This window comes from Enterococcus caccae ATCC BAA-1240, from assembly GCF_000407145.1.
Lineage (GTDB): Bacteria > Bacillota > Bacilli > Lactobacillales > Enterococcaceae > Enterococcus_L > Enterococcus_L caccae.
Map to the genome: position 1 here is coordinate 57,672 of NZ_KE136475.1, position 57,671 is coordinate 115,342.

General features: G+C 34.9%; 65 protein-coding genes and 1 pseudogene (2 of these 66 cut by a window edge). 58 read left to right on the forward strand and 8 right to left on the reverse strand.

Annotation, left to right across the window (positions count from 1 at the left end):
* The 20 genes from esaA to I580_RS13145 all read left to right on the forward strand — a co-directional run.
* On the forward strand, window positions 1-1,062 hold the end of the coding sequence (gene esaA, locus I580_RS13055) for a type VII secretion protein EsaA (RefSeq protein WP_010771982.1). 2,319 nt of this gene lie to the left of the window's left edge; only the last 1,062 of its 3,381 coding nucleotides appear in the window; the start codon falls outside the window, past its left edge; it ends in the stop codon at window positions 1,060-1,062.
* A gap of 31 nt (window positions 1,063-1,093) precedes the next feature.
* A complete protein-coding gene (locus I580_RS13060; protein ID WP_010771983.1) occupies window positions 1,094-1,588 on the forward strand; it encodes a hypothetical protein in 495 nt (164 codons plus the stop codon).
* Window positions 1,589-1,602: 14 nt separating this feature from the next.
* On the forward strand, window positions 1,603-1,863 hold the full coding sequence (locus I580_RS13065; RefSeq protein ID WP_010771984.1) for a hypothetical protein: 261 nt from the start codon (window positions 1,603-1,605) through the stop codon (window positions 1,861-1,863).
* Between the two features lie 13 nt (window positions 1,864-1,876).
* Window positions 1,877-3,049 carry a type VII secretion protein EssB gene (essB, locus tag I580_RS13070; protein ID WP_010771985.1) on the forward strand — a complete coding sequence of 391 codons (1,173 nt, stop codon included), beginning with the start codon at window positions 1,877-1,879 and terminating at the stop codon, window positions 3,047-3,049.
* Window positions 3,030-7,493 (forward strand): type VII secretion protein EssC, encoded by a 4,464-nt coding sequence (gene essC, locus I580_RS13075; protein WP_010771986.1) that lies wholly within the window; start codon window positions 3,030-3,032, stop codon window positions 7,491-7,493. The genes essB and essC overlap by 20 nt, the downstream gene beginning before the upstream one ends.
* 32 nt (window positions 7,494-7,525) lie before the next feature.
* On the forward strand, window positions 7,526-7,963 hold the full coding sequence (locus I580_RS13080; protein ID WP_010771987.1) for a hypothetical protein: 438 nt from the start codon (window positions 7,526-7,528) through the stop codon (window positions 7,961-7,963).
* A 23-nt stretch (window positions 7,964-7,986) separates the two neighbouring features.
* Window positions 7,987-8,280, forward strand: a complete 294-nt coding sequence (locus I580_RS13085; RefSeq protein WP_010771988.1) for a TIGR04197 family type VII secretion effector — start codon at window positions 7,987-7,989, stop codon at window positions 8,278-8,280.
* A complete protein-coding gene (locus I580_RS13090) occupies window positions 8,280-8,990 on the forward strand; it encodes a DUF4176 domain-containing protein (RefSeq protein WP_010771989.1) in 711 nt (236 codons plus the stop codon). Before I580_RS13085 ends, I580_RS13090 begins: the two co-directional genes overlap by 1 nt.
* 29 nt (window positions 8,991-9,019) lie before the next feature.
* Window positions 9,020-10,585, forward strand: a complete 1,566-nt coding sequence (locus tag I580_RS17280) for a T7SS effector LXG polymorphic toxin (protein WP_010771990.1) — start codon at window positions 9,020-9,022, stop codon at window positions 10,583-10,585.
* 17 nt (window positions 10,586-10,602) lie between these two features.
* Window positions 10,603-10,875, forward strand: a complete 273-nt coding sequence (locus I580_RS13105) for a colicin immunity domain-containing protein (RefSeq protein WP_010771991.1) — start codon at window positions 10,603-10,605, stop codon at window positions 10,873-10,875.
* Window positions 10,876-11,287: 412 nt separating this feature from the next.
* Window positions 11,288-13,282 (forward strand): T7SS effector LXG polymorphic toxin, encoded by a 1,995-nt coding sequence (locus I580_RS17285; protein WP_010771992.1) that lies wholly within the window; start codon window positions 11,288-11,290, stop codon window positions 13,280-13,282.
* A 5-nt stretch (window positions 13,283-13,287) separates the two neighbouring features.
* Complete coding sequence (locus tag I580_RS13120) at window positions 13,288-13,674, forward strand: immunity 22 family protein (RefSeq protein WP_010771993.1); 387 nt, start codon at window positions 13,288-13,290, stop codon at window positions 13,672-13,674.
* A gap of 271 nt (window positions 13,675-13,945) precedes the next feature.
* The gene (locus I580_RS17010) at window positions 13,946-14,107 is read left to right on the forward strand and encodes a hypothetical protein (RefSeq protein ID WP_155855917.1); all 162 of its coding nucleotides are present in this window, start codon (window positions 13,946-13,948) and stop codon (window positions 14,105-14,107) included.
* A gap of 25 nt (window positions 14,108-14,132) precedes the next feature.
* Window positions 14,133-14,324: an HNH endonuclease gene (locus tag I580_RS16810; RefSeq protein ID WP_245558654.1), complete on the forward strand. Its 192-nt coding sequence runs from the start codon at window positions 14,133-14,135 to the stop codon at window positions 14,322-14,324.
* Between the two features lie 14 nt (window positions 14,325-14,338).
* The gene (locus I580_RS13125) at window positions 14,339-14,773 is read left to right on the forward strand and encodes an SMI1/KNR4 family protein (protein WP_010771994.1); all 435 of its coding nucleotides are present in this window, start codon (window positions 14,339-14,341) and stop codon (window positions 14,771-14,773) included.
* A 257-nt stretch (window positions 14,774-15,030) separates the two neighbouring features.
* On the forward strand, window positions 15,031-15,324 hold the full coding sequence (locus tag I580_RS16815; RefSeq protein WP_010771995.1) for a hypothetical protein: 294 nt from the start codon (window positions 15,031-15,033) through the stop codon (window positions 15,322-15,324).
* Window positions 15,317-15,628: an HNH endonuclease gene (locus I580_RS13130; RefSeq protein ID WP_010771996.1), complete on the forward strand. Its 312-nt coding sequence runs from the start codon at window positions 15,317-15,319 to the stop codon at window positions 15,626-15,628. Before I580_RS16815 ends, I580_RS13130 begins: the two co-directional genes overlap by 8 nt.
* A gap of 12 nt (window positions 15,629-15,640) precedes the next feature.
* Window positions 15,641-16,087 carry an SMI1/KNR4 family protein gene (locus tag I580_RS13135; protein WP_010771997.1) on the forward strand — a complete coding sequence of 149 codons (447 nt, stop codon included), beginning with the start codon at window positions 15,641-15,643 and terminating at the stop codon, window positions 16,085-16,087.
* Between the two features lie 164 nt (window positions 16,088-16,251).
* Window positions 16,252-16,851 (forward strand): immunity protein Imm33 domain-containing protein, encoded by a 600-nt coding sequence (locus I580_RS13140; RefSeq protein ID WP_010771998.1) that lies wholly within the window; start codon window positions 16,252-16,254, stop codon window positions 16,849-16,851.
* A 56-nt stretch (window positions 16,852-16,907) separates the two neighbouring features.
* Window positions 16,908-17,339 carry an SMI1/KNR4 family protein gene (locus tag I580_RS13145; RefSeq protein ID WP_010771999.1) on the forward strand — a complete coding sequence of 144 codons (432 nt, stop codon included), beginning with the start codon at window positions 16,908-16,910 and terminating at the stop codon, window positions 17,337-17,339.
* Between the two features lie 272 nt (window positions 17,340-17,611).
* On the opposite strand, the gene I580_RS13150 is transcribed toward I580_RS13145, so the two are convergent.
* Window positions 17,612-17,821: a helix-turn-helix domain-containing protein gene (locus I580_RS13150; protein ID WP_010772000.1), complete on the reverse strand. Its 210-nt coding sequence runs from the start codon at window positions 17,819-17,821 to the stop codon at window positions 17,612-17,614.
* A 105-nt stretch (window positions 17,822-17,926) separates the two neighbouring features.
* On the opposite strand from I580_RS13150, the gene I580_RS13155 reads away from it, so the two are divergent.
* From I580_RS13155 to I580_RS13255, 21 genes are all read left to right on the forward strand, one after another.
* Complete coding sequence (locus I580_RS13155; protein WP_010772001.1) at window positions 17,927-18,217, forward strand: hypothetical protein; 291 nt, start codon at window positions 17,927-17,929, stop codon at window positions 18,215-18,217.
* Window positions 18,218-18,413: 196 nt separating this feature from the next.
* Window positions 18,414-18,737, forward strand: a complete 324-nt coding sequence (locus tag I580_RS13160; protein WP_010772002.1) for a hypothetical protein — start codon at window positions 18,414-18,416, stop codon at window positions 18,735-18,737.
* A gap of 32 nt (window positions 18,738-18,769) precedes the next feature.
* Window positions 18,770-19,207 carry a DUF5082 domain-containing protein gene (locus I580_RS13165; RefSeq protein ID WP_010772003.1) on the forward strand — a complete coding sequence of 146 codons (438 nt, stop codon included), beginning with the start codon at window positions 18,770-18,772 and terminating at the stop codon, window positions 19,205-19,207.
* A gap of 22 nt (window positions 19,208-19,229) precedes the next feature.
* Window positions 19,230-19,541, forward strand: a complete 312-nt coding sequence (locus I580_RS13170) for a TIGR04197 family type VII secretion effector (RefSeq protein ID WP_010772004.1) — start codon at window positions 19,230-19,232, stop codon at window positions 19,539-19,541.
* Window positions 19,541-20,251 carry a DUF4176 domain-containing protein gene (locus I580_RS13175; RefSeq protein ID WP_010772005.1) on the forward strand — a complete coding sequence of 237 codons (711 nt, stop codon included), beginning with the start codon at window positions 19,541-19,543 and terminating at the stop codon, window positions 20,249-20,251. The genes I580_RS13170 and I580_RS13175 overlap by 1 nt, the downstream gene beginning before the upstream one ends.
* A 29-nt stretch (window positions 20,252-20,280) precedes the next feature.
* Entirely contained in the window at window positions 20,281-21,708 is a 1,428-nt protein-coding gene (locus tag I580_RS13180; protein ID WP_010772006.1) for a T7SS effector LXG polymorphic toxin, read from the forward strand.
* Window positions 21,705-22,298: a hypothetical protein gene (locus tag I580_RS13185; protein WP_010772007.1), complete on the forward strand. Its 594-nt coding sequence runs from the start codon at window positions 21,705-21,707 to the stop codon at window positions 22,296-22,298. Before I580_RS13180 ends, I580_RS13185 begins: the two co-directional genes overlap by 4 nt.
* Window positions 22,291-22,599: a DUF4176 domain-containing protein gene (locus I580_RS13190; protein ID WP_010772008.1), complete on the forward strand. Its 309-nt coding sequence runs from the start codon at window positions 22,291-22,293 to the stop codon at window positions 22,597-22,599. Before I580_RS13185 ends, I580_RS13190 begins: the two co-directional genes overlap by 8 nt.
* Window positions 22,600-23,125: 526 nt before the next feature.
* Complete coding sequence (locus I580_RS13195) at window positions 23,126-23,704, forward strand: hypothetical protein (RefSeq protein ID WP_010772009.1); 579 nt, start codon at window positions 23,126-23,128, stop codon at window positions 23,702-23,704.
* Window positions 23,701-23,841, forward strand: a complete 141-nt coding sequence (locus tag I580_RS17115) for a hypothetical protein (protein WP_010772010.1) — start codon at window positions 23,701-23,703, stop codon at window positions 23,839-23,841. Before I580_RS13195 ends, I580_RS17115 begins: the two co-directional genes overlap by 4 nt.
* A 187-nt stretch (window positions 23,842-24,028) precedes the next feature.
* Window positions 24,029-24,658 (forward strand): hypothetical protein, encoded by a 630-nt coding sequence (locus I580_RS13200; protein WP_071865832.1) that lies wholly within the window; start codon window positions 24,029-24,031, stop codon window positions 24,656-24,658.
* Between the two features lie 381 nt (window positions 24,659-25,039).
* Window positions 25,040-25,507, forward strand: coding sequence for a hypothetical protein (locus I580_RS13205; RefSeq protein WP_010772012.1), 468 nt, complete (start codon window positions 25,040-25,042; stop codon window positions 25,505-25,507).
* A gap of 159 nt (window positions 25,508-25,666) precedes the next feature.
* Window positions 25,667-25,855 (forward strand): hypothetical protein, encoded by a 189-nt coding sequence (locus tag I580_RS13210; protein ID WP_010772013.1) that lies wholly within the window; start codon window positions 25,667-25,669, stop codon window positions 25,853-25,855.
* A 77-nt stretch (window positions 25,856-25,932) separates the two neighbouring features.
* Window positions 25,933-26,475 (forward strand): hypothetical protein, encoded by a 543-nt coding sequence (locus tag I580_RS13215; protein WP_010772014.1) that lies wholly within the window; start codon window positions 25,933-25,935, stop codon window positions 26,473-26,475.
* A gap of 284 nt (window positions 26,476-26,759) precedes the next feature.
* Window positions 26,760-27,425: a hypothetical protein gene (locus tag I580_RS13225; RefSeq protein ID WP_143141692.1), complete on the forward strand. Its 666-nt coding sequence runs from the start codon at window positions 26,760-26,762 to the stop codon at window positions 27,423-27,425.
* A gap of 10 nt (window positions 27,426-27,435) precedes the next feature.
* Window positions 27,436-28,065, forward strand: a complete 630-nt coding sequence (locus I580_RS13230) for a hypothetical protein (RefSeq protein WP_010772017.1) — start codon at window positions 27,436-27,438, stop codon at window positions 28,063-28,065.
* A 1-nt stretch (window position 28,066) separates the two neighbouring features.
* Complete coding sequence (locus tag I580_RS13235; RefSeq protein WP_010772018.1) at window positions 28,067-28,477, forward strand: hypothetical protein; 411 nt, start codon at window positions 28,067-28,069, stop codon at window positions 28,475-28,477.
* A gap of 462 nt (window positions 28,478-28,939) precedes the next feature.
* Window positions 28,940-30,322, forward strand: coding sequence for an ABC transporter permease (locus I580_RS13240; RefSeq protein WP_010772019.1), 1,383 nt, complete (start codon window positions 28,940-28,942; stop codon window positions 30,320-30,322).
* Between the two features lie 52 nt (window positions 30,323-30,374).
* On the forward strand, window positions 30,375-31,043 hold the full coding sequence (locus I580_RS13245) for an ATP-binding cassette domain-containing protein (protein WP_010772020.1): 669 nt from the start codon (window positions 30,375-30,377) through the stop codon (window positions 31,041-31,043).
* A 211-nt stretch (window positions 31,044-31,254) separates the two neighbouring features.
* Window positions 31,255-31,932, forward strand: coding sequence for a response regulator transcription factor (locus I580_RS13250; protein WP_010772021.1), 678 nt, complete (start codon window positions 31,255-31,257; stop codon window positions 31,930-31,932).
* Between the two features lie 13 nt (window positions 31,933-31,945).
* Complete coding sequence (locus I580_RS13255) at window positions 31,946-33,073, forward strand: sensor histidine kinase (protein ID WP_010772022.1); 1,128 nt, start codon at window positions 31,946-31,948, stop codon at window positions 33,071-33,073.
* A gap of 208 nt (window positions 33,074-33,281) precedes the next feature.
* On the opposite strand, the gene I580_RS13260 is transcribed toward I580_RS13255, so the two are convergent.
* Window positions 33,282-34,235, reverse strand: coding sequence for a helix-turn-helix transcriptional regulator (locus I580_RS13260; RefSeq protein ID WP_010772023.1), 954 nt, complete (start codon window positions 34,233-34,235; stop codon window positions 33,282-33,284).
* Window positions 34,236-34,428: 193 nt separating this feature from the next.
* On the opposite strand from I580_RS13260, the gene I580_RS16820 reads away from it, so the two are divergent.
* Entirely contained in the window at window positions 34,429-35,415 is a 987-nt protein-coding gene (locus tag I580_RS16820) for a DMT family transporter (RefSeq protein ID WP_010772024.1), read from the forward strand.
* Between the two features lie 22 nt (window positions 35,416-35,437).
* The gene (gene proC / locus I580_RS13270; RefSeq protein WP_010772025.1) at window positions 35,438-36,250 is read left to right on the forward strand and encodes a pyrroline-5-carboxylate reductase; all 813 of its coding nucleotides are present in this window, start codon (window positions 35,438-35,440) and stop codon (window positions 36,248-36,250) included.
* 195 nt (window positions 36,251-36,445) lie between these two features.
* On the opposite strand, the gene I580_RS13275 is transcribed toward proC, so the two are convergent.
* Window positions 36,446-37,441 carry a tRNA dihydrouridine synthase gene (locus I580_RS13275; protein ID WP_010772026.1) on the reverse strand — a complete coding sequence of 332 codons (996 nt, stop codon included), beginning with the start codon at window positions 37,439-37,441 and terminating at the stop codon, window positions 36,446-36,448.
* A 188-nt stretch (window positions 37,442-37,629) separates the two neighbouring features.
* On the opposite strand from I580_RS13275, the gene I580_RS13280 reads away from it, so the two are divergent.
* The 4 genes from I580_RS13280 (at window position 37,630) to yqeK (ending at window position 40,498) form a co-directional block, all read left to right on the forward strand.
* Complete coding sequence (locus I580_RS13280) at window positions 37,630-38,052, forward strand: MarR family winged helix-turn-helix transcriptional regulator (protein WP_010772027.1); 423 nt, start codon at window positions 37,630-37,632, stop codon at window positions 38,050-38,052.
* A 36-nt stretch (window positions 38,053-38,088) separates the two neighbouring features.
* Window positions 38,089-39,168, forward strand: coding sequence for an LLM class flavin-dependent oxidoreductase (locus tag I580_RS13285; RefSeq protein ID WP_010772028.1), 1,080 nt, complete (start codon window positions 38,089-38,091; stop codon window positions 39,166-39,168).
* A gap of 11 nt (window positions 39,169-39,179) precedes the next feature.
* Window positions 39,180-39,746: an NADPH-dependent FMN reductase gene (locus tag I580_RS13290; protein WP_010772029.1), complete on the forward strand. Its 567-nt coding sequence runs from the start codon at window positions 39,180-39,182 to the stop codon at window positions 39,744-39,746.
* A 161-nt stretch (window positions 39,747-39,907) separates the two neighbouring features.
* Window positions 39,908-40,498, forward strand: coding sequence for a bis(5'-nucleosyl)-tetraphosphatase (symmetrical) YqeK (gene yqeK / locus I580_RS13295; RefSeq protein WP_010772030.1), 591 nt, complete (start codon window positions 39,908-39,910; stop codon window positions 40,496-40,498).
* A gap of 101 nt (window positions 40,499-40,599) precedes the next feature.
* Here yqeK and I580_RS13300 read toward each other — a convergent pair whose 3' ends face one another.
* Both I580_RS13300 and I580_RS13305 read right to left on the reverse strand, forming a co-directional pair.
* On the reverse strand, window positions 40,600-42,372 hold the full coding sequence (locus I580_RS13300; protein ID WP_010772031.1) for an oleate hydratase: 1,773 nt from the start codon (window positions 42,370-42,372) through the stop codon (window positions 40,600-40,602).
* Window positions 42,373-42,572: 200 nt separating this feature from the next.
* Window positions 42,573-43,379 (reverse strand): hypothetical protein, encoded by an 807-nt coding sequence (locus tag I580_RS13305; protein WP_010772032.1) that lies wholly within the window; start codon window positions 43,377-43,379, stop codon window positions 42,573-42,575.
* A gap of 189 nt (window positions 43,380-43,568) precedes the next feature.
* Between I580_RS13305 and I580_RS13310 the strand changes: the two genes are divergently transcribed.
* Together I580_RS13310 and I580_RS13315 are read left to right on the forward strand one after the other, a co-directional pair.
* Window positions 43,569-43,991 carry an Rrf2 family transcriptional regulator gene (locus I580_RS13310; RefSeq protein WP_010772033.1) on the forward strand — a complete coding sequence of 141 codons (423 nt, stop codon included), beginning with the start codon at window positions 43,569-43,571 and terminating at the stop codon, window positions 43,989-43,991.
* Between the two features lie 68 nt (window positions 43,992-44,059).
* Window positions 44,060-44,683 carry an NAD(P)-dependent oxidoreductase gene (locus I580_RS13315; protein ID WP_010772034.1) on the forward strand — a complete coding sequence of 208 codons (624 nt, stop codon included), beginning with the start codon at window positions 44,060-44,062 and terminating at the stop codon, window positions 44,681-44,683.
* Window positions 44,684-44,781: 98 nt separating this feature from the next.
* Here the strand turns inward: I580_RS13315 and I580_RS13320 are convergent, their stop codons facing one another.
* Window positions 44,782-45,633 carry a hypothetical protein gene (locus tag I580_RS13320; RefSeq protein WP_010772035.1) on the reverse strand — a complete coding sequence of 284 codons (852 nt, stop codon included), beginning with the start codon at window positions 45,631-45,633 and terminating at the stop codon, window positions 44,782-44,784.
* Between the two features lie 212 nt (window positions 45,634-45,845).
* On the opposite strand from I580_RS13320, the gene I580_RS13325 reads away from it, so the two are divergent.
* Window positions 45,846-46,634: a TraX family protein gene (locus I580_RS13325; protein WP_010772036.1), complete on the forward strand. Its 789-nt coding sequence runs from the start codon at window positions 45,846-45,848 to the stop codon at window positions 46,632-46,634.
* A gap of 64 nt (window positions 46,635-46,698) precedes the next feature.
* Here the strand turns inward: I580_RS13325 and I580_RS13330 are convergent, their stop codons facing one another.
* Window positions 46,699-47,874 (reverse strand): hypothetical protein, encoded by a 1,176-nt coding sequence (locus tag I580_RS13330; RefSeq protein WP_010772037.1) that lies wholly within the window; start codon window positions 47,872-47,874, stop codon window positions 46,699-46,701.
* Window positions 47,875-48,053: 179 nt separating this feature from the next.
* Here I580_RS13330 and I580_RS13335 point away from each other — a divergent pair, with 179 nt between their 5' ends.
* From I580_RS13335 to I580_RS13365, 7 genes are all read left to right on the forward strand, one after another.
* Window positions 48,054-49,301 carry a competence/damage-inducible protein A gene (locus I580_RS13335; RefSeq protein WP_010772038.1) on the forward strand — a complete coding sequence of 416 codons (1,248 nt, stop codon included), beginning with the start codon at window positions 48,054-48,056 and terminating at the stop codon, window positions 49,299-49,301.
* Window positions 49,302-49,408: 107 nt separating this feature from the next.
* Window positions 49,409-50,461 carry a recombinase RecA gene (recA, locus tag I580_RS13340; RefSeq protein ID WP_010772039.1) on the forward strand — a complete coding sequence of 351 codons (1,053 nt, stop codon included), beginning with the start codon at window positions 49,409-49,411 and terminating at the stop codon, window positions 50,459-50,461.
* 258 nt (window positions 50,462-50,719) lie between these two features.
* Window positions 50,720-52,276: a ribonuclease Y gene (gene rny, locus I580_RS13345; RefSeq protein ID WP_010772040.1), complete on the forward strand. Its 1,557-nt coding sequence runs from the start codon at window positions 50,720-50,722 to the stop codon at window positions 52,274-52,276.
* A 166-nt stretch (window positions 52,277-52,442) separates the two neighbouring features.
* Window positions 52,443-54,095 (forward strand): peptide ABC transporter substrate-binding protein, encoded by a 1,653-nt coding sequence (locus I580_RS13350; protein ID WP_010772041.1) that lies wholly within the window; start codon window positions 52,443-52,445, stop codon window positions 54,093-54,095.
* A 148-nt stretch (window positions 54,096-54,243) separates the two neighbouring features.
* On the forward strand, window positions 54,244-54,495 hold the full coding sequence (locus I580_RS13355; RefSeq protein ID WP_010772042.1) for an ATP-binding cassette domain-containing protein: 252 nt from the start codon (window positions 54,244-54,246) through the stop codon (window positions 54,493-54,495).
* A gap of 158 nt (window positions 54,496-54,653) precedes the next feature.
* Window positions 54,654-54,935: a hypothetical protein gene (locus tag I580_RS13360; protein WP_034860292.1), complete on the forward strand. Its 282-nt coding sequence runs from the start codon at window positions 54,654-54,656 to the stop codon at window positions 54,933-54,935.
* 632 nt (window positions 54,936-55,567) lie between these two features.
* A complete protein-coding gene (locus I580_RS13365) occupies window positions 55,568-56,080 on the forward strand; it encodes a DUF5626 family protein (protein WP_010772043.1) in 513 nt (170 codons plus the stop codon).
* 361 nt (window positions 56,081-56,441) lie between these two features.
* Here I580_RS13365 and I580_RS13375 read toward each other — a convergent pair whose 3' ends face one another.
* On the reverse strand, window positions 56,442-56,954 hold the full coding sequence (locus I580_RS13375; protein WP_010772045.1) for a DUF6933 domain-containing protein: 513 nt from the start codon (window positions 56,952-56,954) through the stop codon (window positions 56,442-56,444).
* Between the two features lie 370 nt (window positions 56,955-57,324).
* Here I580_RS13375 and I580_RS13380 point away from each other — a divergent pair.
* Window positions 57,325-57,671, forward strand: a pseudogene (locus I580_RS13380) (recombinase family protein); it runs 214 nt beyond the window's last position.

Here is a 57,671-nt window from a genome sequence, read left to right on the forward strand (position 1 = left end):
GGAGAATGGTTTGATAAAGCCAGCCAAGAAATCGATACAACTTATAATTCGTGGAAGGAAACAGAGCGAGTAGCGGCAGAATCTGTTATTACGGATACAAATGCGCATCCTGATAAGAATGATACAGCTGCAATCAACGCTACTACAGAAAGTCTAGTAAAAAATATCCAGACATTAGCTAGTAGTTCGAAGGAAACGGCGAAAACAACAGAAGAATCAGCAGCGCAAGTCAAAGACGTTGCACCGATTATTCAAACCTTAAAAGAATCGACAAACAAAGTGCAAACAGATGCCAATGGTATTCTAACAAACCTAGATAAAACCGTTACTGAAGTACATGAAAAAACAAATGACAATGCGAAGTATGCAGAAACATTTGATAAAGTTCTTTCTAATACAAGAAATGGCGGTTCGGATAATACTACAGTCTTTAATTTCCTTTCGAATCCAATTCAAGAAAAAGGCGATTTTGGAAAGACGAGACAAAATTCGTTGATTCCGTATTATGCAACAATTATAGCAGCATTCATTATTATTTTGGTTGCTACAGGGATGCAAAAATACATGAAACGAAGAAAAGTATCTAAAACGGACTTGCTAATGAATCCATCAAGAGCTTGGTACAATACGTCAAATGTGATCGTGATCTTGCTAAGTAGTGTTGCGCTGTCTGTTGCATTTGCTCTTAATCTGAGTCTGGTTGTTGGCATGAATGCCAAAATAGCTTGGTTTAGCTATGCCTTTTTAGTTTTATTTGCTGGATTACTTCTGACACTCGGCTGTATGAGACAGTTCAGATTGCTGACGCTTTATCTTAGCGGCGCAATACTAGGATTATTCTTCATGTTGACACCATTATTGGGAGTAGCCACAAAAACAGGAACATTCACGAATATATTGTATCGCGTGTCACCTTTACAAAATATTCAAAACGGCTTTACTGCCTTACTAAACGGAAGCAGTATTGGCTGGGTAAGTTACCTAATTCTTGTCGTCCTAGCAGTTAGTGGTATTCTATTGAATTTTTGGGTGAAACCAGAAGATAAAAAAGTGAAAGCATGATCTTTTCTATTACTTGCAAGGGAGAAAAACGATGCAATTTAGACTAAAAATGGATGTTAAAACGATTTTAAAAGGAATGCTTGTTCCTGCACTGTTCATTTTTTTACAAAGTGTTCCTGTTCATGCCGAGACGGGCGATTTAAAAATAAATAACCAAGTGATTTACGAAAAGAATGAAGGTAGTCAGAATAATTCTGCTACCTTCACGATCAATCAATTATTTATGAAAGAGATGTCGGATCAGGATAAACAGCTAGATGAAGAAAAAATGACGCTCATTACAAATGCACAAAAAGAAGTTTTTATGAAAGAAACACCAGCACAACGTACGGTTGACCAACAAATAACCCCCCTTCTTTTCTCAAGCGGATATGTCTTGAATGACAGTTTGGATTCAGGCGATTCAGGGTTGAAAAACGGCAATAATATCGGGTTCATTTTACTATGTGTAGTTGGCGGCCTCTTTGTTGTAGGGCTTGGAATCATATTAGGTCGAGCATTTCCTACGTGGGTAAAAAAAGGATAGGAAGGTAGAAGTTTATGCGGAAAGACACATCTATTGGTATTGGATTACATGTGGGAAAACAAATTATTGATTTGCAGATTCCTATAAAAGTTTCTGGAAATCGTTTAAAAGAACTATTGAGAGAATCACTAGAATTATTGAACATCTCTTTACCAGAAACCTTTGAGTTAGAAATAATAAATAAGTCAATTAAGTTAAACGGAGAAGTTCTTCTAGCAAACTATGCACTAGGCGATGGGGACCAATTAGTTGTTAGAGAAACGATGAAAAAGTAAAGGGGCCTAAAACGTGAGTGAAGTAAAAGATATATCAGAAAAAATAGATATCCAAGTTCAAAAAGATAAGGTGCTGGTTACGCTACAAGCGAACCAATATCGCTTATCAGAGCTGGATCAGTTTCAAGCGGTTCTCCAAAAAAGAGATGCTTTATTAGCAGGAGAAATGTTGGAGGCAACGGAAGAGCATTTAGTCTTATCTTATGAAAAAGATAACTATGCAGTACCTATCGAAGAAGCAATTAAAAAAATGTCATCATTTAAACGACTTCTTTTAGCACAAAAAATCCGCTTCATTGAGCCGTTTATCCATTCTACGATTCAACCATTTATCCACCCAAGAAATATTTTTCTTTTTGGAGAAGAGTTATCCATTGCACATAGAGGATTTATGAATTTAGTTGTACCTTATGTGACAAATGAAGAGGACTTTTTAAAACAGTATCGTGCCTTGATTCTGTTTATTCTTCATCCAAAATTAGATTATGAACGGTTGATCGAAGGTGCTGGAACATTGCAAGATCCACTATCTAAAAAGATTCAAGCAGCTCATTCACCAGAAGAAATCGATCAAATGATCAGTGAACAAGTTGTTATTCAAAAAATGAAACAAGAGAAACAAAACAAACTGGTAAACAAAAAAAGCTACACGTTGTTTAAATGGGGCAGTCTTGTATTGTTGGTCGCAACGCTTGTTTTAAGTTTCTTTGTTGGAAATTATGCACTAAAAGAAGTTCCTACACAAGAAAGAATTATTACGGCAGAAGCAAATTATATTGCCAATGATTATTCAGGAGTATTGAGCACGCTGAAAGAAGATACACCAGAGAATCTGCCTAAGAGTGCTCAATATGTATACGCAGTAAGCTCAATCCAATTAGATAATTTATCGAATGAACAAAAAGAGATGATTTTAAATAATATTTCTCAAAAATCAAATGAAAACACGCTTTTATACTGGATCTATATTGGAAAAGGCTCATTTGAAAAAGCCCTTGATATTGCCCAAAATGTAGGGGATAACCAATTCATTTTACATGCCTATACGAAACTGTATGACGCAACAAAACTAGATACAAAAATGAATGGTGAAAAGAAACAAGAGCTATTGACGAAATACGAAGAAGCGATTGCTAAATATATGAAATTATTAGGAGGGGCAACTGATGATTCTGAAAACAAATAAAACTGAAGATGAGTCAACTGTTCCTATTGATGACCAAATGCAACCCGCAACCGATGTTCTTTTTGATGTTTTCTATTTTGGGGATGTCTTTTCTCACCATCAATTAACGACAGCCAAACAAGAACGAGTGATCGACGGACATTCAGTATCTTATGACGGGCAGAAAGTGTTACTTGATAACAAGCCGTTCGAAAAAAATAATCCTAAATTTGTTATTGTAAAACCAACGGACTATCAAACGATTGCAACAAGCAAACCTAAAAAAGACTTTACGATTTCTAGTAGAGCTTCTTCGGCGATCAGCTTGCCGACTGCAGCGTTTGTTTCAGTTACGGTTGAGGCAAAAACGAGCAATTATACTATTGATATCTATGCAAATGAAGAAATGATGTACTTTAACGGACAACGAGTTTCTAAGGGAACTTTTGAGTTCAAAACTGGCGATCAGCTAGTGATTGATAAACTGATCATAGAAGTAAGGGAAAAACAATTAAAGGTAACGAATTTAGGTTCTGACTTTAAATTGAATCCATTTGAAATCATTGAACAAAGCTATGAACCTGAATACCCTTCAGAATTTCCGTTATTCAGACGAAGCCCGCGTATCCATCTAAAAGAACCGAAGATGGAAGTAGAAGTAACAACACCCACACCAAAAGAAAAGGAAGGAAAAAATGAACTTTTAAGAACCCTTGTCCCTCCTTTAGGAATGGTGGTTTTAAGTGGTGCTACCAGCTTTTTAAGTGGCGGAAATCCAATCATGATGCTCAGTATGGGTGGCGCTAGTTTATTAACGGCAGGTTTTTCTGTTTCGAGTTATTTTACGAACAAGAAAGAAACTAAAGAGAAAAATGAACGTAGCGAAGGCTCTTATAGACAATACCTGATTCAGAAAAAAGGAGATATTTCCCTTTTACAACAAGAACAAGAGCATGCTCTTACGTATATGTATCCTTCAATGAATGATCTTGCCTTGATGGCTAAAGACTATCAGGCACGAATCTATGAGCGCATGACAACCAATGAAGATTTCTTAAAAGTCCATGTTGGAGCTGGGGAAATCAAGTCAAGTTTTTCCGTGAGATACCAACCAAATGAAGAAAGCGAATTGAGTTCGTTAGCAGAGAAGCAGCTTGTTTGGCCCTATCAACAATTAGAAGCAGCGCCGATCGTTATTCCTTTAATGGATCAAACAGTTGGTTTAGCTGGGAATTATCCAGTATTACGGACAGCTGTTCAAACACTCTTATTCCAAATTTCAATGCTGCATTCGTATCGAGATGTTGAATTTGTGACATTGGTTCCTGAAAATGACTATGATACTAATTGGCATGCGTGGCGTTGGCTACCTCATTTGAAGATTCGCAGTTTGAATCTAAGAGGGATCATCCACAATGCTCAAACACGAGATATGGTGCTTAACTCGTTTTACCAAATTTTAACGAAAAGAAGACAAGAACTGAAAGAAAATAGCAATGAAAAGATTCGTTTCCAACCACATTATGTATTCTCTATTTTAGAAGAGAGCTGGTTATCTGGACATGGGCTAAATGAATTTTTAGCAGAAGACATGAGCCCGTATGGTGTGACCGTGATTTGGGGGAAAGATGCCTTACCGATGTTGCCTGAGACAACGACGACCTTGATCGATTATCAAAGTAGTGAAGCGGCAATCTTGATCAACCAAAACAATGAGTATGTGAATCAAGCGTTTGTACCGACTCATTTACCGACTGCTTATCCGATTGAAGAAGCATTGCAGAGATTGGCGAATTTACATCATGTTGAAGTGGAGAAAAATGCCATCCCAGAAGCAATCGATTTTCTTGAATTATACGATGTAAAAGCAGTTGATGAGTTAAACATCGGCACACGTTGGACAAAAGCAGATACGTCTAAATCATTAGCGGTTCCATTAGGTGTTCGTGGTAAAGACGATATTGTTTACCTTAACCTACACGAACGAGCACACGGCCCTCATGGTTTAGTTGCGGGTACAACAGGATCGGGTAAATCAGAAATCGTTCAAAGTTATATCTTATCTTTAGCGGTGAACTTTGCACCAGAAGATGTTGGCTTTTTACCGATTGACTTTAAAGGTGGAGGGATGGCGAATTTATTTGCTGACTTACCTCATTTACTTGGTTCTATTACCAATTTAGATGGCGCGAGTTCTGCTAGAGCCTTACAAAGTATTCGTGCTGAGTTACAAAAAAGACAACGTAAATTTAGCCAATTTGGTGTGAATCATATTAATGGCTATACAAAATTATATAAACAAGGCAAAACAATTACAGATCCAGAAGAAAAGAAAAAATACCCAAGCGATCCATTGCCGCACTTATTTTTAATCAGTGATGAGTTTGCCGAACTAAAAGCCAATGAACCTGACTTTATGGCGGAACTTGTTTCAACGGCTCGAATCGGTCGTTCTTTAGGTGTCCATTTAATCTTAGCCACTCAAAAACCTAGTGGGGTTGTTGATGACCAAATTTGGTCGAACTCTCGTTTCAAACTAGCGTTGAAAGTAGCCGATGCCAATGATTCAAATGAAATCATCAAAACACCAGATGCGGCAACGATCACACAACCAGGTCGTGCGTATTTACAAGTCGGAAACAATGAAATTTATGAACTATTCCAATCTGCTTGGAGCGGAGCGAATTATGATCCGTTTATTTCACGAGAAGAAAAAGTGGATGAACGTATTTGGCTGATCAATCAATTGGGACAATACGAATTATTAACAGCCGATTTATCACAAGAAGAAGATACCGTTGTGAAAAATGAAGAAGAAAAAACGCAGTTGGATGCTATTGTGGAAGCAATCCAAGCATATTCAGAAGAAACCAACGCGGTATTACCAGAAAAACCATGGCTTCCGCCACTAGAAACAGTAATTGATTCGCCTATCTTATCGAAGGAATGGAGCGATACAAGACAATTAAGCGTTCCGTTTGGCTTTATGGATATTCCTTCTAAACAAGAGCAAGTCGTGTTCAACTTTAATTTTAACGAACTGACACATACGGCGTTTTATGGCTCACCTGGTTTTGGTAAATCAACGGCACTTCAAACATTAGTAATGAATCTTGCGCGACTTAATACACCAAGCCAAGTGCAGTTCAATTTATTTGATTTTGGTACAAATGGTTTGCTTCCGTTGAAAAAACTTCCTCATGTCGCAGATTTAGTGCGTTTAGAAGAAGAAGAGAAGTTAGTGAAATTCTTGAAGCGAATCCGAAAAGAGATTCAAGAGCGAAAAGATGCATTTACCGATTATGGGGTAGCAAGTCTATCTCAATACGAAGAAAAATCAGGGAACAAACTTCCTGTAGTGATTACGATCATTGACGGATTTGATGCCATCAAGGAAAGTCCATTAGAAGAAGAAATCGAATCTGTTGTGAACCAGTTGCTACGAGAAGGGGCTAGTGTAGGTCTGTACGCTGTTTTATCTGTTCTCAGAACATCTACCTTCAAGATGAGTATGGCAAGCAATATACCGTCTCACATCGGCCTATTCCTTGTAGAGGAAGGCGCAATCAGAGATGTTGTTGGGCGAGACGCATTGATTCCACAAGAAATCATTGGACGAGCACAAATCAAATTAGATGATCCACATGAGCTTCAAGTCTTTCTTCCAACACATGGCGAAAATGATATTGACCGCTTAAATCATTTAGAACAAGAGATAGAAGCGATGAACGAAGATTGGTCTGGCGAACGTCCGATTAAGATTCCGATGCTGGCAAAAGTGGTTTCAATGGCTGATTTCTACGAGTCAAAACAAACACAAATCATGCTGGAAAATATGCAATTGCCAATTGGTTTGGATAAAGAAACAACGAATGTTGTCGGATTTGACCCACAAGAGCATGGCTATTTTGTGATCGGAGACGATTCACCGCAACAAACAGAATACATTGAAAAAGTCATTGTAGAAAATCTAAAACATTTTGAAGGACGAGCACAACGAGTAGTCTTTAACGGCTCAGAACGTTTCGGCGGCTTTACGGAAAGCTTTGACATGATGGTTGCTGAACCTGATTATAGTACCTTTGTTAATGATTTAGTTAGCGAAATCGAGGTTCGCCAGGACGCAACAGATCCAGAACCAATGTTTGTCTATGTTCCAGAGGCGCATGTATTTGGAGACAAGACATTCATTACCAATGATGCCATTGACGTGTATCTAAGAAAAGCCGCGAAAGTGAAGATTTACTTTATTTTCCAAGGCAATCAAAAACAAATTGAAAATAGCTTCGATGACTTTAATAAACGACTACGTACGAATATCCCAGCAGGGATGATCGGTACACGTTTAGCGGATCAAGGATTTATCAATGTGAAATCAGGCTATAGTGAACCAACAGTTGAACTAGATGAGTCACATTTCTTTGTTGGACGGAATGCATGTCGAGTGAAGTTGGTTAGTGAATAGTTGATAGTTTAAGTGTAAAAGGAGGTAAAACGATGAGTAAAGACGATGCAGCAGAAAAAAAGCGTCAGGAGAAGAATGCTCAAAATAGACGAGAATCAACACGATGGCAACAAATTGGAAATGAACGAAAAGCAAATTATGATAAAAATCAAAAAAAATTAGAACGATTAAAAGAAGCAAAGAGCAAATTAGAAAAATCTATGAAGAACTTTGCACAGTTTGAGAGTCAAGTGAAGCAATATCCTACAAAATTAAGTACTGGACAATTTAAAGGAACGCTTCGTGATAAATTTGATGAAAAAGCAAACAAAATGGGTACGGCATTACACACAGAAGAAAATTCTTATCAAAGAAATATGGCAAAATTAGATGCAGAAATAGCAAAGAAAGAATTAGAACAAGGAGATTTGCTTGGTGCTGTAGAAAGTGCCTTTAATACGGCAAAAAATTTCTTGGCTTCTATCTTTTAGCCTGATATGAGGAGAGATTATAGATGGGGAAAACAGGTGTAGATAAGGCGGCATGGGATGCAGTAGTTTCAAAAGCAGATAGTGCTGTTTCAAGTATTTCCAAGCCCACGATTAATGAATTGGGCAAAACAACTCTAAAACGCTTTAAAAAAGTGATAGAGACTCAAAAAACACTGGTGAATACAGTAGAATCTTTCAAAAATGTTTCAAGTACTGATACACAAAAAATGAAACAAGTTGCGGAAAATATTGTCAATGAAGATAAGCAAGCATCTAAATCATTTGAACAAAATACAACCAAAGTGAGGTTTAAGTGATGGCAAATTATGACTCAAAGAAATTTTTTGAAGGTGTTTTGATCAATGATGAATCACTTACCTTTGAAGTGACAGAAGACCTGATTCTAACAGGTGTTCTCTTAGGAACAAATTTTCAGCTATTAAAATCAGTCTATAAGACACACCGAAATTTAGAACAACAATTTGAACACAAACCGATGATCGGTGCTAAATTGAGCGTATTCTTTGATTATGAGGAACAAACGGTCACCTTTGATCGGCAATCAAGTCAAGTGGTATTGACTATTCCTCAATTTTTGCAATACATTGGTAAAATTGATGTTGCTTTTGCGCCTATTTACCCAGTTGGGACAACCGTTGAACTGGATGAAAGTATGTTGCCAGACAGCGTAGCAGAGATGTTTAAAGACGGCGATTTAGGAGCAATTGTCACTCTTACTGGAAGAAAAGTCCCCTTGATGTCAGGGTTTGATCATTATATTGTCGATTATTTAGGACGACTATGGCCGTTTGGAGAAATCCCTGGTAATGATCCAGTCTTGATTTCAAATATGATGATCAAGCGTGTAATTGCTGAAAGTTATACGAATGAATATGAAGAAGCCTTTTCCTTTGATGTACTGCGTGCGACCCAAGTATTAAATCAACAAATCTCCACAGCCTACATGACGACAGAAGATGCGATTTCCTATTACGAAGCACTTTCTGAAATCGTAGAAACAGAGTAGAGAGTAAAACATTAAGAAAGGAGCATATTATGGGCTTTCACGTAGAAACAGCTGAAATGAAAAAGGCGTTGGAACAGTATCAAAAATTATCAAGAACCGTACAGGAACAATTAGATAATGCCAAAAGCTCAATGAATGGTATCATTAACAGTAACGCGATGCACGGTCAAGTAGGCCAAGCAATCGCCGCTGATATCAATAATAATAAAAATGCCGTACTTGTCGGCTTAAAAAATAGCTATAAGTTAGTGGAAGCAGACCTCCAAAAGACTTATGCAGATTTTGCAGGAACCACAGGAGAAACCTCACAAAGTGCGGTGTTAGATGAAGATGTCTTAACTAAGGCAAAAACAGCCATTGATAAATTTAAGACAGAACACAAAGAAAAAAGACAAACCATCAAATCAACTTACAATGATATAGCTGATTTAATTTCGCTTTCTATGCCAAGCAGTAGTACGTTCACTAGTGCTTGTGATGAAGCAAAGAAACAGTTGGATAAGATCATTCAAAAGGTCAATGAATTTGATAGTAAGCAACCACCAAGCTCAGCAGAAGAGATTATCAATGCTCTATCTCAACAAATCAAAATGTCTGAAACAGCAAGCGGCGTAAGCTACACAGACCCAAGATTTATGGAGTTTGTCTCCCAAACAGGGTTAGCAGAATCAATCCAAGATATCGATAGTCAAATAGCCAAAGCAGAAGCAGATGCAAAATTAGAAGCAGAAAAAGCCGCAAAGGAAAAACAAGAACAATGGGCCAAAGATCATCCATTAGAGAATGCGTTACGTAATTTTTCAGATGGTATCGGTTCTTGGTGGAATGGGATTGTCAAAGGAACAAAAGGACTCAATACGGAAGGCTTTTTCCTCTTAGAAACAGGCAAAGGTATTTTATTAGCTTTAGAATCTACGGTAGGATTTGTAGGAGATGGGATCAGTTCATTAGCGATTGGCAGTGTACAAGTTGGCCAGCTTTTAGGTGGAGGAATCGCTACAGGGATCAATAATTTACGGGGAGTAAAATCCCCAGATTGGATCGGTAAAGATTGGTCAGGAACTGTTAAGAATGTTCAGGCACTGACACCTTCCGCTATTTTTGAAATGAGTAAAGCCGCGATAGGCGCAATGGCTGATGACTTTAAACGTGGAGATATCTATGATATGACGACAGATGTTCTGACAGTAGGAACAATGTTAACGGCAGCGAATGGATTGAAAAACACGGCGAAGAATGTTACAACTAAGTTGAAAGCGCCAAAAGTTGGGTCTGTTGTGGATGATGTGGCTAAGGGATCCAGTGGGGCTAAATCTTCTGGAGAAGATATATTTAATTATACAAACAAAGTAAATGAGCATATGGCTAATCCTGATAGAGCAGTTCCAGCTCAAACCTTGAAAGAAGCAATCAAAGGTGGTACTCCTATGCCTGACCCAAGAGGGTCTAGCGCAACAATGTATTATAGTGAAATTTACATTAATGGCAAGAAATATAATTTTGAAGTGCTTTATGATAAGGCAACAAACACTATTTATCACTTTAAATATGACAGAAGACCATTAGGTCCATTGCCAGCAGTACCAAAACAATAATACTGGAGGAAAACTATATGACAAAAAAAGAGCAACTATATTATTTATTAAATGGTTTGAATCATGGGGAAATAGAGATTAACAATTTTACAAATCAGTTTATGAAAATTTTTGATTTAGAAATAGATTATGATGAATTGTCGAAAAAAGAATATGCAGTTTTAGGAAATGTGTCCGATATGGCAGCTAGATTTTCTGACAATTCGGAGGATTTGAAATTGCCTAATGTGTACTATAGCGAAAAGCAAATTAGAGAAGAAGTATCTCATGCTTTAAAAGAATTAACGTAAACTATATAAAAAAAGGCACTCTACTATCTGATTGGAGTCGGATAGTAAAGCCTTGACTAGTAAGAAATAAGCTCACTAATCAAGTTGCCAATAGCTAACAAAAGCTAGCTGTATTTATTGTACAGAAATTCAAAAGACTTTTCTAGTCTTTTCGAATGTTTCTTAAGTGTACAATCGTTTCAGCTAGAAAGTGTAAAAGTTAATGAAACGGTATTAGTGAGAAACAACACTAATACCGATTTTCGTATATCAAAATTAAGAGGACAAGTTAAAAAAAGTCCTAATTCAGATTTGTCTTCGGTGGATACACATAAGCCTACATGACGACAGAAGATGCGGTTTCCTATTATGAAACACTTTCTGGAATCGTAGAAACAGAGTAGACAGTAAAACATTAAGAAAGGAGCATATTATGGGCTTTCATGTAGAAACAGCCGAAATGAAAAAGGCGTTGGAACAGTATCAAAAACTATCCAAAACGGCACAAGAACAATTAGATAATGCCAAAAGTTCAATGAATGGGATCATTAACAGTAATGCGATGCACGGTCAAGTAGGCCAAGCAATTGCGGCAGATATCAATAATAATAAAAATGCCGTACTTGTTGGCTTAAAAAATAGTTATAAGTTAGTAGAAGCAGATCTCCAACAAACTTACGCAGATTTTGCGGGAACCACAGGAGAAACCTCACAAAGTGCGGTGTTAGATGAAGATGTTTTAACGAAGGCAAAAACAGCTATTGATAAATTTAAGACGGAGCACAAAGAAAAAAGACAAACCATCAAATCAACGTACAGTGATATAGCCGATCTGATTTCGCTTTCTATGCCAAGCAGTAGTACCTTCACTAGTGCTTGTGATGAAGCAAAAAAGCAGTTGGATAAGATCATTCAAAAAGTCAATGAGTTTGATAGTAAGCAACCACCAAGCTCAGCAGAAGAGATCATCAATGTTTTATCTCAACAAATCAAAATGTCTGAAACCGCGAGTGGCTTAAGTTATACAGATCCAAGATTTATGGAATTTGTCTCACAGACAGAATTAGCAGAAGCAATCAAAGATATTGATAGCCAAATAGCCAAGGCAGAAGCAGATGTAAAACTAGAAGCAGAAAAAGCTGCAAAGAAAAAACAAGAAGAATGGGCAAAACATCATCCAGTAGAAAACTTCCTTCAAAATATGTCAGATAGCATCGGCGATTGGTGGGGAAATGTTGTCCAAGGAACAAAAAATCTTTCTATTCCAAAAGGATTTAAAGATATTCTTCTATTTGGAGAAGGATTCCTTGGCGGCGCAGGTGAGATGGTAAGCTCAGTAGCTATTGGCGGTAGTCAAGTCATTCATTTAGGGGTTGAACTAGTCGAATGGGGTCTTGATTCAGCGAGAGGTATTGAAACACCACAATGGAAACTAGACGATATCAAAGGCGCATGGGAAAATACGAAGGCGATTGGCAGCACGTTAAAGACAATAGGTTTGGGACTTCAAGGAGCCACGAATCCATGGTTATTGGCAGTGAGTCCAACGCATCGAGAGGCGTTGAAAGAAACCTTTGACATGGGCGCAGGAATCGTTAATACTATAGTTAACGATATAAAAACAGGAAATGCCTATGCGATAGGGGGCTATGTATTTGATGTAGCGAGCATGTTTGTGGGAGTTGGAGAAGTAAATGCGGCTCTGAAAGGAACGAAGTTAGGCGTAAAAATAGCTGAGGGATTAAATGCGTTCAAAGCAACAACGAAAGCCACGACGTTGAGCAAACTAGGCAAAGTTACATCGATGGTCGATAAAAGCTTGAAGTACGGAGATGATGCCTTAAAAGCCTTTATGACAAAATTAAAGAATATTCCAATGCCAGTTATGGATGAATTAGCATTTGCAGGTCAAAGCATGGGCAAGATGACTTTAGGCGATTATATGGAAGCTTTTAGTAAAGGTGATGGATTCGCAGATGATGTGGTTAAGAAAGTTAGTGAAGCTGCGGATGATATAAAAATTCCTTCTGTTAGAAATAATGAATTTAATAAGTGGTTTGATAATTTGACAAGTGAACAGTTAGAAAAACTTTGGAAAAATACCGAACTTCGGAAAAAAATAGAAGATAGAATTAGGAGGCCAGGAGGATATCATGAATGGCACTTGGTTTCTAGAACACCAACATTTAAAAAATGGGGAGTTAGCATGGATGATATTAAAGAGTTGCGAACTTTAACAAAAGATGTGGAGTTTGTAAACCCAAGCGGTTGGCATGGAGGAAGAGGTTCAACAAAAGCTCATAATGAAATTTTAAAAATTATAGATAATGCTACTGACTATGATAATTTTGTAGTAAAATTAAATGAGTGGGCAAGTAGTAGACTTAAAAATGGAATTCAAGGTTTGCCTGAAGGATTAAGGAGGTAATTAATTTGGCTGATAAAAATGATGTTTCATTGTGGTTAGGTAATTTTTCTGATAAAGAAGCATTAGATAAGTATGTGGAAGTATCTTATACAGAGGAAGGAGATAGTATACCTTCTCAATTTGAGAAAGACTATAAATTAGGCTATTATGATAGAGATTTAATTGAGCGAGATTGGATTCCAGTGAAAAATAAGAATATAAGAGAATTGCTAGAGGGTTTTTCTTATGATGAACAACTGATTCCGCAATTTAAAAATCAGGAGACTATTTATAATTCAATACTATTGGTTTATAACTATTCATATAACAAAGAGGAAGATAAAAGGATTAGTATTGTTAATCAAAATTATCAAATAAATTTTGTGGGAGTGGCAAGTTATTTAGATGAATAAATAGAGATAAAAAAATACTTTATCACAGGATTGATAATCAAATTGTCGGTGGCTAACAAAAAACTAACTGTATTTAGTGTACAAAAATTTAGATGAATTTTCCGTTCTTTTCGAATGTTTATTAAGTTAATGGTAATTTTAGATTGAAAATGAAACGTTATTGAAGCGGTATTAGTGAAAAACTGATACCGTTTTTTATGTATCAAAAAATAAATGAGTAAAACAATTGATTCAAACAGAGAACAAGTAACCTATATAGATTATGGGTTGGTTGACGTTTTTAGGTCGAGGCATCGTAGCAATCATAGATCCAAATGATATCAAAGGAGCATGGGAAAATACGAAGGCGATGGGCAGTACGTTAAAAACAATCGGTTTGGGACTTCAAGGAGCCACGGATCCATGGTCATTGGCGAGAAACACATTTCGATAGAGCAAGTAAAGACCTGTATGAAAAAATATTAAAAAATAAAGAGTTTGCAAGTCAATTTTCTTTAGAAGAAATTGAAATATTTAAATCTGGAGGAGTTCCTAAAAGATTTACTTGGCACCATCATCAAGATTCTGGTGTAATGCAGTTGGTTGCTAGGAAACTTCATAGACAAACTGGACATATTGGAGGCTTTAGTATCTGGGGTCCAGGAAATTAGGGAGAGTATGAATTATGTCAAAGATAGTTACATGGAAGAATTCAAATGGTAAACTACTGGGAAATGAAATTGTTGATGCTGAAAAACAACTAAATGTAAAGTTTCCACAGGATTATATTGAAGTAGTATCTGAAAACGATGGAGGATATCCTCACCCAAATAAGTTTAAGTTCAATGATAAGGAAGAAGTGTTTAATAATTTAATAAGTTTTAAAGAGGATGACTATAGTAATATTTTTGAAGTCTTAGAAGATGTCTTCGATCGTATAGTTAAGGGCGTAATTCCTATTGCTGAGGATCCATTTGGTAATTTAATTTGTTTTGATTTTCGTGATAAGAAAGTACCAAATGTGATATTTTGGAATCATGAAGTAGCTGATAAGGATAGTGAAAAGTCCATTTTATTTATATGTGAAACATTTACGGAGTTATTAAATATGCTTTATTAAAAACGTACACTAGAGTTATTTATATTGAATTAGTAAGGAATTCAACTGATGTTTTCTGTAGAGGCAAAAAAATAGATTTTTTTATGGAGTGAATTTTTTCACTCTATTTTTTTGATTCGATGATTGAATACACTTCTCAATAGTTTATCTCAATTCGGTTCAGTATTGATAGACATTTCCATAATGCATTTCTTGTTTCAATATGCTGAATTCTCCTTTAAAGCAGCAACGAAAGCCACGACTTTAAAGTTGCCTCGATGGTCGATAAAGGCTTGAGGTACGGAGATGATGCCTTAAAAGCCTTTATGACAAAAGTAAAGAATATTCCAATGCCAATAATGGACGAAATAGCTCTTGCAGGTGGAGGAAGCGTCAAAGTTGTTGGTAAGGGAACGTTGGATGATTATATGAAGGCAGCAAAAGCTAACTTTAGTAAGGGTAGTGGCGCTGTTGATGATGTGGCTAAGAAATTAAAATCCGATGATTTTACTAAAGATCTATTAGAAACGAAGCCTAAAAATTCTCTCGATCCTAAAAAAATGGTTGGATAAAGGTGGAGAAATTGATATATTAGACGATGGGACATGGGTATACAAAGATTGGGATGGCAATGTTATTAAATATACAGACGGATATCCTGATTTTAAAGAAGCTGGATTTGTCAGAAATGAAGTTACATTAGAAGACGGCTTTACAACAAGATCTAAGGATTTTCGAGAAGCTGATAAAATATCTCCCAAAAAACCTGATGGAACATGGCATTATCATCAAGATGGAAAAACACTACAGGATGTACCGACTTTGGTCCGCAGAAGGTTTACACATAAAGGTGGGTTTGCATTAAAAAAGAAATAATGAGGTGAAATAATGAATAATATTAACGGATTTGGTTACGTATCAGATGTAGATATTTTATCTTTGGAAGAAAAATTTGATATTGTATTTCCAGATGACTATAAAGAGTTTTTAGAAAATTATAACGGAGGGTTACCTAAAAAAAATTATTTAATCACTCATTTAGCCAATACAGGAGAAGAAATAGTTTTGGGTTCATTGCTTGGAATAAGTGAAAATGAAAATTTTGATTTAGGAACTTGGTTTTTTGAATATGAAGATGAACTTCCGCCATCAAGCTTTATAATTGGTACTGAATATAATTCAGGTTTATTTATTATGATAACCATTGGAGATGAAAAGGGAGTTTATTTTTGGGATGATGCACAAGAACTAGAAGGCTCTTCAGATGAAGAAAATGTATATTGGGTAGCAGACACATTTAATGGATTTTTAAAAAGTTTCACTATCAAAGATTAAATAATCATCATTATTATGTCTCTGCTTATATTTTATGTAATAGTTTTTAAAGAGTAAAAATAGAGAATCTACGGTAAGGGGATTCTCTGCTGATGAGAGAATGTTAGAATTAGAAAAAAGTCTGGGAATATTTGTAAATATCCATCAGAAGTAGGTTGAAATAAATGAGAGAATTTAAACAAAAATTAGGAAGTAAAGAATTTATAGCTACTGTAGAAAAAGAGTTAGAGCCTCAATTGTTAAGCCTGTTCTACATTCTAAAAAATATGAATGAGGAAGAGTTAATAAATGGATTTTCATTCCAAATTGGCTGGTCAATTTATTTTTTAGAAGAAATAAATAAGGACTCATTCGTTATACTAACAAGTGATACTAGCAAAAATCCTTTTGAAGATAAGACTAAAGATTTAACCTTGGCACTATGGGTACAGTTAGAACAAGATCATTTTTTGAGAAAACTAAATTTAGAAGGCAAATCAATTAGTTTTAGCGATAAAATCATACTTCAAAAAAATATTTTAACTTTCGATACAATGTATATGCAAAGATCTAGTGATGTGGAACCAGGTGATTCAGGTTGGTATATAGGTAGTATAGAAGAGGATAATTCAGAAGAAGATCTATATGCCTTATATGCTTATCAACTTTTAAAACAAAAACCTGAGATAATTCAAGTTCTGGCTCTCCCAGATGAATATATGGTAATTTATGAAAATAATGAAATAAAAACTGTATTGAATGAAAATGATGAACCAGTTCTTTAAAAAATATATGAGCAAAAGCTATACTTATTTACGATAAAATAAGGGAATAACGACTTATGACTAAATGTATAGAAGATAATAGTGGGAATGTTTTTTACAATGTAAAAATTGAAGACATAATTGAAGTAGAAACGGTATTAGAATTAGAAATTCCTAAAGAACTAAAGGAATTCTTTTTGAGTGTAGGTTATGGTTTTATAAAAGGCTCTGAATATAATATTAACCGTATAATGGATCCTTATTCTATAAGAGATTTTAAATTAAAACAAAATGATTATAAATTTTTTCCTGATATTGAAGTTTATGATGATTTAGAAAATGAATTGGTATTTTTCGAAGCGAATGAAACCGCGATGATTTCAATAAAAATATCTAATAATGAGAGAAATGAAATTTATTATGATGAATTTAAGATAGCCGACTCGCTAGAAGAATTTTTAAAAAAGATTTCGGAAGATGATGAATATTATCTAGAGTTAATAGATTAATCAGTTTCAATAAGTCTAGTAAAACGGTATCAGCGAAAAATGCTGATACCGTTTTTTGTGCATAATTGTAGGATAATCAAATTTTCGATAAGAGAACTGTTTAAATAATAAAAGACTTATTGAAATACATCAGAACAAGTTCAATGTATTTTATAGATTCTTAATAATCTAATGGTTAAAAACTAAGCCAGAGAGCAGTATTAAAAAGTAAAATTCTTACTATAAAAACAGTGTAAGTTCCCAAATGATGGTGTTTACACAGCATTTCCTACTCATTTCAACCGAATTATTTCAGTTATATCATCAATGTCCAAAGCATCGGCTATCCTCTCAATATGTGGCAAATAAATTTTCTCTCTTTTATTATTAGCCAATTTATTAACAATTGAAGGCTCGATATCTGATAAACGAGCAAGTTCTCTTAAAGAGATTCCCCTATCTTCAACTAGTTGTTTCAAACGAATTTCTACTTTTCTTTCCATAGAATTCTCTCCCTTTTTAGTGTTGTTTATAAGAACATCATATAGTATAATAAAAAAAGAAGTGGTGTTTGTATAAGCATCAATTCTGAAAAAAGGAGGAGAATTATGGAAAATCAAAGTGTAAAGACAAAAAATAATCAACCGATTAAAATGATAAGTTATCAGGAGGTATATTCTCTGCATGATCTGTTGGAACAACTAAATTCATGGGAGCGTACTTTAAAACTACTAAATGAATTTTTTAGCGATCAAAAACGTCCTGTTAATAAAAAGAAAATAGCGAGTGAATACCATGCTTGTTCTCAGATATTCACTACTTTCCACAATGATTTTTCACAAACCTTACAAAAAATGGAAAGCCAGATTATCATTTTGAGAGGCAAAGAAAAAATTTAATGAAATAGAAATGTTGTTTAAAAGCTTAGAACAAATTAGCAAGTAAACCAAAAAAATTAGACTAAAAAATCTAACTTTTTTTGGTTTACTACAAGTTGATTTATGTGTCTGGGCTTTTTTGTTTTGTATCAAAAATAAAAACTGAACGAATTAAATAACGGAAGAAGTTCGTCAGGACGCAACAGATCCAGAACCAATGTTTGTCTATGTTCCAGAAGCACATCTGTTTGGAGATAAGACATTCATTACCAATGATGCAATTGATGTCTATCTAAGAAAAGCAGCGAAAGTGAAGATTTACTTTATTTTCCAAGGCAATCAAAAACAAATTGAAAATAGCTTCGATGACTTTAATAAACGACTACGTACGAATATCCCAGCAGGGATGATCGGTACACGTTTAGCGGATCAAGGATTTATCAATGTGAAATCAGGCTATAGTGAACCGACAGTTGAACTAGATGAGTCTCATTTCTTTGTTGGACGAAATGCTTGTCGAGTGAAGTTGGTTAGTGAATAGTTGATAGTTTAAGTGTAAAAGGAGGTAAAACGATGAGTAAAGACGATGCAGCAGAAAGAAAACGACAAGAGAGTAATGGTCGAAATCGCCAAGAAGCAACAAAATGGCAACGTATCGCAAATGAGCGACAAGCAAATTATGATCGAAATCAAAAAAAATTAGAACGATTGAAAGAAGCAAAACGAGCGTTAAATAAGTCAATGTCGTCCTTCTCCAAATTCGAAAATGAAGTCAATCAATACTCAACAAAATTGAGTACGGGACAGTTTAAAGGTACGCTTCGTACAAAATTCGATCAGAAGGCTAAAAAAATGGGGACAGCTTTGCATAAAGAAGAAAACAAGCATCAACAAAATTTATCCAAACTAGATGCAGAAATAGCAAAGAAAGAGTTAGAGCAAGGTGATTTGATGAGTGCTGTCGGAAGCGCCTTTGATATGGCAAAAAATTTCTTAGCCTCTATTTTTTAGTAAGAAAAAGGAGAGATGAATTATGGCAATAGGTGTTGATAAACAAGTCTGGGATGGTGCGGTTAACAAAGCAGAGAGTGCAGTATCAAGCATTTCAAAACCAACCATCAACAATTTAGGGAAAACAACATTGAAGCGATTCAAAAAAATAATTGAAACACAAAAGAAACTTGCAAATACAGTAGAATCCTTCAAAAATGTTTCGAAAACAGATACGCAAAAAATGAAAAAAGTTGCGGAACATATTGTTAGTGAAGACAAGCAAGCATCTAAATCATTTAAACAAAATACAACATTATTTGAGCAAAATACATCTAAAGTGAGGTTCAATTAATGGCGAGTTATGATACAAAAAAATTCTTCGAAGAGGTTCTAGCAAATGATGATTCTTTACTTTTTGAGGTAACGAATGAGTTGATTACAACAGGCGTTTTATTAGGAACGAACTTTCCTTTGTTAAAAGGAATTTATAAAGCCTATCGTAATGAAGAAGAACAATTCGAACATAAGCCAATGGTTGGTGCTAAATTGACGGTCTCTTTTGATCATGATACTCAACGTGTAGTGCTTGATCGTCAAACTAGTCAAGTAGAACTGACCAATGAACAGTTTCTTCAGTATATGGGGAAAATCGATGTTGCCTTTGCGCCGATTTATCCAGTTGGAACAACGGTTGAATTAGATGAAAGTATGTTAACAGAAGAACTAGCTGAACTCTTTAAAAAGGAAGAGCTAGGCGCAGTTGTCACGTTAAGCGGTCGGAAGATTCCTCTGATGAGCGGTTTTGAGCAATATATTGTAGATTATCTGGGTCATTTGTGGCCTTATGGTGAGATTCATGGGAATGATCCGATTTTGATTTCTAATATGATGATCAAACGAGTGATTGCGGAAAGTCTTACAAATGAGTATGAAGAAGCGTTTGCTTTTGATGGTTTACGTGCGACTCAGGTAACCAAGCAACAAGTTTCAACAGCGTATATGAAACCTGAGGATACAATTGCTTATTTTGAAGTGTTATCTGGACTTTCAGGAGAAGAATAATAGGATGAATGCATGGAAAGGAGTGTATTATGGGATTTTATGTCGATACAGCAGAAATGAAGAAAGCAGTAGAAGAGTATCAAAAGCTTTCTAAGACAGCGCAAAGTCAATTAAATACTGCAAAAAACGCAATGAATGGTATAATTAACAGTAACGCACTGTCTGGTAAAGTAGGACAGGCTATATCAGCGGATATCAATAATAACCAGAATGCCGTAATTGTTGGATTGAAAAGTAGTTATCTAGCCGTTGAAATGGAGTTACGCCAAGCGTATCAGGATTTTAAAGGAACAACAGGCGAATCATCCGATTCAGCAGTCCTTAGTGAAGAAGTCCTGATCAAAGCAAAATCAGATATTGACAAGATGAAACAAACTTATCAAGAACAAGTGAAAAGTTTCCAGTCAGTGTATAGTAGTATTTCTGATTTGATTTCATTATCCGCATCAAAGAGCGATTTTAATCAAGTAGCGGACGCGACGAAAAAATATGCGGATGAAATCATTCAAAAAGTCAATCAGTTCGATAGCAAGCAAGGCAATTCAGCTAATGAAGACATGATTCAGTCTTTAGGTACACAAATTAAAGCTGCACAGAAAGTCGGAGGATTAGGTTATACCGATCCACGTTTCCTTGCCTTTGCGAACAGTACTGCCTTAGCAGATAATGTTCAAGCGTTTCAAAAAAAGGTGACTGAAGCAGATGAAAAGCAACGAAAAACGAAAGAAAAAGATCTGAACTCAATGACGCCATCAGAAATGATTGCGAAGTATGGGGTGGATGATCCAGATGTGAAGAAGCGGATAAATGATATTAACAGAGGGATTGCTTTTACAGCATTAAATAACTCAATTGAAGGATTAGGATATGGTCAAGGTTTAAGTGACGGTATTTTACAAGGACTTAAAATAACGGGTAAAAATATGAGAGTTGATGCCTTACGAATGGGAAGTAGAAGTATATCTTCTAATGAAATGTCGAGAATAGGAAAACGAGCACGTGCTTTAGAGGGCGTGGGAGACGATCTAATAGATGCTTCTAATGCTGTCTCTGGCAGCAAGGTTTGGAAAGGTTTAGGAATTTTTGGAACAGTAGCAGGGGCAGCATTTGACTATAATGATCAAATGACTCAACACAATGATCAGGCAAGGGCTATCAAAAATACGGTGGCTCATACAGCAATCGGAGCAGGAGGAGCAGCCGTTGGTGGACAAATTGGTGCGGTACTAGGAACAGCTTTTCCCGTACCTGTGATAGGTACCTTAGTAGGTGCTGGAATTGGGATAGCAGTTGGTACAGTTGGCTCCAAAATATATGATTGGGTAGAATCAGGAGCAGCCAAAAAAAGTTTTGATAAAAAAGCGGAAAAAGTATCAGAAACAATTAATAATGTCAAAGAAAATGCAAGTAAATGGTTTTCTAATGTTGGAAAATCATTAGGAGGAGCTTTTAATTGAAAAATAAAACTGTACCATTATTAAAGATTGCTAATGATAAATCTATTTATTTTGACTTATCCACACATGAATTATTTATTCAAGAGTTTGTAGGTCCTTATACTGAAAAATCAGGCAAAAGTTATTCTAAATCTAATACATGGGCAGCAAGTATGTTAGGAGGTGTATTAGTGATTCCGTTACTTGCCAAGCAGTTTAAGATTGTTTCTTTTATTCCTATTTATTTAATGGTTGCTTGTCTTTTTGGAGTAGGATGGATTATAGGAAAACTTGCTGCTAATTTGTTTTTGGAAAACTCTAAAGGAAAACAGACTAAAAAAATTTTTAAAAGAGATGAAGTAATGAAAGTTCTTAAAAATTCAAAAAATTTCAAACTAGTAGTATGGGTTCAATTTTTATTTTTAATGGGATATGGTATGTTCTTTTTGTATTCACTCTCAATAAATAATTTGTCAACGGAAGATTCGATTATATTATTAATAGTGGGTTTTGTAACTAGTCTCATGCATTATTCAGTTCATCCGTTTGCACAACAAAAAGCATTTAGAATTTTAAAAAAACAAATGAAAGCAGGTATGTATGATGAGTGAGAACAACTATATATTGCCAATTGGTTCAGTCGTAAGATTAAAAAAAGGCGATGTTCTTTTAATGATTGTGGGTAGAGCCCAGCTCTTCAATCAAAATGGAAAAATAGGGTATTTTGATTATTCAGCAACTTTATATCCGCAAGGAATAGATGGAAGCCAAGAATTTGTTTTCTTTAATATAGAAGATATTGATGAAGTAATATTTGAAGGTTATAGAAACAGTCAGGAAATTGATTTTGCAGATAATTATGAGAAAAATATAGAAACAATTACTTATCCAAAACTAGTTGTTGAAGATTAAACTATAATGTGAATTATGGTCAATACGCATGAGGCAATCGCCCTCATGCGTATTTGTTTCAAAAATGTTCTCTCAGTTGAATCTGTTGATTGGTAGAAGAAACGTGGCTAAAAAGCGTATAATTAGGTGATGGTATCGCTCTACTATTAAAAACACAATCAGGATTCAAAATATGGAAACAAGTTAATGGCGATGTTAATAGATTTAAAGCTGTCAAAAATGCAAAACATTATGATGAAGTTTTAAATGGCACACGTAAAATTGGAAGTGGTCTTAAAGGGCTCGGCTATTTAGGAGCTGCAGGTGCTGTATTTGATGGTGGTATAACGTTCTTCGAACGCAAAGATAAGTATGAGACAACGAGAGCTGCAATAGCCGGTGCCGCGCATGCTGCTTCATCTGTTGGAGCTGCATTAAACGCAGCTTGGGATAAAGCAGTCCATTTTAAAGAGAATAAGTTTTTCAGTTGGGGTACGCTTGTCGGTAATTAACTAAAACGGTTAATATTTAAGATTGGAGTTTTTCTATGAGAAGATATATTTGGTTGGGAGATAGTAAATATGGTGGAAGCGTATATTGGGATAAAAAAAGAGATGTCGCAGTTAGAGACGGAAGTTCAAAAGTATCTGCAAAAAAAAGCAAATCAAATAAGTATCTAATTGTTGGACTATTTGTTTGTCTTATTATCGTCAGAGTGATTACTTCATTTTTTAAAATGAAATTTATTAGTAATGAGATCAACAATATTAGTATGATAGTGTTTACCATATTTTTTGCAACTACATTAACACTATTCATCAATCGTATGATGTATGGAAACAGCCAAGAATATACTGATACTAACCTTGAAGATGCGATGCATGCAATTAGAAGTACTGGATATTTGAAGAATCCATTGATTTTTATGCTCTTAGACAAAAAGCTTCATTACATGGTACTTGTTTTAGTTCTATTGTTTAGTTTTATTGGGTTGTCCGAGACAATTCCAAATCTTAATAGCTTACGAGAATTTTTTCGTATACCATTTATGATTTTATTTATTAGCATACCCGTTTATATGGTCTACCTTGTAAATTTTAAGAAAGACAATAGGTTGAAATTATGATTATAATAAAAGAGCTTTTTCTTTCCCTAATTTTAGGAGCAGCAATCGCAGGATTATTAACTGTAATTTTAGTGAATAACCCAAAAATATGGTATAAAACAGCTAAAAAAATTAAAAGCAAACAGAAAGATAATTAAAAATGTGTAGATAAATCGAATAATTAAGAACATTTATCAAATAGGAACGGTTCATATAATTAAAAGAAGTTAAGCAAAAGTTGAGCATTGCGTCAAAGCTAACGAAATAGGATGGATTGCACATGGTGATTGGAATTTAAATCATTGGTAAGGGGGATAAATATTGCTACTTAGGGAATTAATTTACATGGGAGAGGTTAATGGCGAAACGATTTATTTTGATGTAAAGAAAAAAATCCCTATGAAATCACCAAATAGTCAGTATATAGACAGTAAAAAAACTAAAAAAAATAATTGGTGGAGTTCTATAATTTTGATTTCACTTTTTATAATAATCAGAAGTATATCTTTTTTTACTAAAACAAGTTTTTTATCTGGAAGATACACTTATGTGACGCTGACCTTAATAGTGATAATATGGATTTTCGAAGTATTTTTTTTAACTAAATTCATTAACAATGCGCTGTATAAAAATGTAAAAGCAGCTGTTCCAGCTACAAAAAAAGAACTAGGATATGCTATAAAAGAAAATAATATATGGAATATTTTTAACAATAAGAAGGTCACTATTTGGAAAAAGCTAACAGCTTGGATTTTAACTATCGTGGTAGTAGTGTGTACTATTGCAATTATACCTGTAGCATATTTTGTAAATCAGAATGGGGAATTAATTGGTCACCAAGTTGGTAGCGAAATAATAGTTATAAGTCTAATGGGCATATTACCTTTCTCCTCCATCTTGCTTGTATGGGAAAATAATCTCATACGATGGTTAAACGTAGTAGCAAAATACCAAAAAAAGGAACTTAATCTATGATTTAGAGGAATAATAAAATTTACCACTAGGTACAGTTGTAAGATTAGAATGAGGTTTTATTTAATTATATAGAAAGCTTGACTACCTTTAAAGCAAATATAAAAGTAACGAGTTTGAGCAATCAGTATTGTACTATCTAACATTCAAAAATATAATCATGAACTTGCCGTATACAAAAGAACAATTCAACTAGAAAAAATAGCTGATGGGGTTGTTCTTTTTTACTTGTCGTTATATGCTATATAAGTAAGAATTATCGATTCTTTGGTTAATGATATCAAACAGAAAATATGAATGTTCAAAAATATGTAGTATAAGAAAAATAGTTTAATAAGTGCATCGATGAAACAGTTTTTGAAGGGAGAAAGACGGAGACAAGATATGAAGAAGGCTAGAGGTAACTTGACTGAACTAGTTGTGATTAAGAAGAATTTTATCACTATTTTTGTACCACTTTTGTTATTACTACCAATGTTATTTACTTTTCCTTTTTTGACAATTGCAGCTATCCAAATAGCACCATTTTTTGCTATTGTTCCAGTTTTAATCTGTTTAATGCTTATAGTATTAGGTGTGCAAACTCTTAATATGTTGATCAGGTTCGGAAACAAGAAACTTGTTGTTTATGAAGAGGGACTTGAATTTTGTGTGTGGAAAGTTAAATTTTTGAAATGGGAAGAAGTATTAGATATCAAATTAAGTAAAACCGTGAACCAAGAGTTTTTAGTTTTAAATTTACAGAATGACAAAAAAATAGAAATTAATATAATGGATTCACAATTAAATAAATCAAATGAGGAGATATATTCCATAATACTTGAAAGTTGGTACCAAGCGATGGAGGACTAGAAAATCAAAAGAAAAATCGAATGAGTGAAATCATTAGAAAGCACAGGATTACTTGAAGAAGGATTTTAGAAAGATCAATTAGGGAGCAATTTATACAGATTAAAAAGCAAGTATTCTAAGATTTAATAAAAGAAAATAACTAAAAGGAGAGACTAACAAATGAATGAAAAAAAAGTGCAACGTAAATGGGCATTAGTGGTAGCAGTATTATTGACATTGGCAGCAATCAACCAATTAATAAAAGGAATGGATCTATCTGATTCTTATGGTGCTGGAAGTCTTGTAAGCTTAATAGTATTTCCAGCGCTATTTTACTATCTAGCTTTTAAAAAGAAAAAAGAAAAATAATAACATTGATAAACGAAAAGAATGATCCAATCAGAAAAATAGTTGATAGGATTGTTTTTTTTTAGTGAGGTGTTTGCATGGTAAAAAAATTGAAAACCGTAGAAGGAAAGCTATTTAATATATCTTTTGATAAGAAGAAAATTAGTTATGGGTGGCTATTATTGATTGCTGACAATAATGAAGAGTATTTGATACGACAAAACTTCTTGTTAGTAGGGTTTAAACAATATAAATTTAATAGACAAATGTATAAATCGAATATAACATTAAAAGAATTTTCTGTCTCAGGAGAAGAAGTCATAAAAAGAACAAAGCAAAGATCTGAAAAAAGCTATCTAGGATTCGCACTAGCGATTCCTTTAGGTGCTTTACTAAGAAATAAAATACCAACTGAATGGTTGTGGGGAAAAAGGAATTTTCCTATTGATTTGTTTACAGGCATCACTAATCTGATTTTTTTTTGGCTATTATTAGTTTCAAGCTTTTATTTAATTTCTTTCTATCGCAAAAAAAGGTTTGAAGCAGAATTGAAAAAAATTGATGGTGATTTGGTAAAAGTAGGAGCAGGATATGCTGAAACCCCATTACAAATTACACAAAAGACATTGAAGTGGTGGTAAAAGACTAGATGAAAATAATTAATATATTAAGAGCTACAGTAGTTTTAGTGGGATTAAGTGTATTTCTATTTCTGTTTACAATAATTCTACCTTTTCTCGTTCAAGAAAGACTAGTGATATTATTGGCAATAGTAGTTTTATCAATAACTTTTTTTAATGGTAGAGTTTGTTCAGATCGAAACGTGACATATAAAATAAATATAGAGGAGTCTGAATGAATAGTGAATAGTTTCATAACTACGAAAGGCAAGTTATTTAATATATCTTTTGATGGGAAAAGAATAGTGTCAGGATGGTTATTATTAATCACTGAAGAAAAAGAAGAGTATTTAGTAAGGCAAAATTCAGAATTTATTGGCTTTAGGGGATTTAATATTAAAAGACAAATGTATAAATCAGAAGTTTCCTTGAAAAATAAAACAGTTCAAAGAGCTGAATTAAACAAAGTAAAGAAGAAAGCTGAGTTTAATTATATAGGTATCACAGTTGTAGCAATAGTAGGTCCAGTACTCAGAAATAATGTTCCAAAAGATTGGATATGGGGTGATACTAATCTACCCATAAATAGTATAACAGGCATGCTTAATATCCTCTTGTTGTGGTTGCTTGTATCATTATGTTTTAGTGTAATTTCATTTTATCGGAAAAAATTTTTTGAATACTACTTAAAGAAATTGAAAAGTGATTTAGTTTTCGTAGGGAAAGGCTATCAGAGTAAAAGACATATAACGAAGAAGACTATTCCAAAAAAATCAGCTATAATTTCCGTGATAATAATGTTTGTTTTCTTTATATCCTTAACAGTAATTTTACCTTTTATTGTGCAAGAAAGGTTGTTTACTTTTATAACGATAGTGATTTTAGTTATACTATTTTTTAATGGAAATGTTCATTCAAATGAAAAAACAGTCAACTACAAAATAGCTCTGTCTAACCAACAAACATGTTAGGAGAAACCCGATGATAACGAATAGGTTTATACAAACAAAAGCCAATTTTGGAAAAATATATGAACTCAGAGAAGAAAATAGAATCATTGGTACGACTAAAATACCAATAAACTTAAGAATGCAGATTAATGTCTCAATAGCAAATAAAAATTTCAAATTACAATTTTCCATTATTAAAAATGCATTGAGTCGTTTCGATTATACTAAAAATGTGAGACTGCTCCCATTTCAAATATTTAATGAAAACAATGTGTTGGTGGGTTCTTTGTGTGAAAGAAGAACAAAATGGTTGTTTGGCTATACTTTCTTTGAACTAAGTTACAATGATGAAACATATTATTTTTATGCAATAGGATTAGGAAAAAAAGGATTAAAAATACCAATGTATGACTCCAACGACATTCAAGTAGGTCTGATTGAAAAAGACAATATATCCTACGATAATAAGAGCACGTACACAATAAATACATTAGATAAGAACTATCAAATGTTGGCATTCTTCTTTTCAGTTTATTACGATAATGCATATTATTCGCCAAATGAAGTTGCGTACAAATCCAAAGAGATTAATTATAAGTATACGATAAACAAAGAATTAAAAAGTAAGTACAATCCCCAATTTATAGAAGGAAGGTATTAATATGAAAAATAAGTACAAAATTTTTCTTTTAGTTTGCATAACTCTGATTATTATGGTGGGGTGCTCAGGATCAAAAGAGATTCAGAAAACCTGGAAGGCTGAAGATGCGACGGATAATGTGTATTCCATTGAAATTAAAGATAAAGAAATAACCATTTCAAATAACAAAGATACTGACAAAATGGATTACAAACAAAATGCCGTAGGAACAGCAAATGGCGTTAAATATTATGGTCTAACGATTGATAATGAAAAATATTCTATAATATTCCCAGAAAAAGGAAATACCGACTTAGCGTTATTTTTGAAAATAGAGAGTGATGATTATCTAGATGGCACTCTAGTTTATGCTATGAATACTAAAGAACAACCAAGTTACAAAGACTATGCAGAAAAATATTTAATAAAGTAAGCGAACGTTTTTTAGAGTACTTGAAGAAATAAGTTGAAATACGTTAACGAGTGGTTGGAGAAAAAGTCCTTAGCATCGAGAACCGTAACAACAACTCCTACCTCACAGTGCTTTATAGCAATTTTAGCTTATTTTTGAAAGGGATGCTTCTTTTCCAACCGTTTATCTGAATTCCATGTGAGTGGGATATGACTCAAAGAGTTATGTCTCGCTCACCTTTTTTAGTTTAGACTATCTTAACGAATCCCAACTGTTATTCTTTTACATAAAATCTAACAAAAATCTAACCACCAATATAGTATCCTTGTGTTATTGCGTGTTGTACGCATTTTTATTTTCTAACTGCTCAGGCTAAACTTTCTAAAAGGAATGGAATTTGCTTGTGACGAAAAGGGTCACATTTCTAATTTTTAATGGGAGTTTATGAGGCCTGTGTAGCTTTTAAACCTAGGAGGAATATTTATGAGTTTTTTTTCAAGAGCATTAATTAGCATTTGGCAAAGGAAAGGAAGAACGGTACTATTTCTTGGTCTATTCTTGATCGTGTTTTCGTTGATTCTATCAGGATTTGCTATTCAAAAATCTGCTGAGAAAGGGAAAATCGATGCGAGAAAACGAATTGGAACGGAAGTGAAATTGAAACGCGACAATAAAAAAATGAGTAAGGCGCTAGTACAAGGGATTCAAACATTTTCTCGCATATCACCAGAGACCGTTGATAAAATCAAACAATTACCAGAAGTTAAGAATGTCCAAATAGAAGGTGAAGCGACTGCCTTAGAAAGTGGATTGAACTATGTAGAACCGCAAAAAGAGCAAGATTTTGGAGGGATGTTGGGTTTAGGTCAAGCAGATAAAAGCAAAGAACCAAAATTTGCTTTGGTAGGGACAAACAATAGTAAAGGAACAAAAGATTTTAAAAATCATGATGCAAAGCTCATAGAAGGTGAAGGGATCACTGAAAAATCCCCCAAAGATGCTGCAGTTGTTGAGGAGACCTTTGCTAAAAATAATCATTTAAAGGTGGGAAGTACCTTTAAACTTAAAGGCTCATCACTAGAAAATAAAGGACAAGAACGCACATTTAAAATAGTAGGCATTTATAAAACCGAAAAAATTGCAACTGGTTATGATCAAGCTTTTGTTCTTAGCCAGCCTGAAAATCAACTTTTTTTAGCGTTTGATTCTTTTTCAAAAATAAGTGATCAAGCAGGAATTGATGAAGTTTCATTTAATTTAAAAGATCCACTACAAGTAGAGAGTTTTACTAAAAAAGCTGAGAAACTGTTATCTGAAAATGAAAAATATTTTAAGCTAGATGCACATACTGAACAATACGAACAAATGATAGGGCCAATCGAGAAGATGTCTGCGTTTAGTTCTATTATGATAAAAGTTATTTTATTAGCTGGCGGCATCATTCTGACGTTGTTGATTTTATTATCTGTTCGTGAAAGAAAAAGTGAGATTGGGATATTACTTTCTTTAGGGGAAGAAAAAGCAAAAATATCTTTCCAATTAATGACTGAAATGTTCTTGATTGCAGTGGTTGCATTTGGATTAGCGTTTACGATTATTAATGTTACGGGAGAATCGATTTCTAATTCTATTTTAGCGAAACAGATCGATTCTACTGAAAATGTAAAAACATCTGATGATGAAAATGGTGCTATAGAAGATGAAACAGAGGTTGTTCCAGTAGATAAAATCGAATTGAAGCTAGATCAGGATATAGTGGTTCGATCTTCTGGTTTAGGATTATTGCTCGTTTTAATAACGACTCTCATACCAAGTATCATCATTGCTAGAACGGATCCTAGAGATTTATTTGCACAGAAAGAATAGTCGATTTGATATCAACGTTAGCTCAGTTCAAAAGTACAAGGAGGAAGCGATATTGACATTAACGCTAAAAGACATTACGTATTCATATAAAGAAAATACACAAAATTACACTATTTTAGAAGACCTTAACTATACATTTGAAGCAGGAAAGTTATATACGATTATGGGACCATCAGGAGCAGGAAAGACAACCTTATTATCTATTGCTTCAGGCTTGACGAGTCCTATTGAAGGATCGATCTCTTATGGAGAGACAGATATATATCGTATGGGGATTACAAAATACCGTAAGGAGTGCACGTCAATTATTTTTCAAGCATATAATCTTATTCCATATATGACTGCTTATCAGAATGTAAAAGCTGCTTTGAAAATAAAAAAACATAAAGAGAAAGACTTGAAAAAATATATTGAAAAAAGTTTAAATGATGTAGGATTAGATGAAACGATGATTTATAAAAATGTGTTAAGATTAAGCGGTGGACAACAACAGCGAGTTGCTGTAGCAAGAGCATTGGCTGCAGAGTCTCCAATTATTTTCGCCGATGAACCAACCGGGAATTTGGATCAAAAAACTTCTCAAGGGATTATTGACATGCTGAAAGAGATTGCTCTTGTTGAAAAAAAATGTGTTATCATGGTGACGCATGATTTGGGAATAGCCAAGCAAGCTGACGTAGCTTTGCTATTAAAAGAACGAACGCTCGTAAACATGGAATAAAGTAAAAAAGAATTCGCGTTAAATAAGAGGTGGGATGAAACTACTTATCTTAGAGAAATGAAGGAGCATTTACTAAAAGGATCGTTCGAATTTTTGTGAAGTTCACTTGGTTTTTCAAGGAGTTGCTTTTATCCTGCCGTTTCTTTAGAACATTACGGATAAATCGTAGAGTTCGTTTCCACTTTTTTAATACATAGTTAGGAGAAATGATATGCGTTTATTAGTTGTAGAAGATGACCCCGATTTGGGTATAGGAATATGTTTAGGACTGACGCGAAAGGGATACGCTGTAGACCATGCTAAAGACGGATACGAAGCGTTAGATATGTTAGAAGAAACAGACTACGATTTGGTAATCTTGGATTTATCTCTACCTTACCTAAATGGTTGGGAGGTACTAGAAAATATTCGGAAATATAATTTAGAGTTACGAGTGTTGATACTGTCAGCAAAAAGTTTTGTCGATGACAAGATTAAAGGTCTGGATATGGGGGCAAATGATTATTTAACAAAGCCTTTTGATTTTTCAGAACTAGAAGCCAGAATTCGAAACTTGCTAAGACAAAAAATCTCATTAGAGAAAAGTGAACTCGTGTATGAATCTTTGAGTTTAGATACTTTAAAAAGAACCGTTGAAGTGAATAAGATGCCAATCAACTTAACTAGAAAAGAGTTTGGCATTCTGGAATATCTCATGAAAAGTCCAGAAGAAGTATTTTCTGCAGAAAAAATAATTGAACATGTTTGGAATCGAGATGTCGATTTATTCTCTACTACTTTTAAGTATCACATCTACTCGTTAAGAAAAAAAATAGCTGAGAAAGATAATGAGACAGCGAAGCTGATTCAAACGATTCATGGAGTGGGTTATAAGTTATCGAATAAATAACAAAGGAGACAGCATGAGTTTACAAAAGCGAATTACATTATTGGTAAGTATAGTATTGATGAGCATGTTGGCATTGATGGTTTATTTTTCGTTAAATAGTGCAGTTGTATTGTTTTCAGTAGAACAATTAGGTGCGGGTTCCGCAACTAGTCACTCTGATTTATCAAACGCAGAAGATAGTGCACGTATCGTACTTAAACCTGAAGGGCTTAACAAGCAAGTTGCAGTGGCACAAAGAAAATTTTATATGCGGACGATTATCTTTCTAATTATACTAGGTGTGGTAGGAATAGTAGCAACGTATCTTCTAGTAGGAAGAAGTTTAAAATCGTTAGTAAATTTGCAAAAAGCGATGAATAAACTAGATAGTTCGATTTTAGGAAAAGAGTTGTTGGTAGAAGATTCCCAACCTGTAGAGATCCAAAAACTAGCTACTAGTTTTAATGAAATGAATATCCGGCTCAAGGATTCTTTCGTACGCCAAAAATTATTTCTAGATAATGCTGCTCATGAATTGAGAACGCCTTTGACCGTTATTACTACGTATGCTCAGCTGCTTCAAATGCAACATACAAATTATAGTAAAGAAGATCAAAAAATAATTGAGACGATACTTTTTAGTTGTAGTAAACTGGAAGGGATTTTGACACAATTGCTGTTGATATCTAATGAAAATGAGATAGAGATAGAGGAAAACATTGACTCAAATGCCTTAATCATGGAAGTGAGTAGTGAATTATCCGATAAGGCGCAAGAAAAACAGATGGTTATAAGGAATATAAGTAATCATAGCTACGTTTTTAATGGAAATAGGGTATTAATGGCGCTTGTTTTTAAAAATTTAATTGATAATGCTATAAAATATGGATCAAGTAATTCAGTTGTAGAAATAGATGTGAAAGATATGGATACATTTATCCAGTTTAGCGTTAAAAATTATGGGATAGGGATAAAACAAGAAGATAAGAAAAAAATCTTTGAGCCATTTTATAGAGTCGAAGAGTTGGATAGACAGGTAAAAGGAAGCGGTCTAGGATTAGCGCTTGTGAAAAAGATAATTGAAAAGCATTCTGGAAAGATCAGATGTGTATCCGAAGGTAATGAAGTGACTTTTTTGTTTACTTTGAGTAAATTTTGGTAACATAGAAAAGGAATAATACTTAGGTTTTAACAGATTATTTCTGGAAGAAGTAGTGTGTTTAAAAAGTATTTAAAATGACCAAGGAGTATAGTGTCTGTAGTAATGACTTCTATTTCTAAGATTCATACGGATTTCATGTGATTGGGCTGTAACTCGAAGAGTTATGGCCCAATCACTTTTTTAGTTTGAGATGTTTGGCTATTCAAGCTTAGAATTTTTTTGCACGACGGTAAGCACCAGGCGTATAGCCCGTTTCTTTTTTAAAGACTTTAAAGAAAAATGCTTTGTCGCTATATCCAAGATTTTCAATAATTTCTTGAATCGTTAAATCGGTTTGAGTTAAATATTGTTTAGCGTAATTTAAACGTAAGGCAATCAAGCATTCGGTAAAGGTTTGCTGTGTATTTTGTTTGACTAAACTAGACAAATAATTTGGATGAAAATGAAACTTTTTCGCTACATTTTCCAATGTCACTGTTTGTAGATGATTTTCCATATAACCTAAAACTTCAAAAATTAGTAATTCACTTGATATGAAGGAATCTTTTATGCATAATGCTTTGTCTGCTAGTTGGCTGATTTCAACAATTAATAATAAAAAGGCTGATTTTGTTACTTTATTATTAAAATAGCGCATTTTGACAATTTGTTTTAGGAGTAAAAGGCAATAGAAATGAACATCATCTGTAGTATCAAATGCAAAAACGTAATAGCGACCAATTTTTTCATCTTGCTTTTTTAAAGATTCAACGAAGAAACGATATAACGATGTTTCTTCAGAAAGTTGATTAAGTAGCGAATCAGAAAAATAGTCCGATTTAAAATAAAAGCTTACGATTTTCGTCTCTAAAGAAAGCTCCTCGTAATCAATAGTAGTGTATTGATTCGAAAGTATGAGTGTTCCCGCACAGTGATATAATTCTTTGCCATCTAAAAGCAGCTTTACTTCTCCTTCCAAAATATAGAGAATCCTAAGGTAGGGAGCAGAAAATTTTAGTGTTCCTTTTGTGTTCTGACAGACCAATGATGCGATTTGTCGTTTATCATCATGTTCAAAAGCTTGGAGTTCCTCAATCATACCTGTTTCAGATGTAATATAGCAGTCCAAGGTTTCCAAATAACGATAAAAATGTTCATGTTGTTGGTGTGTGAAGCGATACATTTCCATTCTCCTAATCTTTGAATAAGCTACTTTGTCCTTTGGTTTACCTATTTTCATTTTTTTCTAAAGTGATTATAATGGGTGGTAACTTGCAAGTAGTATTGTATTTTATCACATTGTGAAAAAGATAACAATACAAACGGCCGTGTTTCTAATGTTAGTAAAAAACACTTATGTACAAATGGAGGAAAACATGGATAATTTGTCAAAAAAAATAGCACCAAGTGCAACAGTCATAACAGTTGCCGCAATTTTAACAAATGTTATTTGGGGAACACCGTTTAAGTTGATCAAGATCATGAATACAGAAATGGGTATTAGTAAAGAAGCGTTTGGAGAAGAGTATCTCGGTCAAGTCCTGGCAACAATTAGTATTCGTTTCTTTATTGCTGGTTTAATGACATTGCTTTTCGCTGCAATTATTGGTCAAAATATACTGAAAGTCAATAAAAAACAATGGTCTGAAGTAGCTATTATGGGATTGGTTTCAACAACTGCTGCTTATTTTTTCTTTAATATTGCCAATGTAAATATTACTTCGACAATCAATTCAACTATCTTGGCACAATCAACAATCTTTTTTGCTGTACTACTTGCTCATTTTGTTTATAAAAACGATAAATTGACATCCACAAAAGGGATTGCTTTATTAATTGGTTTTGCGGGATTAATTATTTCTCAATTAACAAGTGGTACAAGTATTCAAGAGATGTTCTCTTTTTCACTGACCGGTGAAGGATTTATGCTAATATACGGATTATTAGCTGCTTTAGCAACAATGTTAGCCAAAAAGATTGGCTCATCCTTGAACTCGTTTGTTTTGACTGGATGGAATTTGATCATTGGTTCGATGTTCTTATTTATGATTGGATATGCTATGGGAGGACGTATAGAAGCAATTCATTGGACTGTCCTAGGCGTTGTCTTGTTAATTATTTTAGCAGCGGCCTCTGCTATCCCGTTTAGCTTATGGTATTGGTGTGCTCAATATGCTAACTTGAGTGAATTATCTGTGTACAAGTTTATCATGCCTTTATCAGGAAGTTTGCTTGCGGTTATATTAGGAGAATCGTTTACAATGTCATTGGCTATTGGGTTATTTTTAGTTTGTATATCCATTATTTTAATGAACAAACCCATGAAACAAAAGAAAGTGGTAGCTAAACCATTAGAAAGTTAAGGAAGAAGAGGAGATAGCGGAAATGAAAATTGGATTTTTAGGTGCAGGCAATATGGCGTGTGCAATCGTAGAAGGAATAATCAAAAAAGGATTTGTAAAAGCAGAAGATATTTATCTTTACGATATTTTGACAGATAAAGTAGCAGAATTCGCTAAAAAAAATGGCGCACAGGCAGTTATTGATCCTAAAACATTAGTTGAAACCGTGGATACACTTGTTTTAGCTGTAAAACCGAACGTGATCAAAGATGTATTGGCAGCGTCAAAAGAAGTGATTTTAAAGAATGATCCATTGATTGTATCTATTGCTGCTGGAACACCATTGTCTGTACTATATGAAGTGTTTGACACGGATCAAGCAATTCGTATTGTTCGCGTAATGCCTAATGTCAATGCACTTGTGGGAGAAGGAGCAGCAGCAGTTTGTGGTAATGAGTATGCCGATCAAACAGATGTAGCGTTGATTATTGAAATGTTTAATGCTGTGGGACAAGCTTGGGAATTGAGTGAGCAATATTTTTCAAACTTTACAGCATTGGCAGGAAGTTCTCCAGCGTATGCGTATCTATTTATCGATTCTATTGCTAGAGCAGGAGTAAAAAATGGAATGGCTAAAGATCGAGCGTTAGAAATTGCTGCTCAAGCAGTTTTAGGAAGTGCTAAAATGATTATCGAAAGTCAAGAAAACCCATGGACATTGATTGATCGTGTTTGTTCACCTGGAGGGACAACAGTAGCTGGTTTAGTAGAATTAGAAAATAATGCGTTTATTTCAACGGTAATTAAAGGCATAGATGCAACTATTGCGAAAGATCAAGAAATGAGTCAGTCTTAGATCCCTTGTTCTGCTTATTGTTAGAAGTTAAAACATATTAAAAATAAAAGGTGAGTGGGATGGAACTCTTCGATTCCTATCCCACTCACGTGTAATCTGGATAAATGGTAGTGAGAAGGTAGCTGTTATGTGACCGGAGCGAGGAGCTTTTGTCTCCGCCTTCTCGATTTTTCTAGCTATAGATTGTGACAAAGGCTAGTTTTCTAAGTTATCAACAGGAGAATCGGTTGATTTTTCTGTATAAAACTCTCCTAAAATCGTTCGAACTTCATCTGTAGATTTCGTCCCCATCAATTTCACCCGCAAGTCGCTAGCACCAGGAAATCCCTTAACATAAATTTTAAAAAAGCGATGCAATCCAACAATTGAGCGTGGAACCATTTTTGCATACTGATCCTGTAAATCAAGTTGCATCTCTAATAATCCAAGTAATTCTTGAGGCGTGTGCTTTTTCGGTTCCTTTTCAAATGCATAAGGGTTTTTAAAAATGCCTCGTCCTATCATAATCCCATCTACACCATATTTTTCTGCAAGCTGCAAACCAACCTGACGATCTGGAATATCGCCATTAATGGTGATCAATGTTTGCGGAGCAATACGGTTACGAATGTCCATGATTTGAGGAATTAGATCCCAATGAGCATCTACTTTACTCATTTCATTTCGCGTCCGTAAATGAACAGATAAGTTGGCAATATCTTGCTTCAATAAATGGGTGATCCAGTCTTCCATTTCCGCAATTTCTGCATACCCAATCCGTGTTTTAACACTAACGGGTAAACCACCAGCTTTTGCAGCTTCGATCAATTCAGCAGCTACTTCTGGTCGTAAAATCAAACCGCTCCCTTTGCCACGACCTGCGACATTAGGCACGGGACATCCCATATTCAAATCAATACCTTTAAAACCCATTTCAGCTAGGCCGATACTCATTTCTCTGAAAAATTCTGGTTTGTCTCCCCAAATATGCGCGACCATCGGCTGTTCATCTTCAGTAAAAACTAAACGTCCCCGCACACTCTCGATCCCGTCAGGATGACAATAACTATCTGAGTTCGTAAATTCTGTGAAAAAAACATCAGGTGCGCCAGCTTTTTGTACGACATGGCGAAAAACCACATCTGTTACATCTTCCATCGGTGCTAAAATAAAAAAAGGCTTTGGTAATTCTGCCCAAAAATTTGTTGTCATTCTATAATCTCCACTCTATTACTTTCGGTTACAATCTGAAAAACATAATCATTATACTAATAATAGTAGAAAGAATCAAAGAGAAGATTTGACTAACAGAGGTAGTATTTATAGTTTGCTTATTTTTAGTAAGTGTATTATACTAGCTTTATCAGTTTAGCCCTAAACTTAAAAAGGAGGATCAATCAATGGAAAAGTTATCACTCTCAGAAAAAGTAAAATTAAGTTGTTGGATGTCTATTTTGCAGTTTGTTCAAAAGAGTAATATTCAGTCCAATGAATTTCTAAAACAATATGACTTAAACGTTTCAAAATTTGATATGCTTCATCGGATTCAGGAAAATCAGCCGATCACACAAAAGGAACTTGGGGAGAAATTACTTCTTTCCAAAGGAGGTGTTTCGCAGATGATCAAGCAATTTGAAGCAGATGGCTGGATCACTCGTCAACAAGAATGGAAGGAAAAATACATCTCGTTGACGGATATTGGTCAAGAGCAGTTAGATACTTGCTTCCTTAAACAAAGTAAACAACAGGCATCTGCTTTTGACAATTTAACGAAACAGGAAGTCCTTCAACTAGCTAAAATTAGTAAAAAATTGATGAACTAATCCTATATTTAGAGAATGAAAAGGAAGTGCAGGAAAATGAACAAAAAATTGAATGAAAAATTCGGTATCGATTCTTCAAAAGGCATGGAAATTGGTTTATATTCACTAGGAGATCACGTGAAAAATCCAATGACAGGGAAGCTGATCAGTGAGCAAGAACGAATCAATGATATTATCGAAGCGGCAAAATTTGCTGATGAAGCAGGAATCGATGTGTTTGGTGTTGGTGAAAGCCATCAAAGTCATTTTATCGGACAAGCCAACCAAGTGATTCTATCAGCAATCGCAGCCCAAACAAAAGACATCAAAATTTCTAGTTCAGTCACCGTTTTAAGCACTAATGATCCAGTCCGAGTTTATGAAGAGTATGCTACATTAGATTTAATTTCAAATGGCCGTGCTGAGATCGTCGCAGGTCGAGGTTCCCGTGTGGGTGTTTATGAATTGCTGGGGTTTGATTTAAAAGATTATGAAGAATTATTCGAAGAAAAAATGCACTTGTTAAAACTATTGAATGAAGCCGCACCAAATGAACGAATGAATTGGGAAGGCGCATTCCGTGCGCCGCTACAAAACGCAGAAATCCTACCGCAACCAGTTCGTGGTCATTTACCTGTCTGGCGAGCAGTAGGCGGACCAGCAGATAGTGCTATCAAGGCTGGATTAGATGGAATTCCAATGATGCTGACAACATTAGCAGGACCGGCTCCTATTTTTAAACGTGCTGTGGATGCGTATCGTTTATCTTTAACAGAAGCAGGTTATGATGAGAAAGAATTCCCACTTGCTACGACGAGTTTGTTTTATGTTGCAGAAACGGGCAGTCAAGCACGTAAAGAAATGTATCCATTTTTAAATGCTGGTTGGTCAGCGATTCGTGGTGGAACTTATCCGAAACAACATTTTGCTCAATCAGCTGATAGTAGAGATACATTGATGGTTGGTGGCGTTAATGAAATTATCGAGAAGATGCTTTACCAATACGAATTATATGGACATCAACGTTTCATGGCACAAATCGATTTTGGTGGCGTGCCGCTTGATCTTGTGAAGAAAAATATTGAATTGATTGCGACAAAAGTGATGCCGGAAGTTAAAAAATATACCAAAGAATAGGGTGAACCTTTATGAAAATCGTAGCAATCATCGGCTCAGCTTTTGGTAGTAAGTCAAGAGTAGCTGTTAATTATACAATCAATAAAATAAAAGAAGTACGAGAAGATGCAGAAGTAGATGTGATTGATTTTTCTGAGATACAATTTCCATTCGCTGATGGTCGTGAATATCTTCAACATGAAGGTGAAGTTGGGGTGGCATTGAAAAAAATCATGGAAGCAGATGGCTTGATTATTGGAACACCCATTTTCCAAGCATCGATGCCTGGAACGTTGAAAAATTTGTTTGATATGTTGCCAGTCAATGCTTTTCGAAATAAGATGGCAGGTATGATCGTCACAGCTGGATCAGAAAAACATTTTTTGATTCCTGAACAACAAATTCGTCCGGTTTTAAGTTATATGAAAGCTAATTTAGTGCCGAATTATGTGTTTATTACGGATCAAGATATTATTCGCCAAGAAATCAAAAATCCTGATATTGAATTTCGCTTAGATCGATTTGTGGATGACTTTTTCTTATTGCTGGATACCTATCAAACAATGCTTCAACAAAAAGAAGCAGAATACGATTTTTAAAACATAGTTAATTATTTTAGGGTTTAGAACAAAAGTGAATGTTACTTTTGTTCTAAGCTCTTTTTATAGTGTAAAAAGCATAAGCTAACGCTTACTAAAGATGGTATCATAAAGGTAACTTTTCTAATAATGAATAACTTATGTGTAAGGAGACCTATAATATGGAAACATTCGATCAGAATAATTTAAAAAGTTTAGTAAAGAAATTTCTTGTTGAACAGAATTGTTTAAAAACGTATGATCACTGTATTTCTGTAGGAGATTATGCTTATGAATTAGGAAAAAATTACTTAGATGAACCAGATAAAGCTCGAACTGCAGGCTACCTACATGATATATCGGCAATTTACCCAGATGATCAAAGGGTCGATGTAGCCAAGAAAATGGGAATTGATTTATACAAAGAAGAATTAGAGCTTCCCATGATTATACATCAAAAAATCTCAAAGGAAATTGCGTTAAATGAATTCAATGTGACGGATCAAGCAATTCTGTCTGCTATTGAATGTCATACGACGTTAAAAGAGGATTATTCTGATTTAGATTTAGTTGTATTTATAGCAGACAAAATAAAGTGGGATCAACAAGGTGAACCACCTTATATTGAAGGCCTGATGGTTGCTTTGGATCATTCGTTGGAAGCATCGGCGTATTACTATATTGACTATTTATTGACGCATGATATTCAAGTGATCCACCCGTGGCTGAATGAAGCGTATGTGAAATTGAGAAAACAGTTAGCATCTGTTTAGTTTTTGTTTTTTGGAAAAAGATAGTGAAAAAACCAACTTGGCTCTCTTTCGTTAAAAGAGGCAAGTTGGTTTTTATATAATTACGATAGTTTCAATTTGCTTTACAATAAATCAGCATCTTTCAAAATATCTCCGATATACGTATCTTTCGTTTTCTCAACAAACTTCTCAACAATCTTACGTTCTACAAAAGGCAAGTCCATCTCAGTTAGTTTTTTCTTATCAGATAAGTAATAAACAGAATTCGCCAATGTCCGTAAATCGTAAGCAGAAGCAAAGACTTCAGGAACACCACGTTCAACATCCAGTAATTGATACACAGCTTCCATTGCAGTTCTAACAGAGTATTCAGTAGTGAACACTGTATCTCGCTTCGTTTCAGCAAAGTTCCCAATAAATGCTAAGTTCTTAGAACCGTTAGGAATTACTAACGGACGATCACCAGGTTCGCGTAACATGAAATAAGAAGTGATAAACGGCATATAAACTGGAATCGCTACACAAGAATTTTGAGCAAATTTAGCGATGTCTTCTTCAGGAACACCTAAGTGATACATCAATTCTTGAGCAATCTCTGAACCTGAACATTGTTCGATTGGTTTTTTAATGTAATTACCTGGAGTATTGGATAACAAACCATAAACCCAAGTGATCGATTGTTGTTCATTTTGTTCTTTAAAATGAGGTTGGCGGTGCATCGCAAAACTCATCAACCAGTTGGAGTCTTTAATAGTGATAATTCCACCAGTCACGATTTTTCCAGTTCTTATTTTACGATGAGTTAATCTAGAAATATAAGGCTCGATATCAAAGTTTTCCCACGTTACAGTAGCGGAAACGAACCAACTTTCTTCTGGTAAATTCTCACAAAAGACATCAGGATTACCAAATTCTGGAGATTGTTTTGCTAAGTTTTTCCATAAATTCCAGCTACCGCCTAAATCATGTGTGATCGGTGCAGGAGTATGGTGATCTCCTTCTGTCGAACTTTCAGTGATCGATCCATTTGTGACAAAAACTAAATCATTTTCAGTTAAATGAATTTCTTCGGTTTTTCCAGCTCTTGTTAGTAAGATGCTTTTTGCAACTTTGCTATTTTCTGTGATATCGACTTTGATATCCTTGATTTTTGTTTCATATTGGAAGTCTACGCCATTGTCTTTTAAAAAGCTCAACAAGGGTTTGACTAAAGATTCAAATTGATTGTAGCGTGTAAATTTCAATGCTGTAAAATCTGGTAAGCCCTTGATATGATGGATAAAACGCATCACGTAGCGCCTCATTTCGATAGCAGAGTGCCATTTTTCAAAAGCGAACATCGTACACCAGTATAACCAAAAATTGGATTCAAAGAATTCCTCAGTAAAGACATCTTCGATTCGTTTGCCGATTAGGTTATCTTCTGATGTCATAAATAAATCGACTAATTCTTTTTGGGCTTTTTTAGATAACGTAAATTCACCGTCATCAGCTGCACGCTCACCGCGATTATAAATGATACGACAATTTGAAGAGTTAGGATCGTCATGATCTAGCCAGTAAAATTCATCTAATACAGAAGCATCTTCTACCTCTAATGAAGGAACGGAACGAAAAAGGTCCCATAAACATTCAAAATGATTCTCCATTTCACGACCACCGCGCGTAACAAAACCATCATGGGGAATGAATTTTCCATCCAAAGAGCCGCCTGATAAGGATAATTCTTCAAAAATATGGATATGTTCACCTTTCATGTGTCCGTCACGGATCAAAAAGACTGCTGCTGCTAAACCGGCTAAGCCTGCGCCAACGATATAGGCATTCTTTTCATCAACGCCTTCTGGTTTTCTGCTTCTTGCAAATGCTTCATAGTTTCCACTTACGTACTTCATAAAAATATCCCTCCTGATTGTTGATTTGATACAACGTCATTGTAACAAGGAACATTTTTGCTAACAAAAGATAGCTGTACGAAATTAGACAGTTAGGGGATTGTGTCTGGAAAATAGTTTTAGACGGGAAAAAGCCCTCAAGCGTGTTAAGCGCCAAAAGAGCTTACTAACTATATTCATCTAGAAAGGAGATGCGGTGATTACTGAACGACAGTCCATTCATTAAGGGTTTTACCAGTGGCATCAATCAATTCCAGCCAACTATTTGTCCCGCCGAAATATAAAAACAAGCCAACTTCATTGACGCTTTTTAAAATAATATCTTCTGTCGTCACATTGTTTTTAACCTTATCCTTATGATCTTCTCTGATTCTTTGCCCCATTTTTGCAGAAAAGCCTAGAGAGCCATCTTTATTAAGGGGTGGTTCGGCCATCATTGTTGCCCCAGCTTTTAAAAGCATTTCATTTCGTTTATGCCAAAGAGCAGTGGCTTTGCTGTCTCTTGTATCAATGAAGAATTCGATCTGACTGACTTCTTTGGTCCATTTATGTCGTGCTTTGGCAGGTTTGGCTTTGGTTTTTTTAGCTTCTTCGTGCTGTTTTAGGCGATAGCCGAACTTTTCAAGCACTAAAAGGACTTCATCTTTGTAGGCTGTGACTGTTTTTTTCTGACTTGCTGGAATTTTTGTTTCTAACTCAGGTATATGAGTAAGCGTGATATTGTTTTCAACGGCTTCTGTGATAAACTGTTGGACTAGATAGTTCAGTTCGATATCCCAGGATGGAGCAATTGTGATTACTTTATTAAAATCTAATTCATTTTCGAAAGTACCTGCTGTGGCTTTTCCTATCGAAATAATGGTGTTGTCTTTAATTAAAATATAGACTACGGGCTGATCCAATGTGATATTTTCACTGTGATCAAATATGTCGACGACTCCTTGATGCTCGTTAAATTCAATCGTTGTTTTTGCTTCTGAGATAAGGACAGATAGTTTGATTTCCATGTTAAGCTCCTTTAGAAACAGAATGTATTTTTAGTGTCGATTCGTTGTATTGAGGTACTGCTTATTTTTAATTTTATCATGAAAGTAAAAATAAATCTTTTAACATAAGTTTATCTATTGACATTTTTAAGTAAACGCAGTAAGATTTAAATGTAACTAAGAATGTTACTAAGAGTTGGAGTGATAGACATGGCCATGTCGACGAAATTAAGTGTGGCAATCCATATTCTCAGTTTGATCGAAATCGGTCCGCCCGATCGTGTGAATTCTGAATTGATTGCATCAAGTGTAAATACGAATCCAGTCGTTGTCAGACGATTGATGAGCAAGCTAAAAAAAGCTGGGCTCATTCATACAAGCAGAGGGGCGACCCAAACATATTTGCTGAAAAAGCCAGAAGATATCTCCCTTTATGATATTTACGAAGCAGTTGAATTAGATCATGAAGTATTCAATATTCATCAAAATCCTAATCCAAACTGTTTAGTAGGAGCAAATATCCAAACGGCTTTAGAAGAACAATATACTAAAGTACAGCATAGTATGGAATCAGAATTAAAAGAGATTGTTTTATCTGATGTGATTCATCAAATCAAGCAACAAGAGACCTAAACGTGTCTCTTCTCTTTTTAGATTTAAATGTAACAAAAAAAGTTTCATTAATAGAAAGGAAGATAAACATGAAAGTAGCAATTTTAGGAGCAAATGGTAAAGCAGGTTCAGCAATTTTGAAAGAAGCAAAAAAAAGAGGTTTAGAGGTTACAGCGATCGTTCGTAATGCAGCGAAAATAACTGATGGTACACCTGTCATTGAAAAAGATGTTTATGGTTTGACTACAGATGATGTAAAAGGGTTCGATGTTTTAGTCAGCGCGTTAGGTTTTTGGGGAGATGTGAATGAATTTACTGGTTCAACACAACATTTGATCGATATTTTAACAGGTCAAAAAACACGTTTGTTCGTTGTTGGAGGGGCAGGAAGCTTATTCGTAAACCCTGAACATACTGTGCGTTTGAGTGAGACACCTGATTTTCCAGAAGCATACAAACCTTTGGCAACGGCTATGGGTAAAGGTTTAGATTTACTTGAATCTGCGAAAGATGTACATTGGACATATATCAGTCCAGCAGCAGAATTCGATGCTGAAGGTGCCGCAACAGGAAGTTATGTTGTTGCAGGTGAAGAATTAGAAACAGATAAAGATGGAAAGAGTTATATTTCTTATGCTGATTATGCAGTTGCAATGGTGGATGAAATTGAAAAAAATGTACATCCTAACCAACGTTTCAGTGTTCATCAATAAATAGAAGTAAAAGTTATTTTTCATTAAAAAAAAGTTGCCGTATTTGTACTCAGGTCATATAGACTTAAATGCAAATACGGCAATTTTTATAAGTTTGATTAATCTACCCAGCGTATAGGAATATTGATGGATCCGTAATAATAGTTTAAATCCTCATCGGCACTAGCAGTAAATGTTAGATGGCTTGCAGAAGTAGGAATATTTTGCCAACTGATCAATCCATCTTTAGAAACATCGGAAGTGAAGTCATCAGTTTCAACTGAATCATCATCAGAATTTTCAGGATATTCAAAATAAACTTGAGAATATTTTACATCCTGCTTAAATTGATCAGATAAAACAATCGGTTTTAGTAGTTCATAGTGGTTGTTTTTCTTGCTCAAGGTGATTTTTGGCAAGTTACCATCAGTACTAATATGGATTCTCTTTAAATTATTTTTATTGGACAAGGCAGAAATGTCGGTTAATGCTATATTTTCTTTACGGTCGCTAAATCCGTCATACATAAATTCCTCGATTTTATCCAATTTTTCAAAGTCAATAAGTGTATTATTATTTGTTCCAGACATGTAAAATCGTTTAATGTTCGTTAAATTTCTTATTGGTCTAAAATCAGAAACCCCGCCACCTTCAACATATATATCCTCTAGATTTTTAAAAGCACTAAACCCTTGGAAGCTAGCTACCCCAGTCTCTGCTTCTCCGTGAATATGTTTGATTTTCAAAAAATCTGTTTTTAGAATTAAATTGTTTCCTTCGGTTGGTTCTATGTTTCCTTCGTGGTCATAGAAGCCAATAGTTGAGAATATTGGATTAATTTGTACAGAATTATATTGATCCCATTTTTCTTCGGTAGTTTGATATGCTTCTACAGGTGTGGAATGAAATACATTAAATCCACCAACAAGCAATAAAGCTACCAACAACTTTTTCTTTTTTCTTTTTCGCATATGATCTCTCCTTTATTATAAATAACATGTTTATTTTATCACAATGTATTGGAACAAGTGGATCAACAACAGATAAAATAGTTCGTTTTTTTGACATGATATTTTTTTAAATAATTTACGTGACAAAATTGATAGATTTTTGAAAGATGATTCTAAGGTAAAAAAGGACCCTTTATTTTATAATACGTTAGATTAGTAAGGAGCGTATTATAATGGATAATGTAACAATAGGTAAGTTTAAAGGGTTTACGACATTCGACTTAAAAATCATTGGGATCGTTTTGATGTTCATCGATCATATTCATCAAATGTTTGTTCCGATGGGAGTGCCAAATTGGTTGGATTGGTTCGGGAGACCTGTTGCAACGCTGTTCTTTTTTGTTAGTGTGATTGGTTTTAGTCATACGAGAAGCAAAGAAAAATATATGTTGCGTTTGTATCTAGGGATGGTACTAATGACTCTGGGTAGTTTCTTTTTACAAAAAATTGTAGGATATGAAGAAGTTCAGTTGATGAACAATATTTTTCGTGATCTTTTAGTGGGAACATTGATGATGTATGGCATCGATAAAATTTCAGAAGGGCGCGCAAGTAAAAAAATCGGTAAGATATTATTTGGGATCGCCATAATATTATTTCCAATCGTCTCATCAGGGATTTTGCTTTCCCTTATGTCAAATCCAAGTACGATCATGGTAGCAGTTTGGGGAGCGAACTTTATTCCAGCATTATTATTCGCTGAAAATAGTGTAATGGTCTTGTTGATTCCATTGATGTATCTAGCCAAAAACCAACGTTGGTTGCAATGTTTGATGATTGCTCTGGTTGCAGTACTATTCTTTTTTCAAGGTTCAACACAATGGATGATGATTTTTGCTGTGATTCCGATTATGTTGTTCAATGGAGAAAAAGGGCGAGGAATGAAAAACTTCTTTTATGTCTTTTACCCGCTGCATATTTGGATTTTGTATTTAATTTCTGCTTATATGTTTACACATTGATTTATTGATGAAAAAATAGGCCTTCCCATGATTGGAAGAGCCTATTTTTTTGTCTATGATGCGTTTAATAACATTTGGAACAAGGAGTCAGCCCTCTCGCTTGGGCCTCTTCTAATGTCGCTGGCGTATAGGTTCCATTGCCGCATTTACGATTGTGGTATTTTGATCCAGTTGGCGTAACTAAGACCGTTTGCCCAGTTCCTTGTGTATCTGGAGCAGGGGTTTCTGGTGTTTGAGCGGCAGCGGCGACTTGTGCTTGTTGTTCCTCAGCTGCTTTTTGCGCTTCTTGTTCTGCTTTCTTTTGTGCTTCGGCCACTTTTTTTGCTTCTTCTTTTTGAGTAGCAAGTGTTTGTTTGACATTGTTTATGCGGTTTGTTAAGTCAGTATTGCCGTTTGGTAGTTCTTTGATTCTGGCAATTGCTTGATTGTAATGCTCGTCTGTTGGTTCCTGTTCGGCTTTTTCTACGGCTTCACGAGCAGAAGCGATTTGTTTTTCAGTTTTTTCTTTTGCTGTGATTTTTTGTTGAACGGTTGTTAAACGTTTTAGTAACTCTTCTTTATTTAAAGTTGCTTTGGCGACTAAAGCTGTGGCTGAATCAACATGTTCTTTTGTTTGTTTGGTTTCAGCCAGTTCCACAGCTTCATAAATCGGTACGTTTTCTTTTACGATGGCTAATCGTTTGGTGAAGTCCTTTTGCTCCTTAGTCAATGAAGTAATACGCGTTGCAGCCTCGTCATAATTTTTTTGAGTGGGTTTACTTTCAGCTAGTGTTAGGGCAGTTTCGGCTTTTTTCAGTGTTTCTTGGTCTTGTTTTTCTTCATTTAAAAATGCCACGAAAGCTTTTGATGGTTTGACTTCGATTGTTTCAGCTTTGTCTTTATCGCCGATAGAAGCGACAAATGTTAGTTTTTGCGGCTGGTCGTCTTTTAACGTAACTTTATACGTAAATTTGCCGTTTTCTGTTTCGATTTTTTCTCCATCAAGCGTGATACTACTTTCGTCATTGGTTTTTCCCTTGATTATTGCGGTTCCTTGATCGTTTGTTTCTATTGATTTATCAGCAATGTCAACACGTGGTGATGTTGGTAACGCAAAACCTGCTCCAATCATCAGGATAAAACTAGCTCCTGTTAAAAGTAAGGCTTTCTTTTTCGGTTGTTTTTTGAAGACGGCTTTCACTGAAAGAACGCCTCCAACTATAATTCCTAAAAAACTAATAAGTGCAATAAATTCTAGCATATTTTTCGTTTCCTCCTTTTTAATCAATATACAAATTGTATCATATTATTATACAAATGATAAATATAGTGACGTTTGAAAATATAAATCCAATAGGGCGTTTGGCAGTAATAAAAAAAATTCCTGTGATAAAATGAAATAAGAATCATTTACGTATCTTATTAGAGAAGAGGAGAAAAATGAAAGCAGAGATCATTGCAGTTGGTACAGAGTTACTGCTAGGACAAGTCGTTAATACAAATGCGACTTTTCTATCAGAAGAGTTAGCAGATTTAGGAATCGAGGTGTATTATCATACCGTTGTAGGAGATAATCCACAGCGTTTGGAACAATTGTTAGTTGAAGCTGAGGGGCGTAGCGATTTGATCGTTTTGTGCGGTGGCTTAGGTCCCACAGATGATGATTTGACCAAAGATACCGTTGCTGCACATATTCAGCATTCTTTGGTGCAAGATGAACAGGCGCTTGCTCGTCTTAAAGAATTTTTCAAGTTTTCAAAACGCAAAATGACAGAGAACAATTTAAGGCAAACGTTGATGATCGATGGAGGAATTGCGGTTCAAAATCCTACTGGGCTTGCAGTTGGTACATTGATCACTGACAATGAGAAGACTTATTTATTATTACCAGGACCTCCCAATGAACTACAGCCCATGTTTCAGCAAAATGCCCGTCCGCTACTAGAAGAACTTTTCCCGCAATCGGAGCAGTTGATATCTAGAGTACTGAGATTTTATGGGATTGGTGAATCTCAATTGGTGACCGAATTAAAAGAGTTGATCGATACTCAAACCAATCCAACAATCGCGCCTTACGCTAAACCAAATGAAGTAACATTACGCTTAACAGCTAAGATTGCTGATGAAAGAATGGGTCAGAAGTTATTGGATAACCTGGAAAGTGTGGTCATGGACAAAGTCGGGGAGTATTTCTACGGCTATGGTGACGAGAATAGTTTAGTAAAAGTCACCGTTGATGCATTAAAAAAATATGGAAAGACTGTAACCGCGGCAGAAAGTCTAACGGCTGGTCTTTTTCAAAGTACATTAGGAGATATTTCGGGTGTTTCAGAAGTATTTAAGGGCGGTTTTGTCACGTATTCTGCTGAGACGAAGGCCCATTTTTTAGGTATTGATCCTGCAATGCTTGAAAAAGAAGGAACAGTGAGTGAGGCTTGCGCGATCGCAATGGCCGAACAAGCAAGACAATTAGCGAATGCTGATTTTGCGGTATCATTTACAGGAGTAGCAGGTCCGAATGAATTAGAAGAACAACCAGCAGGAACGGTCTGGATCGGCTTAGCAGAAAAAGGACAGCCGACAATAGCTGTGCTTCAACATTTTAATCGCGATCGATCTTATATTCGTCAAAGCGCTGTAATGAAAGGTTTAGACCTGATTCTAAGAGCCGTAGAGAAGAAAAAATAAAAAGGCGAATGTTTGTTCGTTTTTCTCTTGCTTTTTTTAAATAAACCAGTTATGATGTATTTATTGAAAAGGAATTTAAATCGTTTATATATAAGGAGGATTATCGATTGGCAGATGATCGTAAAGTGGCTTTAGATGCCGCACTAAAAAAAATCGAAAAGAACTTTGGTAAAGGTTCAGTAATGAAATTAGGGGAGAAGATCGACCAACAGATTTCAACTATCCCTAGTGGATCGCTAGCATTGGATGTGGCCTTAGGTGTCGGTGGTTATCCTCGTGGACGGATCGTTGAAGTTTATGGACCAGAAAGCTCAGGTAAAACAACTGTTGCATTGCATGCAATCGCTTCTGTTCAAAAACAAGGCGGAACAGCTGCTTTTATCGATGCAGAGCATGCTTTAGATCCTCAATATGCGCAAGCATTAGGCGTAAATATTGACGAATTGCTACTTTCACAACCTGATACTGGTGAACAAGGTTTAGAGATCGCTGATGCGCTAGTTTCCAGTGGTGCGATCGATATTGTTGTTATTGACTCAGTAGCAGCTCTAGTACCTCGTGCAGAGATTGATGGAGAGATGGGTGCGAGTCACGTTGGGTTGCAAGCACGTTTGATGTCACAAGCATTACGCAAGCTCTCAGGTTCAATCAATAAAACGAAGACGATTGCAATTTTCATTAACCAAATTCGTGAAAAAGTCGGAGTGATGTTTGGTAACCCTGAAACAACGCCTGGTGGTCGCGCCTTGAAGTTCTATGCGACTGTTCGTTTAGAAGTTAGACGTGCAGAACAATTGAAGCAAGGAACAGACATTATTGGGAACCGCACAAAGATCAAAGTTGTTAAAAATAAAGTTGCTCCACCATTTAAAGTAGCTGAAGTGGATATTATGTACGGTCAAGGAATCTCCCAAGAAGGTGAGTTACTTGATATGGCTGTTGAAAAAGATATTGTCGACAAGAGTGGTGCATGGTATAGCTATAAGGAAGAACGAATCGGCCAAGGTCGTGAAAATGTCAAAGTCTACATGACTGAGCATCCGGAAATGGTTGAAGAAGTTTCTAAACGTGTTCGTGATGCATTTGGTATTGGTGACGGAACGGCGATAGTTGAAGAAGAGCAAGCCCAAGAAGAACTTCTTCTGGATGATGAAGAATAATATCAAGTATAAAGCAAACCAATGAGCGCAGTTCAGCGCTTTTTATTGGTTTGTTTTTTTGCTTAGCTAGGATTCTGTTAAGTGTCGGGACTCTTTCAATCAGAAAGGGCTTTTTTAAGTTGACACACTGGTGTACAAACATTAGAATAAAGTTGTGTGCTAAACACGTATGCAAGTAGGCATATTGATAATTGATTATAGTTTATCAGAAAACTACATGAATATTGAAAAATTGAAGATAGTACGGAGGTGGAAACAATGGGTTTAGAAATTCTCCTCGCTATCATCGGTTTAATTGTCGGTCTTGGTTTAGGGTTAGTCGTTGCAAAATCACGTCATGAGAAGGCTATAGATGGTGCAAAGTCCTCTGCAGAAGGCATAATTGAAAGTGCCAATAAAGAAGCAGAGACTCTGAAAAAAGAAGCTTTATTAAAAGCTATGGAAGAAAACCAGAAGTATCGTTCAGAAATTGAAAGTGAGTTGAAAGAAAGCAAAGTAGAACTTAAATCTCAAGAAAATCGTTTATTACAAAGAGAACAAACATTAGATCGTAAAGATGATTCTCTTGAAAAACGTGAAAACTCACTGGAAGAAAAAGAAGAGAAACTTGGTGCTAGACAGCAATTAATTGATGAGCGAGAAAAAGATGTAGAAGAACTAGTTGAAAAGCAACATCAAGAAATAGAACGTATTGCTTCACTATCTAAAGATGAAGCAAAAGATATTATTATGAAATCCACAGAAGAAGAATTAAGTCATGAATTAACGGTAATGGTCAAAGAATCTGAACAACGTGCCAAAGAAGAATCAGATCGGAAAGCTAAAAATTTACTTTCTCTAGCGATTCAACGTTGTGCGGCGGATTCAGTTTCTGAAACAACTGTTTCTGTTGTTAGCTTACCAAACGATGAGATGAAAGGAAGAATCATTGGACGTGAAGGACGGAACATTCGTACATTGGAAACCCTAACTGGGATTGATCTGATTATTGATGATACGCCAGAAGCCGTGGTACTTTCAGGATTTGACCCAATTCGTAGAGAAATCGCTCGTATGACATTGGAAAAATTAATTCAAGATGGACGGATTCATCCAGCCCGCATTGAAGAAATGGTTGAAAAATCTCGCAAAGAGATGGATGAGCGAATCCGTGAATATGGTGAGCAAGCAGCCTTTGAAGTGGGTGCTCATACATTACACCCAGACTTGATCAAGATTCTAGGGCGTTTACGTTTCCGTACAAGCTATGGGCAAAACGTATTAAATCACTCGATCGAAGTAGCGAAATTAACTGGTGTCTTAGCTGCAGAAATTGGTGAAGATATTCAATTAGCGAAACGTGCTGGATTGCTACATGATATTGGTAAAGCATTGGATCATGAGATCGAAGGATCTCACGTTGAAATTGGTGCTGAACTTGCTGCTAAATACAAAGAAAATTCAACAGTTATCAATGCGATTGCCTCACATCATGGTGATGTAGAAGCGACGTCTGTTATTTCAGTATTAGTAGCAGCAGCGGATGCTTTATCAGCTGCTAGACCAGGTGCTCGTAGCGAATCAATGGAAAATTACATTCGCCGCTTAGAAAACCTAGAAAATATTTCTAATGGATTTGAAGGCGTCGAATCTAGCTTTGCTGTACAAGCAGGACGTGAAGTTCGCGTGATGGTCAAACCAGATGAAATCACAGATTTAGAAGCTGTTCGTTTAGTTAGAGATATTCGTAAGAAGATCGAAGACGACTTGGATTACCCAGGTCACATCAAAGTGACTGTTATCCGTGAAACACGTGCAGTAGATTATGCAAAATAAGTAACTCTCAAAAGAAGCAAGGCCTTAGGGCAGATTGCTTCTTTTTTTATTTATATTAGAAAAAATTCAGAATATTTTTACTAAACCCACTATGGAGCTTTAATTGTGACCAACATAGAACTTTGATATATTCGGTGTAGATTTTATTAAATTGGGGGTTTTTTAGATGAAATTAAAGAAAAGTGCCTTACTAGGCTTGATTGCTGTATCAAGCATTGCCTTAGCCGCATGTGGCGGAAACTCTAAAAATGCCGACGGTGGGTCTGGTAACGACGAAAAAGTATTTAGATACATTGAAAGACAAGAAATGCCTAGTGCAGATCCTTCATTAGCAACAGATGAAGTAAGTTTTGTTGCCTTGAATAATGTTTACGAAGGAATTTATCGCTTAGATAAAGATAGTAAGCCTCAACCAGCTGGCGCTTCTGAAAAAGCAGAAGTCAGTGAAGATGGTTTGACGTACAAAATTAAACTAAGAGAAGATGCTAAATGGACAGATGAAAAACCAGTGAGGGCAGCTGATTTTGTTTATGGTTGGCAAAGAACGGTTGATCCTGCCACAGGGTCAGAATATGCATATATGTTCAATTCTGTAAAAAATGCTGAAAAGATTTCCAAAGGCGAAATGAAAAAGGAAGATTTAGGCATAAAAGCAGTTGGCGATTATGAGCTAGAAATCACGTTAGAAAAAGCAACACCCTATTTTGATTACTTATTAGCATTTCCTTCGTTTTTACCACAAAGACAAGATATTGCTGAAAAATATGGTAAAGACTATACAACGACTAGTGATAAAGCAGTATACAATGGTCCGTTTACTTTAACTGATTTTGATGGACCAGGTACAGATACAAGTTGGTCCTACTCAAAAAATGATAAATATTGGGATAAAGATACAGTTAAATTAGATAAAGTAGCGATCGATGTTGTGAAAGAAGCACCGACATCATTGAACTTGTTCCAAGACGGTCAAGCTGATGAAGTACCATTGTCAGGTGAATTAGCCCAACAAATGAAAAATGAACCTGACTACATTGTTTTAAAAGGTGCATCAACATTCTATCTTGAACCAAACCAAAGAGAAGAAAATTCACCTTATCGAAATGTAAATCTACGTAAAGCATTATCTTATGCAATTGACCGCAAAGCCTTAGTTGAGCAAATTTTAGCGAATGGTTCTGCTGTTCCAATGGGCTTAGTCCCAGAAGGCTTAGCAAAAGATCCTAAAACGGATGAAGATTTTGCTAAAGAATTAGGCGATGAAGTTACTTATAATGTCGATAAAGCAAAAGAATCATGGAAAAAAGCGAAGGATGAATTAGGCGTTTCCAAAGTATCAATTGATTTATTGATTGATGATACCGATAATGCTAAGAAAATGGCTGAATATCTTCAAGGCTCATTATCTGATACGTTAGAAGGATTAAAAGTATCGGTCAGCCCAGTACCATTTTCAGTCCGCTTAGATCGCTCAAATAAAGGAGATTTCCAAATCGCTGTTAGTGCTTGGGGGGCAGATTATGCAGATCCAAGTAGCTTCTTAGATTTATTTACTACAGGTAATTCTTATAATAGAGGACATTATTCAAATCCTGAATACGATAAATTAGTTGAAAGTGCTGCAACGACGAACGCAAATAATTCAGAAGCACGTTGGCAAGATATGCTAGATGCAGAAAAAATCTTAATGGACGATATGGGTGTCATTCCATTGTATCAAAAAGCTGAAGCACATCTTCGTTCTGACAAAGTTAAAGATGTTGTATATCATTCAACTGGTGCAAAATACGACTTCAAATGGACTTACATCGAAGATTAAAAATAAGTGAAAAACTCTTTCAGAGATAATCTGGAAGAGTTTTTTTTGCTGTCTACATGACAAATGTCATAGAGAGTCATGACAAGTGCATCTAACACAATCCCCGAGCATTAGGTAAGATAAGTACATAAGCAAAGGGGAGAAAAAAATGATTACAGTAAAGAATCTAACAAAAACAAGCAAGAATAAAACAATCTTAAAAAATGTATCACTAACCGTCGATAAAGGAGAAATCATCGCTTTAGTCGGACCAAATGGCGCAGGGAAAACAACCTTGATCAATTGTCTAACGGGGCTGATTCGCCCAACAAGTGGTGAAATCAAACTCTTTGGGAAAAATCCAATGAATAAAAAAATAAAATCAATATTGGTGTCATGCTTCAAGAAAGTACGACGTTAGAAAATGTTAAAGTCAAGGAGCTGTTTACGTTATTTCGCAGCTTTTATCCACAGCCATTGTCACTAGAAGAATTATTGGATTTGACCAGCTTAAATGAACATTAAAATACCTACACAACTCTTAGAGGTAAAGAATATACCATTAAAGATGTAAAAGAAGTGAAACAATCTAATTCTAAATTAGCTTATTATCTTGAAGGGCTTAATCAGTGGGTATTAGAACAAGATGTAAAGCCTTATGCAACACCTCTATTAAATAAAAATGTATTATTATTATCGAAAGCAAGTAATGCTCAGACTGGAGAGTTTATCGATCCGTCCTTGAGGAATAAACGATACTCAGCAATACAGGTGAAGCCAGTAAGACAATCCAATTCAAAATTGGCTTACTATTTAAATGGACTGAACAAATGGATTTTAGAGCAAGATCTTTCCCAATAATAAATTCATTTTCTTAAGTGTTACTATCTAAAATAATAACTACGTGCAAAGAGCTTAGACTTATGTCGCAAGCTCTTTGTTTGTTTTGAAATAGTTCAATGAGGTATACCTTATTAAATAAATCTTAAATGCCGCTATGACAGTAATAAAAAATGGTCAATAAAGTTGTTCAAAAATGGTTTAGGATGAAGTTGATCTCTATACTATTCACTTATGGCCAAAACATTTGTTTTAGGTTAAGGAAAGAACGATACATTTGATATCAAATTAGTAAGTAGCTAAAAGTGAATTTACGCAGATGCAACGAGATCACTTTTTTATTGTAAGTTATAGGTGTAAATATTCAGGATCTGACTTAAGCCGATTGCGTCAGATTCTCTTAAATATGCGTTTCCCAAAAACGGTAAAATTTGAAATAAGGAAAAGTGATTGATGAAGTAGTTTTTTTATATTCCTATTAGTAAGAACAGAAATGGTCTGCCGAAAAGTTGCTCAATAAATAATACAAATATGTTCATTAAATGATTTTTATGAACAAATTAACCAACTTTACGACTTTAAAATATTTCAAATGAATCTTGACTTAAGGTTAAAATATAGTTGAAATTCAATTGCAAAAGAAGGGGGTTTTAATGATGTTTAAGAAATTTATTAGTTTTGTAGCTCTTGGTTTTGTTTTATGTGTAGGATTAAATTATAATGGAATTAACGCAAGTGCATCACAAGTAAGTACGAACATAAATTTGGATAATAACATAAGATATAATGAGTCCTCTATTTATGATGATAATGGTGAGTTTCTAGGAAAGATAGTAATTTCAGAAGAAATTGGAATCACTCCACGTGGAATGATTCACAGTGAAGCAGTAAAAAATAAAAATTATAATGTACATTTCATTGGAACTACTGCAAATGTTGGTTTTGGGATAACTGTTAAAGATAAAAAAATAACAAGAGCGTACGATGCTTGGGCAAATGGGTTTGGTTGGTCAGTAAGTCCAGGGAAATTGACTTATAATAGTAGAGAAGCTAAATTACCAGGAAGTTTTAGTATTGCTTGGAAAGGGTTCCCAGCAGGAAGCACATTTAGACTTAGAGCTGTTATCAGTGGGAACCAGTTACAAACACATTTAGATATTCCCTAAATAAAACAATAAGAAGGAGGCAATCGTATAATGTGGAAAGTATATCTTTTTCTAATATTTTTAGTATTATTAATTATCGGTTTAATCTTTCTTGTAAATAAAAAAATTAAGAATAAAACTCAGAAAAAGATAATTATTTTTGTGATTATTGTAGCTAGTTTACTAGTTATTTCTGGAATTTTACCAATATTAAGATACGCGTATTTAACGAATTAAGAAAAAAGAATCATGACGAAATCATGGTGCTTTTTCATTAGAAGAAAAGTTCAATAGTGTATAGGCAATTGACCATTTTATGAACGTTGATTTGACAAGATTATTCAGTGTTCAATAGAGTTGCCCAAAAAAAGAGTTAGATAAGCTATAAGCTTTCTAACTCTTTTTTTACTACGTCAATGCTAAACGTATATTCAGGTGTCATACTACGATATGGCGTTTTAGCAAGGAATTCCATTACAGATGTCTGTAGCCGTGAATTCAGGTCAATGTCTTCAGGATAAGATTTCAACATTTGAATCATGTTGTTGTTAATGCCGCTGATTGAACGGTTATAGGAATAAGAAACTTCCATTCTGCCAGCTCTAAGAAAATATTTTTTTAGTTGATACGGTTTGTTTGTACTATAGCCAAAAACATGTTCAATGCCTTCTTTTATGTAAACAGAAAGCTGTTGTTTGTTTTTAGCGTTAATATCAGCCAAAACGATTGGAGAAAAGGACAGATCATTTACCAAAACTAAAACTTTTTTTCTGTCTAAAGTAAAATAATTTGCATGCCAAGAGAAAAAGGATCGTTCAGTTGAGCTGGATGTAGTAGTAGAAACTGGAAATTCACTAAAAAGTGGTAATGATTTTTTTGTAGGTACAATGATCATAAGTAAACTCCTTTTACGTTAATCATGAGTACAGTATAACATACACAGAGAAAATAATTTGAAATACAAGGCGTACTTATACCAAAAACATTGGTTTTAGGTGAAGGAAAGAATGATTTATTTTATATCAAATTAGCAAGTAGCTAAAAGTGAATTTGCGCAGAAGCAGCGAGAGCACTTATATATATGTGACTGTGTGACTGGTCATCATTTGCTTAATTAGGTAATTCTCAAAAACAGTCGTTTTTAGGGCAAGAAGGATAATTCTCAATTATCCTTTAATATTTTAAATTTTCTTTTCCAAAACTTACAACAAAATCTATATGTCAATAACTCTCGTTTATGATACAATTTTAGCGAGAGTGATGACATGAAATACACAGGTTATGCACGAATCAGTACAAAGTCACAAGAACTGAATCGGCAGCTTGATAGTTTAGAAAAATACAATTGTGATGAAATTTTGACTGAAAAAATTAGTGGGACTAAAGCAAGTCGACCACAACTAGATAAACTGAAAGAGTCTGTTCGAGAAGGCGATACTTTAGTGTAGAAAGTTGGGGCAGATTAGAATGTAGTACAAGGGAGGTTTTAGAGTTAGTTGATTTATTTTCTAAAAAAACGTACAAGTGATCAGTGACAAAGAAAAATTTGATACGTCCACACCATAAGGCAAGGTAATACTGACCGTCTTTCAAGCTTTTGCAGAATTTGAGA

Coding starts and splice junctions, on each gene's coding strand:
- I580_RS13175 (WP_010772005.1), top strand. CDS start 19,541: ATGGCGAGTTATGATACAAAAAAATTCTTCGAAGAGGTTCTAGCAAAT.
- I580_RS13180 (WP_010772006.1), top strand. CDS start 20,281: ATGGGATTTTATGTCGATACAGCAGAAATGAAGAAAGCAGTAGAAGAG.
- I580_RS13190 (WP_010772008.1), top strand. CDS start 22,291: ATGAGTGAGAACAACTATATATTGCCAATTGGTTCAGTCGTAAGATTA.
- I580_RS13210 (WP_010772013.1), top strand. CDS start 25,667: ATGAATGAAAAAAAAGTGCAACGTAAATGGGCATTAGTGGTAGCAGTA.
- I580_RS13160 (WP_010772002.1), top strand. CDS start 18,414: ATGTTTGTCTATGTTCCAGAAGCACATCTGTTTGGAGATAAGACATTC.
- I580_RS13260 (WP_010772023.1), bottom strand. CDS start 34,235: ATGTATCGCTTCACACACCAACAACATGAACATTTTTATCGTTATTTG.
- I580_RS13335 (WP_010772038.1), top strand. CDS start 48,054: ATGAAAGCAGAGATCATTGCAGTTGGTACAGAGTTACTGCTAGGACAA.
- I580_RS13300 (WP_010772031.1), bottom strand. CDS start 42,372: ATGAAGTACGTAAGTGGAAACTATGAAGCATTTGCAAGAAGCAGAAAA.
- I580_RS13350 (WP_010772041.1), top strand. CDS start 52,443: ATGAAATTAAAGAAAAGTGCCTTACTAGGCTTGATTGCTGTATCAAGC.
- I580_RS13205 (WP_010772012.1), top strand. CDS start 25,040: ATGAAGAAGGCTAGAGGTAACTTGACTGAACTAGTTGTGATTAAGAAG.
- I580_RS13090 (WP_010771989.1), top strand. CDS start 8,280: ATGGCAAATTATGACTCAAAGAAATTTTTTGAAGGTGTTTTGATCAAT.
- I580_RS13330 (WP_010772037.1), bottom strand. CDS start 47,874: ATGCTAGAATTTATTGCACTTATTAGTTTTTTAGGAATTATAGTTGGA.
- proC (WP_010772025.1), top strand. CDS start 35,438: ATGAAAATTGGATTTTTAGGTGCAGGCAATATGGCGTGTGCAATCGTA.
- I580_RS13230 (WP_010772017.1), top strand. CDS start 27,436: ATGATAACGAATAGGTTTATACAAACAAAAGCCAATTTTGGAAAAATA.
- essC (WP_010771986.1), top strand. CDS start 3,030: ATGATTCTGAAAACAAATAAAACTGAAGATGAGTCAACTGTTCCTATT.
- I580_RS13170 (WP_010772004.1), top strand. CDS start 19,230: ATGGCAATAGGTGTTGATAAACAAGTCTGGGATGGTGCGGTTAACAAA.
- I580_RS13365 (WP_010772043.1), top strand. CDS start 55,568: ATGATGTTTAAGAAATTTATTAGTTTTGTAGCTCTTGGTTTTGTTTTA.
- I580_RS13065 (WP_010771984.1), top strand. CDS start 1,603: ATGCGGAAAGACACATCTATTGGTATTGGATTACATGTGGGAAAACAA.
- yqeK (WP_010772030.1), top strand. CDS start 39,908: ATGGAAACATTCGATCAGAATAATTTAAAAAGTTTAGTAAAGAAATTT.
- I580_RS16815 (WP_010771995.1), top strand. CDS start 15,031: ATGGTCGATAAAGGCTTGAGGTACGGAGATGATGCCTTAAAAGCCTTT.
- I580_RS13250 (WP_010772021.1), top strand. CDS start 31,255: ATGCGTTTATTAGTTGTAGAAGATGACCCCGATTTGGGTATAGGAATA.
- I580_RS17280 (WP_010771990.1), top strand. CDS start 9,020: ATGGGCTTTCACGTAGAAACAGCTGAAATGAAAAAGGCGTTGGAACAG.
- I580_RS13310 (WP_010772033.1), top strand. CDS start 43,569: ATGGCCATGTCGACGAAATTAAGTGTGGCAATCCATATTCTCAGTTTG.
- I580_RS13355 (WP_010772042.1), top strand. CDS start 54,244: ATGATTACAGTAAAGAATCTAACAAAAACAAGCAAGAATAAAACAATC.
- I580_RS13135 (WP_010771997.1), top strand. CDS start 15,641: ATGAATAATATTAACGGATTTGGTTACGTATCAGATGTAGATATTTTA.
- I580_RS13140 (WP_010771998.1), top strand. CDS start 16,252: ATGAGAGAATTTAAACAAAAATTAGGAAGTAAAGAATTTATAGCTACT.
- I580_RS13165 (WP_010772003.1), top strand. CDS start 18,770: ATGAGTAAAGACGATGCAGCAGAAAGAAAACGACAAGAGAGTAATGGT.
- I580_RS13085 (WP_010771988.1), top strand. CDS start 7,987: ATGGGGAAAACAGGTGTAGATAAGGCGGCATGGGATGCAGTAGTTTCA.
- I580_RS13105 (WP_010771991.1), top strand. CDS start 10,603: ATGACAAAAAAAGAGCAACTATATTATTTATTAAATGGTTTGAATCAT.
- I580_RS13195 (WP_010772009.1), top strand. CDS start 23,126: ATGAGAAGATATATTTGGTTGGGAGATAGTAAATATGGTGGAAGCGTA.
- I580_RS13285 (WP_010772028.1), top strand. CDS start 38,089: ATGAACAAAAAATTGAATGAAAAATTCGGTATCGATTCTTCAAAAGGC.
- I580_RS13235 (WP_010772018.1), top strand. CDS start 28,067: ATGAAAAATAAGTACAAAATTTTTCTTTTAGTTTGCATAACTCTGATT.
- I580_RS13215 (WP_010772014.1), top strand. CDS start 25,933: ATGGTAAAAAAATTGAAAACCGTAGAAGGAAAGCTATTTAATATATCT.
- I580_RS13280 (WP_010772027.1), top strand. CDS start 37,630: ATGGAAAAGTTATCACTCTCAGAAAAAGTAAAATTAAGTTGTTGGATG.
- I580_RS13145 (WP_010771999.1), top strand. CDS start 16,908: ATGACTAAATGTATAGAAGATAATAGTGGGAATGTTTTTTACAATGTA.
- I580_RS13255 (WP_010772022.1), top strand. CDS start 31,946: ATGAGTTTACAAAAGCGAATTACATTATTGGTAAGTATAGTATTGATG.
- I580_RS13315 (WP_010772034.1), top strand. CDS start 44,060: ATGAAAGTAGCAATTTTAGGAGCAAATGGTAAAGCAGGTTCAGCAATT.
- I580_RS13305 (WP_010772032.1), bottom strand. CDS start 43,379: ATGGAAATCAAACTATCTGTCCTTATCTCAGAAGCAAAAACAACGATT.
- I580_RS17285 (WP_010771992.1), top strand. CDS start 11,288: ATGGGCTTTCATGTAGAAACAGCCGAAATGAAAAAGGCGTTGGAACAG.
- I580_RS13320 (WP_010772035.1), bottom strand. CDS start 45,633: ATGCGAAAAAGAAAAAAGAAAAAGTTGTTGGTAGCTTTATTGCTTGTT.
- I580_RS13060 (WP_010771983.1), top strand. CDS start 1,094: ATGCAATTTAGACTAAAAATGGATGTTAAAACGATTTTAAAAGGAATG.
- I580_RS13125 (WP_010771994.1), top strand. CDS start 14,339: ATGTCAAAGATAGTTACATGGAAGAATTCAAATGGTAAACTACTGGGA.
- rny (WP_010772040.1), top strand. CDS start 50,720: ATGGGTTTAGAAATTCTCCTCGCTATCATCGGTTTAATTGTCGGTCTT.
- I580_RS13290 (WP_010772029.1), top strand. CDS start 39,180: ATGAAAATCGTAGCAATCATCGGCTCAGCTTTTGGTAGTAAGTCAAGA.
- I580_RS13375 (WP_010772045.1), bottom strand. CDS start 56,954: ATGATCATTGTACCTACAAAAAAATCATTACCACTTTTTAGTGAATTT.
- I580_RS13325 (WP_010772036.1), top strand. CDS start 45,846: ATGGATAATGTAACAATAGGTAAGTTTAAAGGGTTTACGACATTCGAC.
- I580_RS13275 (WP_010772026.1), bottom strand. CDS start 37,441: ATGACAACAAATTTTTGGGCAGAATTACCAAAGCCTTTTTTTATTTTA.
- I580_RS13240 (WP_010772019.1), top strand. CDS start 28,940: ATGAGTTTTTTTTCAAGAGCATTAATTAGCATTTGGCAAAGGAAAGGA.
- I580_RS13155 (WP_010772001.1), top strand. CDS start 17,927: ATGGAAAATCAAAGTGTAAAGACAAAAAATAATCAACCGATTAAAATG.
- I580_RS16820 (WP_010772024.1), top strand. CDS start 34,429: ATGGATAATTTGTCAAAAAAAATAGCACCAAGTGCAACAGTCATAACA.
- I580_RS13200 (WP_071865832.1), top strand. CDS start 24,029: ATGGGAGAGGTTAATGGCGAAACGATTTATTTTGATGTAAAGAAAAAA.
- I580_RS17115 (WP_010772010.1), top strand. CDS start 23,701: ATGATTATAATAAAAGAGCTTTTTCTTTCCCTAATTTTAGGAGCAGCA.
- I580_RS13150 (WP_010772000.1), bottom strand. CDS start 17,821: ATGGAAAGAAAAGTAGAAATTCGTTTGAAACAACTAGTTGAAGATAGG.
- I580_RS13080 (WP_010771987.1), top strand. CDS start 7,526: ATGAGTAAAGACGATGCAGCAGAAAAAAAGCGTCAGGAGAAGAATGCT.